Source organism: Citrobacter sp. Ce104, from assembly GCF_030334595.1.
Classification (GTDB): Bacteria; Pseudomonadota; Gammaproteobacteria; order Enterobacterales; family Enterobacteriaceae; genus Citrobacter; species Citrobacter europaeus.
This window is the reverse complement of the sequence record NZ_JAOWDP010000068.1, coordinates 805,923-863,593: the sequence shown is the minus strand read 5'-3', so window position 1 is coordinate 863,593 and position 57,671 is coordinate 805,923. Positions and strand designations below refer to the sequence as shown.

Sequence of the window (57,671 nt, the reverse complement as noted above, 5' to 3'; positions counted from 1 at the left end):
CCTCGCTATTTTACCCTGCGCCGCCTGGACTTCGGCGGCTGCCGTCTCTCGCTGGCAACCCCGGTCGACGAAGCCTGGGATGGCCCGGCAGCACTGAACGGTAAGCGTATCGCGACTTCTTACCCGCACCTGCTCAAACGTTATCTCGATCAAAAAGGGGTATCGTTTAAATCCTGTCTGTTAAACGGCTCTGTAGAAGTCGCCCCCCGCGCGGGTCTGGCTGATGCGATTTGCGATCTGGTTTCAACTGGCGCAACGCTTGAAGCTAACGGTCTGCGTGAAGTGGAAGTGATTTACCGCTCTAAAGCCTGCCTGATTCAGCGCGACGGCGAAATGGCCGACGCCAAGCAACAACTGATCGACAAACTGCTGACCCGTATTCAGGGGGTGATTCAGGCCCGTGAATCTAAGTACATCATGATGCACGCGCCGAGCGAGCGTCTGGACGAAGTCATCGCTCTGCTGCCTGGCGCTGAGCGCCCGACTATTCTGCCGCTGGCGGGTGACCAACAGCGCGTTGCCATGCACATGGTCAGCAGCGAAACCCTGTTCTGGGAAACGATGGAAAAACTGAAAGCGCTCGGTGCCAGCTCAATTCTGGTGCTGCCGATTGAGAAGATGATGGAGTAACAACCATGAGCTTCAATACCCTGATTGACTGGAATAGCTGTAGCCCTGAGCAGCAGCGCGAACTGCTGATGCGCCCGGCGATTTCCGCCTCTGAAAGCATCAGCCGCACGGTGGCCGAGATCCTTGAGAACGTCAAAAATAATGGCGACCGGGCGCTACGTGAATATAGCGCGAAGTTTGATAAAACCGAGGTCGGCGCACTGCGCGTCACCGAGGAAGAAATTCAGCAGGCCAGCAGTCGCCTGAGCGACGAACTGAAACAAGCCATGCAGGCGGCGGTGCGTAATATTGCTACTTTCCACACCGCGCAAATCCTGCCGCCGGTGGACATCGAAACCCAGCCGGGTGTCCGCTGCCAGCAGGTGACTCGTCCTATCGCTTCCGTGGGGCTGTATATTCCAGGGGGATCGGCGCCGCTGTTCTCTACCGTATTAATGCTGGCGACCCCGGCGCGCATCGCCGGGTGCCAAAAAGTGGTGCTCTGCTCACCGCCGCCGATTGCCGATGAAATCCTCTACGCCGCGCAGCTGTGTGGCGTAAAAGAGGTGTTTAATGTGGGCGGCGCGCAGGCTATTGCCGCGCTGGCGCTGGGGACTGAATCTATTCCAAAGGTCGATAAAATCTTCGGGCCAGGCAATGCGTATGTGACCGAAGCCAAACGCAAGGTTAGCCAGCGTCTTGACGGCGCGGCCATCGACATGCCTGCTGGCCCGTCTGAAGTGCTGGTTATCGCCGACAGCGGCGCAACGCCAGACTTTGTCGCTTCCGATCTGCTTTCTCAGGCCGAACACGGCCCCGACTCGCAGGTTATCCTCCTGACGCCAGACGCTATGCTGGCAGAGGGCGTTGCCGAAGCTGTAGAACGTCAGCTCGCCGAGCTGTCCCGCGCCGACACCGCGCGTCAGGCGCTCTCTGCCAGCCGCTTAATCGTAGCGAAAGATCTGGCACAGTGCGTTGAAATCTCCAACGCCTACGGGCCGGAGCACCTGATCATTCAGACCCGTAACGCGCGAGAGCTGGTTGACGATATCACCAGCGCCGGTTCGGTGTTCCTCGGCGACTGGTCACCGGAATCCGCAGGCGACTACGCTTCCGGCACCAACCACGTGCTGCCAACCTACGGTTATACCGCGACCTGCTCAAGCCTTGGGCTGGCGGATTTCCAGAAACGGATGACCGTACAGGAATTAACACCTCAAGGTTTCTCTGCGCTGGCCGCCACCATTGAAACCCTGGCCGCGGCTGAGCTGCTGACCGCCCACAAAAATGCCGTCACCCTGCGCGTTAACGCCCTGAAGGAGCAAGCATGAGCACTGACAACTTTCTCAGCGTCACTGATTTAGCCCGTAAGAATGTTCGCGAGTTAACGCCCTATCTGTCTGCCCGTCGTCTTGGCGGCAACGGCGATGTCTGGCTCAACGCGAATGAGTACCCCACCGCCGTTGAGTTTCAGCTAAGCCAGCAGACGCTGAACCGCTACCCGGAGTGCCAGCCGAAAGCGGTGATTGAGAATTACGCGCAGTATGCTGGCGTCAAACCGGAACAGGTGCTGGTCAGCCGCGGCGCAGATGAAGGGATCGAACTGCTGGTGCGTGCATTTTGTGAACCCGGTAAAGATGCAATTTTGTACTGTCCGCCGACTTACGGCATGTACAGCGTCAGCGCAGAAACGATTGGCGTTGAATGCCGCACCGTCCCGACACTTGATAACTGGCAACTGGATTTGCAGGGCATCGCGGACAAGCTTGATGGCGTGAAGGTAGTCTACGTATGCAGCCCCAACAACCCAACCGGCCAGCTGATTAACCCACAAGACCTGCGCGCACTGCTCGAAATGACGCAGGGTAAAGCCATTGTGGTCGCTGATGAGGCCTATATTGAGTTCTGTCCGCAGGCCACGCTGGCAGGCTGGCTTTCTGAATATCCGCATCTGGCGATATTACGCACGCTGTCCAAAGCGTTTGCTCTCGCCGGTTTACGCTGCGGCTTTACGCTGGCGAATGAAGAGGTTATCAATCTGCTGTTAAAGGTGATTGCTCCCTACCCGCTCTCTACGCCGGTGGCGGATATCGCCGCCCAGGCGCTGACGCCGCAAGGGATTTCCGCCATGCGCCAACGCGTAGAGCAGATCCTGCAAGAGCGTCAGTATCTGGTGGAGAACCTAAAAGAAATTCGCTGTGTAGAACAGGTTTTCAACTCTGAAACCAACTATGTTCTGGCGCGCTTCACCGCATCAAGCAGCGTATTTAAATCTTTGTGGGATCAGGGCATTATCTTACGAGATCAGAATAAACAACCTTCGTTAAGCGGCTGCCTGCGAATTACTGTCGGAACCCGTGAAGAGAGCCAGCGCGTCATTGACGCCTTACGTGCGGAGCAAGTATGAGCCAGAAGTATCTTTTTATTGACCGTGATGGAACCCTGATTTCCGAACCGCCAAGTGACTATCAGGTCGATCGCTTTGACAAACTCGCCTTCGAGCCGGAAGTCGTTCCCGTTTTGCTGAAACTGCAAAAGGCGGGCTTTAAGCTGGTAATGATTACTAACCAGGATGGACTCGGTACGCAGAGCTTCCCGCAGGTTGATTTTGACGGTCCGCATAACCTGATGATGCAAATCTTCACCTCTCAGGGCGTTGCGTTTGATGAGGTACTGATCTGCCCGCACCTGCCAGCGGACGAGTGCGATTGCCGTAAGCCAAAAGTGAAGCTGGTTGAGCAGTATCTGGTTGAGCAGGCTATGGATGTGGCAAACAGCTACGTCATTGGCGACCGGGCGACCGATATTCAGCTCGCTGAAAATATGGGCATTAGCGGATTACGCTATCACCGCGATACCCTGAACTGGCCGATGATCGGCGAGCAACTGACCAAACGTGACCGCTACGCGCACGTTGAGCGTAATACCAAAGAAACGCAGATTGACGTCAAGGTCTGGCTTGACCGCGAAGGCAGTAGCAAAATTAATACCGGCGTTGGCTTCTTTGACCACATGCTGGATCAAATCGCCACCCACGGCGGTTTTCGCATGGAGATTGCCGTCAAGGGCGATCTGTATATAGACGATCACCACACCGTTGAAGATACCGGTCTGGCGCTGGGTGAAGCCTTAAAGCTGGCATTAGGCGATAAACGTGGCATCAACCGTTTTGGTTTTGTGCTGCCGATGGACGAGTGTCTGGCACGTTGCGCGCTGGATATCTCCGGGCGTCCGCACCTGGAATATCGCGCAGAATTTACCTACCAGCGCGTGGGCGATCTGAGCACGGAGATGATTGAACACTTCTTCCGTTCGCTCTCCTATACCATGGGCGTCACCTTACACCTGAAAACCAAAGGGAAAAATGACCACCACCGTGTGGAGAGCCTGTTTAAAGCCTTTGGTCGTACGCTGCGTCAGGCGATTCGTGTAGAAGGCGACACGCTGCCCTCCTCAAAAGGAGTGCTGTAATGAACGTGGTGATCCTTGATACCGGTTGCGCCAACCTGCACTCGGTAAAATCCGCCGTCGCACGCCATGGATACGACCCAGTTGTTAGCCGTGACCCGGACGTAGTGCTGCGTGCCGATAAACTGTTTCTGCCAGGCGTCGGTACCGCCCAGGCGGCTATGGACCAGTTGCACGAGCGCGATCTGATTGAACTGATTAAAGCCTGTACGCAACCGGTACTGGGGATTTGCTTAGGCATGCAACTGCTTGGCCGTCGTAGCGAAGAGAGTAACGGTGTTTCCCTGCTGGGCATTATTGAGCAGGACGTTCCGAAGATGACCGATTTCGGTCTGCCTCTGCCGCATATGGGCTGGAATCGCATCTATCCGCAGGCGGGAAATCGTCTGTTCCAGGGCATTGAAGATGGCGCGTATTTCTACTTTGTACACAGCTACGCTATGCCGGTAAACCCGTGGACCATCGCCCAGTGCAATTACGGCGAACCGTTTACCGCGGCAGTACAAAAGGACAATTTCTTTGGCGTGCAGTTTCACCCGGAACGTTCGGGCGCGGCTGGGGCGCAGTTGCTGAAAAACTTTCTGGAGATGTAATGATTATTCCGGCATTAGATTTAATCGACGGCACGGTGGTGCGTCTTCATCAGGGCGATTACGCTAAGCAACGTGATTACGGCAACGATCCTCTTCCCCGTTTGCAGGATTATGCAGCCCAGGGCGCAGAGGTACTGCACCTGGTAGATTTAACCGGCGCGAAAGATCCGGCGCAGCGCCAGATCCCACTGATTAAAACGCTGGTCGCTGGCGTCAATGTTCCGGTTCAGGTTGGCGGTGGCGTGCGTACGGAAGCGGACGTTGCGGCGCTTCTTGACGCAGGTGTGGCGCGCGTGGTGGTGGGCTCGACGGCGGTAAAATCCCCCGAGGAAGTCAAGAGTTGGTTTACCCGTTTTGGCGCCGACGCGCTGGTGCTGGCGCTGGACGTTCGTATTGACGAGCGCGGCAATAAACAGGTAGCGGTTAGCGGCTGGCAGGAAGATTCCGGGGTTTCACTGGAAGAACTGGTTGAGACCTATTTACCCGTCGGCCTGAAGCACGTGCTGTGCACCGATATCTCTCGCGATGGTACGCTGGCAGGCTCGAACGTCGCGCTTTATGAAGAAGTGTGCGCCAAATACCCGCAGGTCGCGTTTCAGTCATCTGGCGGCATTGGCGGAATTGAGGATGTAGCAGCCCTGCGCGGGACCGGAGTTCGCGGCGTGATTGTCGGACGAGCCCTGCTGGAAGGAAAGTTCACCGTTGAGGAGGCCATTCAATGCTGGCAAAACGCATAATTCCTTGTCTGGACGTCCGTGATGGTCAGGTGGTAAAAGGCGTCCAGTTCCGTAATCACGAGATTATTGGCGACATTGTCCCGCTGGCAAAACGCTATGCCGATGAAGGCGCAGATGAACTGGTGTTCTACGATATCACCGCGTCCAGCGATGGCCGCGTAGTGGATAAAAGCTGGGTATCACGCGTAGCGGAAGTGATCGATATCCCATTCTGTGTTGCCGGTGGCATTAAATCCATCGACGATGCGGCACGTATCCTCTCCTTCGGGGCGGACAAAATCTCCATCAACTCCCCGGCGCTGGCCGAACCGGAGCTTATCACTCGTCTGGCGGACCGCTTCGGCGTGCAGTGCATCGTGGTGGGCATTGATACCTGGTATGACGCCGAAACCGGCAAATATCATGTGAATCAGTATACCGGGGATGAAAGCCGTACCCGCGTCACGCAGTGGGAAACGCTGGACTGGGTACAGGAAGTCCAAAAACGCGGCGCAGGCGAAATCGTACTGAACATGATGAACCAGGACGGCGTACGTAACGGTTATGACCTGGAGCAATTGAAAAAAGTGCGCGACGTTTGCCATGTACCGCTAATTGCCTCTGGCGGCGCGGGCACTATGGAACATTTCCTGGAAGCTTTCCGGGACGCCGACGTGGACGGCGCGCTTGCCGCCTCCGTCTTTCACAAGCAAATTATCAATATTGGCGAATTAAAAGCGTACCTGGCAACACAGGGCGTGGAGATCAGGATATGTTAACGAAACAACAATGCCGCGAGCTGGACTGGGAAAAAACCGACGGACTGATGCCAGTCATCGTGCAGCATGCGGTTTCCGGTGAAGTCTTGATGCTGGGTTATATGAACCCGGAGGCGCTGGATACAACGCTCGAAAGCGGCAAAGTGACCTTTTTCTCGCGGACCAAGCAACGCCTGTGGACCAAAGGTGAAACCTCTGGCAACTTTCTTAATGTGGTGAGCATTGCACCTGACTGCGACAACGACACCCTGCTGGTGCTGGTTAACCCGATTGGCCCGACCTGCCATAAAGGCACCTCAAGCTGCTTTGGCGACGCCAGCCACCAGTGGCTGTTCCTGTATCAACTCGAGCAACTGCTTGCCGAACGTAAAACCGCAGATCCCGCAAGTTCCTACACCGCGAAGCTGTATGCCAGCGGCACTAAACGCATTGCCCAGAAAGTGGGCGAGGAAGGCGTAGAAACCGCACTGGCCGCAACCGTGAACGATCGTTTCGAGTTAACGAATGAAGCCTCTGACCTGATGTATCACCTGCTGGTGCTGCTGCAGGATCAGGAACTCGACCTGACGACGGTGATTGAGAATTTACGCAAAAGACATCAATAATAGACAGATACCGGCACTATGCCGGTATCTTTATTTTATTGATAGTTTAATCATTTCCGAATAAATCTCTGGTATAAACTTTATCGGCTACATCCAGCAGTTCTTCGGCCATCCGGTTAGAGATGATAACATCGGACTCGCTTTTAAATTTAGTCAGATCACGTTCAACCCGCGAATTAAAAAAACTATCCTCTGGCAATACAGGTTCATAGATTATGACAGGGATACCCTTCGCTTTGATACGCTTCATAATACCCTGTATAGACGATGCTCTAAAATTATCTGAGCCACTTTTCATGATCAGTCGATAAATACCGACGACCTTTGGCTTTCGTGAAATAATTGCATCAGCAATAAAGTCTTTTCGCGTCCGGTTAGCATCAACGATTGCTGAAATAATATTATTGGGTACAGACTGATAGTTGGCGAGTAATTGCTTCGTGTCTTTTGGCAGACAGTATCCACCGTAACCGAAAGAGGGATTGTTGTAATGGTTACCAATACGCGGGTCCAGACAGACACCTTCTATGATCTGTCGCGCATTGAGCCCTAAACTTTCTGCATAGCTATCAAGTTCGTTAAAATAGGCTACGCGCATAGCCAGGTAGGTATTTGCAAAGAGCTTGATAGCTTCAGCTTCGGTTGAGTCCGTAAATAGGGTCGGAATATCTTTCTTTAATGCCCCTTCTTGTAACAGGCCAGCAAACGTTTCTGCGCGAGAAGATCGTTCACCAATGACAATGCGTGAAGGGTGCAAATTGTCATATAGCGCTTTACCCTCTCGCAGGAATTCTGGGGAAAAGATGATATTATCTGAGCTATACTTTTGACGCATCGATTGAGTAAAACCGACGGGAACCGTCGATTTTATCACCATTACAGCATCTGGATTTATTTTAATAACATCCTGTATAACTGACTCGACGCTGCTAGTATCGAAATAATTAGTTTTGGGATCGTAATCTGTTGGGGTAGCAATAATGACAAAGTCTGCGCTCTGATAAGCTTCGTACTTATCCAGTGTAGCTTTGAATGTTATATCTTTTGATTGCAGATACTGTTCTATTTCATGATCAACTATCGGAGATATCCGATTATTTAGCATCTCGACACGGGAAGGAACTATGTCCAGAGCAATGACCTGATGATGTTGGGCGATAAGAAGACCATTTGACAGGCCAACATATCCGGTACCAGAAATGGTGATTTTCATTTCATGCTCTCAGTATTATCTTAATATTTAATCATGATGTCGTACATCCTGATAAGAGAATAATGTTTTAACGTTTTGTTGAATATTGTGTCAACGAAGGTTAAAACAATTCAGATTTTCTTTAATCAGAATACGCTAGAAATATTAAGCAAAGATTAAGCAATCAACTTAAATCAATAAAATTTTGGATAAAAAAAAGCCCGGTCAAAAGACCGGGCCAGTGCACGTCAGAAGACTCATTCCATCCATTCGGTATGGAATACACCTTCTTTATCAGTACGTTTGTAAGTATGCGCACCAAAGTAATCACGCTGGGCCTGAATCAGGTTTGCAGGTAACACTTCAGCACGATAGCTATCGTAATAAGCGACAGCCGCTGAGAATGTCGGTACCGGGATACCATTCTGCACAGCATACGCTACAACATCACGGAGTGCCTGTTGGTATTCATCGGCAATGTTCTTGAAGTACGGGTCGAGCAGCAGGTTCGCGATACCTGCGTTTTTAGCATAGGCATCGGTGATTTTCTGCAGGAACTGCGCACGGATGATGCAGCCCGCACGGAAGATTTTAGCAATCTCACCGTAGTTCAGATCCCAGTTATGCTCGTCAGATGCGGCACGCAGCTGTGAGAAGCCCTGAGCATAAGAAACAATCTTACCGAGGTATAATGCACGGCGCACTTTCTCAATAAATTCGGCCTTATCACCTGCAAGCTGGGGTTTCGGACCAGACAAAACTTTAGAGGCAGCAACGCGCTGATCTTTTAGCGAAGAGATGTAACGTGCAAATACAGATTCAGTAATCAGAGACAGTGGTTCACCGAGATCCAGAGAGCTCTGGCTGGTCCATTTACCCGTACCTTTGTTCGCAGCTTCATCCAGGATGAAATCCACCAAATATTTACCATCTTCATCTTTTTTGGTGAAGATATCTTTGGTGATATCGATCAGGTAGCTACTCAGCTCGCCGTTATTCCACTCGGTAAAGGTGCTAGCCAGTTCTTCGTTACTGAGATTCAAACCACCTTTTAACAATGAATAGGCTTCAGCAATCAGCTGCATATCACCATATTCAATACCGTTGTGTACCATCTTCACATAGTGGCCAGCACCGTCGGCACCGATATATGTCACACACGGTTCACCGTCTTCTGCAATGGCAGCGATTTTGGTCAGGATTGGAGCAACCAGCTCGTAAGCTTCTTTCTGACCACCAGGCATGATAGATGGGCCCTTCAGCGCACCTTCTTCACCACCGGAGACGCCGGTACCGATAAAGTTAAAACCTTCAGCGGAGAGCTCACGGTTGCGACGAATGGTGTCCTGGAAGAACGTATTGCCGCCATCAATAATGATGTCACCTTTATCCAGATATGGTTTCAGGGAGTCGATTGCAGCATCAGTACCAGCGCCCGCTTTCACCATTAGCAGGATGCGACGAGGTGTTTCGAGGGATTCAACAAACTCTTTTACCGTATAGTAAGGAACCAGTTTTTTCCCCGGATTCTCGGCGATAACCTCTTCCGTTTTTTCACGGGAGCGGTTGAATACGGACACTGTGTAACCACGGCTTTCGATGTTGAGCGCCAGGTTGCGCCCCATCACAGCCATACCAACGACGCCGATTTGTTGCTTAGACATTATGTGTCTCCTAATACGCAGGGAAATTTTGCATCATGAATATATCATAGTTATGTAAAACATAATTAGATAAAATTTAAAAAAACCGAATATTAATAGCAATTAATAGTAGCAAGAATATTTCGCAGCCTCAAAATAAATATCAATCCAGAAAGAATTCATTATATAAATAGTGTCTGAAATCGATCGCTCCAACGAGGAACACTTGGTGTTGGACTCATTGAAGAAAATGGAAAAAATAAAGAACCAGAAGGCAATCTGTAATTAATAGTTACATCATTTTTCACATATGAGTGATAGTGATAATTCATTTCTCCAAACGCTGTTGAAACAATATCTTTCCGGGCCAATAAATACTCATAAAACTTTACAGGATCCACGCATTTTGTTATTTGATTGAGCATGAAAGGTATAATTGCAACATCGAATGTTGCAATCGTACTCATTACCTTACTATGTTCAATTGCCAGTTCAAGCTTGATATTTTTTGGAAGATTAGTAGGAACACTTGTCTTTATTGGTCCAATAATTCTTATCAAAGAATCAGGGTTTAGTTTAGATAATTCAATAACCCATGTCCAATCAAACCATTGAGCAATTGTACCGATATAGCCAAATACAAATTTATCATCCGTGGTAGAATCACTAGAGCATTCTATTGTATCCGAACAAGCATTCAATATAAGTTTTGTTTTTTCAGGTAATGAAAACTTCTCTAATAACGCATGGCTTGAGCATAAAATTTTATCAACAGAACATATTATTTTATTTTCGTTCTTTATCATGTTTCGTTTTGATAATCCTACATAAAATTGAGGAAAATCATCCATTGCATCAAACCATTTTTCTTTCCATTTAAAAAAATCCATTAACTTTAACGCGAGAAAACTCGGCTTGCCAACAACTAATAAAGTATCAGAATCAATGAAATCACCTACATTCTGAACAATTTTATTAATAGCCCCAGAGTTAAGCAATTTGAATACTATAGACAAAGGTTCACATGGCAAAATAAAGTCAGGCTTTAATATATTAAGACCTTTAGGTAGCCCCATGCCCACAGGTTCCGGAGCATGTCGCCCCGGATGGAAATCTCCGATATTAGGAAATCGAGTTGGGTATGGGTCTATCCAAAGAACGGATTCCACATCATTTCTTAAAGCAGCATCCACAAAAAAATGTGGACGCTGAGTAATACTTGACCATGGAACCGGAGATAGATAGACCATTTTCATGACGTTAAACTTTGAAGTATTCTTTAATGATATTTAATATCCGAGCACTGGCTTTTCCATCACCATACGGTGATGCGCCTTTAGCCATTTTGAAATATTCATTACTATCTGAAAGAAGAATAGAAGCCTCGCGTATAATATCAACTGTCTCGGTACCAACTAATTTGACAACACCCTCAGTCACTGCCTCTGGTCTTTCAGTATCACGACGTAAGACTAAAACTGGTTTTCCTAACGCAGGAGCCTCTTCCTGCACTCCGCCTGAATCAGTTAAGATCAGATATGATTTCTTGATAGCACTTACAAAAGGACCATAATCAAGAGGCTCCACCAAAGCGATACGATTATGCCCCTTTAATACAGAATTAGTCACATTGCGAACGTTAGGATTAGGGTGAACAGGGAACAACACGTAAATATCAGGATATTTATTTACCAATTCAAGTAATGCGGCGCAAATATTCTCTATAGGTTTACCAAAATTTTCGCGTCGATGCGATGTAACAAGAACCAAGCGATGATCCGGTGGAATATCAATCCCAAAATTAAAGTCTTTCTTGGCTGTATCCAATAAAGCATCAATAACAGTATTTCCAGTAACAAATACTTTCTCTTCACCAATGTTTTCTTTTAGCAAATTATCCCGGGACACACTGGTAGGAGAGAAATGTAAAGCAGCTAGATGACCAGCTAAAATACGATTTGCTTCTTCAGGGAAAGGTGAATACAAGTCATTTGTCCTTAATCCTGCTTCTAAGTGAGCAAATGGTATTTTTTTATAGAAACATGCTAAAGCCGTAACGAAGACCGTTGTAGTATCACCTTGGGCAATAACCATATCAGGTTTTCTTTCCTCAAGAATCCTATCAACTCCAATCATTAACCTTGCTGTTAATTCCTGTAATGTCTGACCTGGAGTCATTGCATTAAGATCATCATCAGCAGCAATCCCAAACAATTCAAGAGCTTGATCTAAAAGGTCACGATGTTGAGCCGTGGCCAAAACAGTCACAGAAAATAACTCTGATTTTTTCAATTCCTGAATTAAAGGTGCCATTTTTATAGCTTCAGGCCTAGTGCCCACAACACAGATAATCTTTTTCATATTTTAGTTTCCCTTATAATCTACATAAAATTCTGGATAAGAAGACCATTTTTCTTTGAAATAATTAGCGTTACGATTAAATAACTTTTCATAATAATCACTACCAGAATCAGCTTTAGTTGTTTGATGCGGTTGGTGTCTTATACCAGTTAGGTCACGATAACAAACATCAAAGCCAAGAGCTTTAATTTGGAAACATAAATCTGTATCTTCAAAACAAGTGGGATCATAAAAGGTATCAAATCCCTTGGTTGCTTCAAATATAGTACGCGACATAAACACTCCACACGTACCAAGATAACCAATATCACTTCTGTAGCCTTTATGTATGGCTTCAGCGTTCATCCCTCTATTAGGACAATAATCTGAAATCATACCCCCTAAATCAGTACGATTTACATCAAACCAACCAGCACCCCATCCAATAATGCCAATATTTGCATTTTTTTCTAGGAGGTTTAAAGCTTCAGTAAAACTGGAGAATGAAGTAAACCACTGGTCAGAATCAAAAAATGCCAAATATTGTCCAGTAGCATACTCAGCACCTAAGTTACGGCCTGATGAGCAGCCATTAACATCGTTTTTTATGATCTTTACGTCTGGAAATTGAGAGGCAACTAACTCAGCACCACCATCAACACTCATATTATCAACAACAATAATTTCCTTGAGGAAATAATTACAATGATGGATCAATGATTGTAAGTTACGGATAATAATATTTGCATTATTATGTATTAAGATAACAGCACTAGTTTTCTTGTGGAATCTCTCATAAGTATTACTGGTCAAAATATTATCTAGACGACTAAACCATGAATTTTCCGAAATAAAGATATCATTTTTGCAGTTTATTTCAGCGGTAATTTCAACCGTTTTACATAATGTAGCAAATTCAACAGGATCATTTGCAATGAAAACCCCGGGGTAATCCACAATCTCTGGCATTTGGGTAGCGATTACTGGTTTACCCAAGAAAAGATACTCAAATATTTTGATAGGAGATACTGCGTCTGAAATTTTTCCTGGAACAAAAGGTAACAAGGTAATATCAGAATGAGCTAGATATGCTGGTAATTCAGTTATATCCTTGGCACCTAAAAAGAAGACATTATCAGAAATATTTCTATCAGTTGGCTTATCACCTATCAGAACAAAGGCAATTTTTGGATTTGCTTTTGCAGCTGCAGTCACATAATCCCATCCAAACCACTCACCGTATAATGAACCAAAATAAAGAGCCGTACGATTATATCCAGAAGGCATATCAAATGGCTTGGAGTATTTCCTGTACTTATCGAAAATATACTCATTTGCAGCATTTGGTAGATAGATGGCATCATCTCTGCCTAAATCTTCTAATCGTTTTACTAGCAATTTCGCAGTTCCAACTACTACGGTTGATTCTCTAACAAAACGTTGGTAGTTTTCAAAATTAAACCAGTCACCACCAAGACTAGTTTCCCAATCATCAATAAGCTCAAACACAGTTTTTAAACCACGATTATTGAAAAACTCCAGATAAGGCAGCGCAGCTGGATGGGGATGTTCAATGACTAATGTAGCATTTGCGGAAACCATCTTAGAAACAAGATTGGGAGTAGTATTACCTATATATATATGTTGCAAACCATGAACAGAAACATTTGATTCTACGTGTTTATTTTTTTCAAAATCATATTTTTTATAAATGTATAAATAAACTACTTTCTTACCTGTTTTCAGAGCACACCTAGCAAGCTGAGCAGCACGTTGGCCACCTCCGATATCATCATAAGGAACGCCAGAGATGATGATTAGCTCACCGTCCATAAAATTACTGTCAATCAGATTATTATCAGAGGATGGAATATTAGGAAATTGCTGTATTAAATTATAGCCGTTCAACCTTCGATCGACTTTAGCAACTGCAGCCTTAACAAATACTTTAAACCCTTTATCTTTTATCAACTTAATAGATTTCTTCGTATAGAAAGAAATACTCTGCAAATTCATTTTTACCTCTGTTAACTAAAAATTAGCATTTGAAATTATCTATCTTTTGAGATATACCAATAATTTATTTTTCACGATGAGTTAGTCGATATAAAAACCCCTTGGAATTTTCCATGTGTTCATCATTCTTCCGATCCATTTCTGATATCTTACGCTCAAGGAGTAGTATTTTTTCCTCTAAACCTAAAACAAGAGTTTTAGTACTAGATATCTGAGCATTTACTTTATCAACAACTCCAATTAACTCATCATTATAAGTGACTAATTTATTAACCCGCTTTTCAAAATCGCTATATAGTTTATCAGCATCAATAGAAAATTTCTTTTGGCTTAGCTCTATAACGCTTTGGATTTCAGCTAAATTAATATTATTTTTTTGTGATTGTTCAAAATTTCTCTTCTGCTCTAAAAGACAAAAATGTTGCCGAACACTTTCATTATTAATATTAAATATGACTTGAGATATCAAAGCATAAATTGCATCAGAAAAATATAAATTCTCATATCTTGGGAAATAAACATCTCCTGCCGCAATAAGACTGTAGATTTTTCTTAAAAATGAATCGGTACTTGAAAAAGGCTTGTTTAAAACACAGGCTACAGAAGATGAGAAACGCAACCAAATATTATCGACATTATAACTATCCTTGATAATGTCATAACAAGAGTCTAAATCTCTATCAGAAATAGATGACAACTCGCATTTTAGCTGTTCAGAAGTAATAGTATCGAAATTTCTACCTGAGAAATTACACCATGCCGCTTTTTCAAAACTTTTTGGATTCAAAACAGTTTTAACACCATCATACCCAACTAAAATAACACGTCGTTTCGCTGCAATACCTTCAAGAACAACTCTCCCCATTCCTGCCACACCTGAATATGAAGTAATAGCTGTTCTGACATCTGATTGGTATCCGGCAAACTCAACATAATTCGATAGATGAAGCGCAGATATTTCTTGCTCTAATGTTCCTTTGGCGTGTCCATCACCAATTATGACAATGCCAGGTAATCCGATAGCTTTTGCGTACTTTATAAACTCAAGAACGCCGACAATCTTTTGTTCATCCAAACGACTGATGCAAACCCAGCGTTCATCCTTAATTGAAAGTTCATCAGTCTGCATTAATTCGATACCATTCGGTAATATCTGCACGTTGCTTTCTGATGAAAAGGCCAAACTTAATTCTTTCATCTCAGCAGAAACTACATATGCAATGTTAACATTTGGAAGAATGATATCTGTTAATAAAAATCTAAAAATTGGACTCAAATAATTAGCAAACGAAACAGGACCATGCAAGGTCAATACTAATGCCTTATTCTCTAACTCAGCTACAATAGCAGAAATTATTATAGAATAGAAAGGTTGAGCATGCAGCAGTTCAATATTGTTATATCTAATATACTGGCGTAAGCTATCAATAGTATTTAGAAACTCTTCCGACCCTATATTATGGTTCAAATCTAAGTTTGAGATAATGCCAGTAACTTCTGAAGGAATTAAACTTGTATCGAACTCTTTACCAACAGCTAAATATACTGAATGACCTTGTTTAATAAGTGTACGTATTTCTCCAGCAATATTAGTTTCAAGTCCACCAATAAGAAAGACTTCAGTAACAACTAGTATATTCATACTTATCCTTTCTGTTTTAATACCTCAACTTGAGTTTCTAGTGAAGCAATGCCGCTAGCTTTAAGAGTACGCTGATTAACTTTTATGACCATAACGTCAGTTTTACGGTCCAAGTATGCCATGTCGGATTGTTCCACGACCTCCGCTATTGCAAGAGTGACAAAATATGAGCCAGGACATAGGTCTAATTTTATATTAAATGAGCAATTCCAAACTTCACCACATTCGACACTAATTAAATTACTGTCGTGATAGCGAGTGCTAGTTCCATAAACGCTTACCCCCTCAACCGTCCTTAGTAAAAGTCCAGCTTGAATCTCGTTGATGTTTGATAAAGATTTAATTTGCATAGTGACAGTGATGCTTTCACCTGTATTAAAAAGCTCGCACTGTTTCCCATTTGAATCAAATATTCCCCATTTAACAATTTGTGCACTCAATCCCCGGGCAATATTCTGCCTTTCATCCGAATTATCACCATAAACTATGTCAGGGGTTTCTGTTTTAAATGTTTCGGCTTTTTGATCTTCTAAAGAACTTTGAGATTCACTTTCTTTTTGCGAGTTGACAAAACGAATATAAGCTTGTTCATCTGAATATAGTAAGGCATGGTATTGATCGATCACATCTTTTGCCGATCCTATTGCATGCATTTCTCCTTTATGCAACAGGACAGCTCTTTGGCAAAACTTTTCAATTGTAGCAGTTGAGTGCGTAACTAATAAAATACTACAACCTTTTTTCCTTAATTTTTCAATATAGTCATAACATTTACGCTGAAATTTCTCATCACCTACAGCTAGCGCTTCATCTACTATAAAAATTTGAGGTTCAATACAGGCCTGTACAGCAAAGGCTAACCTAACAGCCATACCACTAGAATAAGTTTTTACCGGTTGATCTAAATGTTGACCAATATCAGCAAAGGCTATTATCTCATCTATTCGGTTATCCATTTGCTCACGAGAAAAACCTAAAATAGATCCATTTAGATAAATATTTTCACGACCGGTAAAATCTGGATTAAAGCCCGATCCCAACTCCAATAATGCAGCAACAACCCCACTGGTAGTGACGCGACCCTGAGTAGCCTCTAATGTTCCGGCGATTATCTGTAGTAGTGTACTTTTACCACTACCATTTCGTCCCAGAATACCGACTGTTTCTCCCTTGCATAACTGGAAATTTATATTTTTTAGAGCCCAAAATTCTTTGTAATATTTCTTTGAAGATGAAAATAGTTGAAGTAATCTTTCACGAGGATTATCATACATCTCATAAACTTTTGAGACATTTTCAATTGAAATAGAAATTTCAGAGGACATCAGAAAACCCTCCTCTTGTTTTTTGGAACCACGCGAATCCAAAACATGTAATAATCATTGAAACAATTGTCCAAACACCCCATTTTTGCCATTGAATACTATTGCCGAATATTATCACTGCCCGAACCTGTTCTATAATGAATGTCAGCGGATTAAATTCCATGATAATCTTAAAATTATCAGGCAAAGCTTGTATAGGATAAAATATTGGTGACATGAACATAAGTACAGTTGTTACTAATATTATTATTTGTCCAATATCTCGTAAGTATACACCTAGCGCTGACAGGAATAATGAAAGACCGATTATCAAAAACATAAGAGGAATCAACGTTAGCGGAAATAAAAATATTGTAACGTGAGGTATACCAAAAAATATTAAATAGAAAATAACCCAAACAACAAAGCTAATTAGCATATGAAAAAAAGCAGTACCTAATACAACAAAAGGTAATATCTCCAATGGGAATATTACTTTTTTTACATAATTCACATTTGAAAGAATAAGCCCAGGAGATTTATTCAGACACTCTGAAAACAAATTATAAACTAGCAATCCTGAGAATAATATCAACGCAAATTCAGTTTTACTTCCTGTACTATCTGCAGACCAACGCGCCTTAAACACAACACTAAATACAAAAGTGTATACAGAAAGCATAATTATTGGATTTATAAATGACCACATAAAACCGATAACTGAGCCTTGATATCGACTAGCAATATCTCGCTTAATTAATTCATAGATCAGTTCTCTATTGTTTTTAACTGTCTTCAGAAACACTATAGGATTCTTAGATTTCTTTGTTGCTAAACTCATTTTCCCCTCGATGGACACATTCAATATAATCTTCTTTCTTACAATAAATATTTCGTAAATAATTTAGACACGCTTCAAAAATAAAGCAACAGCAAACAAGAGAGACTCAATATTACTTTGCCTGTATAATCGAAGTTTTATAGTTTGTTTTATTCTGCTCAGAAAATTTTCTGTTCTAAGAAAAATAAATCGCTGCACTGTGATTTTATTTTCAGGGCTAAGTATTTCATGCATATCATTAAGTAAAATAAGGTTAGCATCAACACTTTTCTTAAATTCGCCATTAAATAAAATTCTAACCCGTTTAAATTTAGCTGATAGTGTTCTATTTTCGCCAACTAAATTATTGTAATGCTGCCTGTATTTTAATGTGGGGATGGGATCATATATAAATTTCCCATCACATGCTGTAATTAATATATATATCCACCAATCATGTGATGGGATAATTTTATCTTCAGGTGTTCTATCAATGAGTTTTTTAGCCGGCAAATTGAACAACATAGTGTTTCCACCAGCTACACACTGAATTAAAGAATTTTTAAAAGATAAAGGTTTCGTTATTTTTGAAGATGGACCTATATAGTTTTCATTTTCATCAACTAATAATGTGGCAGAGCAATATACGGCCGGTATTTTTTCTATAATACAAGAGAGAGCTGCAATACTTTTTTCTATTTTATTATTTAACCATATGTCATCTTGATCACAAAAAGCATAATATCGGTATTTTTTCGGGATCAGTTTTATCCCATTAATAAAATTCCAAGCAAATCCCTTACGCGGCCCTTCAATTAATTTACATCTCTCAGCACCAATTTCACTTATGCAATCTTCTATTATTTTTCTAGTACTATCCGTTGAGCCATCGTCAGAAATATATATAACCCAATTATTATGAGTTTGAGCACGGATAGAATCAATTTGTGATTTTAAATATTTTTCACCATTATATGTGCAAACTAAAATTGCAACACTATTGTTCATCATATAACTCCGACAATTTCAGAGAAACGCCTAATAAATCTTTCTCTGAGATTATCTTATGTTCCATTTTTGGCCAGGCAACATTGATATCAGTGTCATTCCAAATAATAATTCTTTCGGAGTTTGGGTTGTAAAAATCAGTAACTTTATAACAAACTTTTGCTAGATCTGACATTGTTAAGAAACCATGGGCAAACCCTTTTGGGATCCATATGCTCTTTTTATTAATGTCGTTTAAAATTACGCCAATCCACTTTTTAAATGTTGGCGAGTTTCTTCTGATATCTACAACCACATCGAAAATCTCACCTTCCAAACAACTCAAAAGCTTACCTTGCGAATACGGTGTTGCTTGATAATGTAATCCCCTTAATACCCCTTTCTGTGACAATGAAATGTTATCTTGAACAAAGATTATATCCTCACCAATTGCATTATCAAATTTTTGTTTATTGTAGCTTTCATAAAAATACCCACGCTCATCCCCAAAAATGCTAGGTTCAATAATTACTACATCATTCAATTCCGTTTTTGTAATTTTCATTATTTGCCTTCTTTACAAGCTTTTTCAATTTCAGAAAGTGTTCTTTTAACACCAAACTGCCAATCTGGAAGAAGTAAGTCAAACTGTTCTTGGAATTTTCTGTTATTTAATCTAGAGTTTAATGGTCTTCTCGCTGACATTTTATATTCACTTGAAGTTATGTTATTTATTTTATTTAGCTGATAATTTGCATTATCAATATGATTCATAATAAACAGAGCATAATCAAACCATGTTGTACATCCACTCGAAACCAAATGATATATCCCATAGTGATTATTATCTAGTAACACTTTCCGAATAGCATGTGCAGTGCAATCTGCAATTAATTCAGCAGGAGTTGGAGAACCAAATTGATCATCAACAACTGATATTTCTTTTTTACTTTTAGCGACATTTAATATAGTTTTAATAAAATTCGCGCCACGCGAGCTATGAACCCAACTTGTTCGAAATATAAGATTTTTTGGGTTAAAATTAGTGATGACTTCTTCACTGGCCAGTTTGGCCAAACCATAGTAATTTATTGGCGCGGCAATATCTTCTTCTTTTTGCCATGAATTCCCATCACCCGAAAAAACATAATCAGATGAAAAGTGTATTAATAATGCGTCTAACTTTTTCGACTCGATTGCCATTACTTCAACGGCCCGAACATTTATCAACCAGCTTGAATCTTGTTCTTGTTCGGCTTTATCGACAGCTGTATATGCGGCAGCATTAACAATAACATCTGGGCGAAATCGTTGTATCGTATCAGCTATGCCTTTTAAATTGCTCAAATCACCGCACGGGAAACAGTCACTTCGGCCTAATGCTAATACTTCACCTAATAAGGCAAGTGAACGCTGCAGTTCCCATCCAACTTGACCATTTTTCCCAAATAGTAAAATTCTCATTTCTATCCCATCAATACAACCAGATGAAAAACTTTTAAAATCAAGATAGAGCTTCACACAATCAAGACTATTGAAAAGTCAACCAATTAATTCCAATACTTTTCATATGTTGAATGAACTATGGCATTTGATAACGCTACCGCCCCTGGCTCAACAGCTACCAGTGCACTAAATATAATCAAATGGGACGTTAGCTTCCGCAAATACTCGCAGTGAACCTAAAAATCAATCGCCAATTGTCTTACCAAATGCAGTCAGAAACAAGAAGAAATCCGACACAAGCAAGATTAAACCTAGTAGGTTAAAGCTATATTATGAGCTTATTTTAAGTAAAAAGCGGCACTAACGCCCAATCTTATCAAATGTCGATATGAGGTAGTCAGTTACCGCGACTTGTCTTCCAATGTTCGTTGCTGCAGCCTGTTTCTATTCCCCGAGCAACTTCTCAATGCTCTTACGGAACTTAGGCCCTTCCTTCAGGTTGCGCAGTCCGTACTTAACGAATGCCTGCATGTAACCCATTTTCTTACCGCAGTCGTAGCTATCGCCTGTCATCAGCATGGCATCAACAGACTGTTTTTTAGCCAGCTCTGCGATGGCATCCGTCAACTGAATACGTCCCCATGCGCCAGGTTGGGTATGCTCTAATTCGGCCCAAATATCAGCAGACAGCACATAACGCCCTACTGCCATCAGATCGGAATCCAGCGTCTGCGGTTGATCCGGCTTTTCAATAAATTCAACGATCCGGCTGACTTTGCCTTCGTTGTCCAAAGGCTCTTTGGTCTGAATAACCGAGTATTCGGACAGATCGCCTTCCATACGTTTTGCCAGCACTTGACTACGCCCGGTTTCATTAAAACGAGCCACCATGGCAGCCAGGTTGTAGCGCAGAGGATCTGCACTCGCGGTATCCAGAACGACGTCCGGTAATACGACGACAAACGGGTTATCCCCAACAATTGGGCGAGCGCAAAGAATGGAATGACCCAAGCCCAGCAACTGAGCCTGACGAACGTTCATAATGGTCACGCCAGGGGGACAAATAGACTGCACCTCGGCTAAAAGCTGGCGCTTAACACGCTGCTCAAGCAACGATTCGAGTTCGTAAGAGGTGTCGAAGTGGTTCTCAACCGCGTTCTTAGACGCATGAGTCACCAGAACGATTTCTTTGATACCTGCAGCTACAATTTCGTCGACAATGTATTGAATCATCGGCTTGTCTACGATCGGCAGCATCTCTTTAGGGATTGCCTTCGTGGCAGGCAACATGTGCATCCCCAGACCCGCTACCGGAATAACTGCTTTCAAATTAATCATTAAGTCATTCACCTATTCAATTGTTGCTGAATTATAGCTTTTTAGCTTGTTTTAGCCAGTATGAATTACATTACTCCGATGCAGCGTATGTTACGCCGCTTAACTGCGGAATGCAGTAATCTTAATCCCAGGGAGGTGCAACTTTAGCCAGGAATGGTCGCAAAGTTACCCCCCCTTCCCTGGCAGTCGAAAATTCACCGCTTCAACATTCACCACCTGATGGTTTATGCGGTCAATGTCAACTGAACTTTGTCCCGTTTCGTTTACCGCATGGACATTTGCCAGTGAGAGCAATGTGTCCTGTTTAGCCATAAACTTGCCGCGTACATCCTTACGGAGATCGAAGTGCATCTTAAGCGCGGGCCCTGTTACAGATTGCTGCATCACCCTGATGTTACGCAAGAAAAGATGCTGTGGTTGGTTGTGAAACTCAAGCGTAGCGCGCTTCATCTCCACGTTGGTAATGGCCACGAATGATGTTGCATTACCCGATGAGATCTGAATACCGCGTAATTTGTATTCAAGTTTGGTGTTATCGAGATGGATATTATTCAACTTAAAGTTTTGTGGAATGGATAAATATCGCCCTTTGATAACGCCATAACCAATGAGCATACCCGCGCTATTTTCCATATTGATATTATCAATGACGAAATTATCACATCCATAAATAGCGACCGTTGCATTATCGATGCCCGCTTTCTTACTGAAATCCGGGGTGATATTTCGCGCGGTAATATTACGAATGATAAAATGCTTGCCGTTCTCCACATGGACTAACTGTCGACAGTCGGTACCAGTGATGTTCGCCACGACAAAGTTTTTTATCGCCAGCTCATCGGGATAGGTATTGTCATAGGTACTGCCCGCCAGCCCGATGCCTATGCCCCAGTTCACATTGCCGTTGGTACAGTTGATACGTTCGATGACGTGGTCAGAAATGAGGATGTTGCTGTCGTTAATCGCCACATTCCACTCAATAGCATCGCCCTGAAGATCGCTAAAACGGCAGTGGGTAATCTTCACACCATCCATACGGTTATGAAAACCCTGTCGCAGGATCCCGTAGTTAGCGCGCGTGACGGTAATATCATCGATAGTCAGATTGCGCATCAGCCTTGAGGTTTTTCCGCCGATATAGATTTGCGTCACCGGGCCGAAACCACTCATGGCAATCCCTTTTATCACGCAGTCCGATCCCCGTACATCCAGGGTAACATTCCTCAGATTCCCGCCCTGCTCGCCCAGCACCTTACATCCATCCTGCAGAACAAAGCGGCCACGGCCATTACCGCTTATTCGACCTTGCACAGATAGTGTTTTGCCAGGGGGAATAACGATAGCGGTATTAAGATCCTTACATTCCAGTCCTTTTGGCACGACTACAGTTTGTCCTTCTTTGAACGCCTGCCGGAAAGAAGCGACCCAATCATTTGGGTTGTAATCCTGAATATTGACGCGGCCAGATGATTCAAGCGCCCGGACAACGGGAAAATGCAGCACGGCAAGCGCAGAGCCTGCCGTCAGAAAAGTACGGCGTGAGAGTTTGTTCTCTGACATACAACCTCGATTTACATCGTTTGTAGCAGACTGGCTAACTGTTTATTGATCGCTAATTGATTAAATTCTTTTTCAATTTTTTCGCGCGCGCACTGCACAATCGGTTGCACCTGCTCACTCTCGAGCAGGCTAAATGCCGCTAATCTCTCTGCCAGAGCCTGCGCGTCATTTTCCGGTGCCAGCCAGCCAGATTTACCCGACTCGACAAGCTCCGGGATCCCACTGTGGACGGTAGAAATGACCGGGATCCCCACTGCCATCGCCTCCATCAGCGCCACTGGGATACCCTCCATATCGCCATCCCTTCCGGTGATCGACGGCAGCAAAAATACATCTGCCTGCTCAAGCATCTCCTTTACCTGATGACTAGGTTTAAAGCCGGGCATCTCAATCACATCATCAAGCTGAAATTGCTCGATAAGCGTACGCAAACGACGCTCCCAGGGACCAATGCCAAGAATGCGGTAGCGAAATAAGACGCCCTGCTCTTTCAACTGCCGACAGGCTTCGATGGCGACATGCAGTCCTTTTTTCTCGGTTAACCGGGCGACAGAGATAATCTCCAGCGGTGCGGCTGGGGCTTTCAGTTGACGAGGCGTAAAACGTGTCATGTCGATACCCATACGGGAAACCGCGATTTTTTGCGGCGGGCACCCCATGTTTTTTAAACGTCCAGCCCAGAGATTACTGATGGGTAACATCAAATTTCCACGTTGAAACAGCTGCTGATATTCAGGGGTATAGTGAGCAAGCACATCCCGATGCGAAACATCAACGCCATGAAATACCGTGGCGATTTTTCCGCGGATCACCCCAAGCTCACGCAGTTTGGCGGCCGTTACGCCTGCGGGTCCAAAATGAGCGATAAAGACATCCGCCTCAAACGCCCGTCGATTCCCACCACAAATGGCCGCTAAAATCAGATTGCGCGCCTCATCGCCATAGCGTGCCACATTAAGCGCTTTCCAGGTGGCTGCGCGGGTAATCCCGTGCAGCGTCGCCGCCGCTCTATACTTCAGCTTCGCCAGTTTGCTCTGTGGTTCATTCAGTAACCAGCGCGTTTTTTCACCCAGACGGTAGGTATTAAATGAAGCATGGGTATTTTCAAGATCGCCCTTCTGCAACGCGACAATCTCCACGTCGTAGCCCATATCGATAAATGCGGTAATCTGATTGAGGATAAAGGTCTCAGAGGAGAGCGGAAATTTAAGCAGGAAAAAGCCAATCTTCATTTTTCCCCCTCAATACGCGATAAAACCGACTGCACCATGCTCACCCCGCGTTCGCGCTCACGCGTAACCGCGTCGCCGAGACGTATGCGCAACTCAGGTAGCTGTCCGAGAGCATCGGCGACCTTCCCTTCCAGACTACCATCGAGCAGATGGCGAATATCGACGGCCATCTCTGGTAACCCCAACTGTCGCATAATCCCTGCCGATTTATGCTCGTAGTTAATGGCGATGGCTGGCGTCATAAAATTCATTGAGATGATGGCAGAGTGCAAGCGAGTCCCCACCGTCAGATCGCAGGCAGCCAAAATTTTCCCCATTTCCAGATCGTTGAGTTCATCCATCACCACGTGATACCGGGCCGGGTCGTTAACATACTGGCGCAGGTTTAACGCCACCATGCGATCATCTTTGTTGTAACTATCAATACCGGTGCAGGTTGACAGTGCAATCACCTGGTAACCTTCATCGAGGATGCGATTCACCACCCCGGCAAAGGCTTGCTCATAGGCCTGCTGCGTTGTCCCCAGGCGTTTATCAAAAGGAGCCAACTCACGCAACGTTATGGCAACCGTCTTCTGTTTAGCCGCCATTTTTAACCAATGCTGGACGGCATAACCGGGTTCATAATCCTCATGATGGTTATCTACCAGCCAGGCGGTATCCACCCCGGTTTCGACTTTATCCGTGTTTATTGCACTGCGCTTCATCAGTTCCAGACTGACGGACTCACGCAAAATCAGCGCATTACAGTGTCCAAATACGTAGTTCGCCAGTTGGTTAAACTGCTCATCCTGGAATGGCCCCACGCTGTGGCCAATCATGTACAGCGGTTTTTTTGCCATAAACGAACACAGGGCATGTTCAAACTGCGGTACGCCATACAGATCGACAAAAAACGATCCGCCGACCTGGATAATGGCGTCGTAGCGCGACAGCAGACGAACAAAATCGGTAAATCCTTGGGCGATAGCGATATTGCGCAGATTACCGGAATCAGTGACGCGCGAGAGCAGTACCTGGTGCTGATAGCGACGACGCAGCACTTTCTTCACGCGCCCTATGACGCCCGCTGCGCTATTGTGCTGCTTCATCTGCGAATACAGCGGATCGCCCATTACCGGGCGGTTCAGCAACCATGAGGAGCTCACCGGGTAACGGCTCATCACATCCACTTCAGTCTCGGGACGCAAGGCGGTAATGGCATCCAGCAAACCGCGCAGAATCGCGCTATCCCCACGGTTCCCACAGGTATGGTTGCCTAAAATTAGTAATTTCATTCTGACCTCTTCTAATCATTGCCGGAGGGCGGATGTCACCTGTTCCGGCATGCAACAAGCACAATTCATCCTGCACGAAGCAAGGTTTTCATTTTTTCACTGCGACAAAGCTGACGTTTTATTTCCACCACCAGCGGATGGCGCGACAGCACAATCATCACCGCAAATACCAGCGCACCTGCCGCAATCTGCATCCCCAGCAACGCGCCTAATGGCAGGTGGCTGCGCAGCGTTAAGCCCAGCGCATAGCTCACCACAAGGGTGGGTAAAGAGAGATACAACGGCAACCAAAGACTGAGCATGTACTGGCGGTAGCTGGGGCCAAGAACAGGCTTAATCATCACGAAATAGCTGAGGATCGTGTTAATCACCTGAACCAGCAAAAAGCCCAGCGTCACGCCAATCGCCCCGGCAAGATGACCACCGATAAAAATGGCTGGAATAAACAGAAAGGTTTTGAACACATTAAACTTGAAACTGATATCAACCCGCGCTTTCGCCATCAAAAGCGATCCTATTGGATTCCCCACCGAGCGCAGCAGACCCACGATGCACAGCAGTTGCAAGACGGGAATAATGCCGTTCCACTTCTCGCCAAACACCAAAGGCACTACGTTGTTCGACACCACCATTAATCCCAGCAGCGCCGGAAAGTTGATAATCCCGACCACCGATAGCAGTTTGTAAAAATTCACCCTTAGTTTTTCACTGTCGTCCTGGATTTTGGCGAAAGCCGGAAACAGGACGCGGGTAATAATCGGGTTCAGTTTGATCGGGGGGACAACCGCCACGTTCCAGGCCAGATTGAATCCCCCCGCCACACCAGCTCCCAACGTTCTGGCTAAAACCAGCGTGGAAAGATTGGTATTGATGTAATTGATGATGCTATCTGCCGTCAGCCATGCGCCAAAACGCAGATTCGACGAAACGGATGCCAGCGAAAAATGCAGCCCCGGGCGGTAAATCCGACGGCCAAAATAGCCGAACAGCAGCGTACGTAGCGTACTGTTTACCAGATACCCAAGAATGGCGGTCAGCGCGAGCGGCCAGAAATGGGCGCTGACCACGGTAAAGGTAAAACCAGCCAGCACCGAACTGGTTTCGATCATGCCGATTTTGTTAAAGGCCAGCTCTTTTTGCATCAACGCACGAAACTGCTGCCCGTGCGGTATCACCACAAACGCCAGCGATAAGGTTTTGATAAGCGGCGCAAGTTCGGGGTTATTGAGCACACGGGCAATCGTCTCGCTCAACAGAAACATCGCCACGCATACCGCGATACCCAGCCCAACGTTGAGCCAGTACAGCGTGGTCAGTTCAAGATAGCCAATTTCTTTACGCTGAATAATTGAGTTGGCGATACCAAAGTCAGACAACGTATCGGCCAGCGCAATGATCACCAGCGACACGGTTAACAACCCGAACTGGTGGTTATCAATAATCCGCGCCAGGACGGTCATCTGAATAAGTCCGAGTCCAATAATGATCACTGTGGCAATCGCCGACCACTTAGCGCCGTTAAGCGTTTTTTCTCGTAAGCTCATGTTAGTACGCCGCTTTGTTAACAAAGCCTTTGAATACTGTCAGAAAAACAATTTTGATATCGAACCACACGCTCCACTCGCGAATGTATTCGAGGTCAAACTCCACACGTTTTTCCATTTTTTCCAGCGTATCGGTTTCACCACGCCAGCCGTTGATTTGCGCCCAGCCGGTAATCCCCGGTTTCACCTTATGGCGTAACATGTACCCCTCAATCAACTGGCGGTACTGCTCGTTATGCGCCACCGCATGCGGACGTGGCCCGACGATAGACATTCCCCCGGTCAGCACGTTAATAAACTGCGGCAGTTCATCGAGCGACGTCCGGCGCAGGAAATTTCCCACAGGAGTTACGCGCGGATCGTTTTGCGTCGCCTGCGTCACCACAGCGTCGTTTTCCATCACTTTCATTGAGCGAAACTTCCAGACTTTGATTGGTTTTCCGTCCATGCCATAGCGAGTCTGGCGGAAAATCACCGGTCCTTTGGAGGTCAGTTTTACCAGCAGCGCTATGCCACACAGCACCGGGGAAATAAGCAGCAGGATCAGTGAAGCCAGCACGATATCTTCCGCACGCTTTAACAGGCGATTAATCCCCGAGAGCGGCGTGTCATACAGCGGCACCACCGGAACGCCGTTCATCTCTTCAATCCGTGAATGCAGGATATTGAAGGTAAAGACATCGGGAATGAGGAGTACCGAACAGGTGGTGTCGGCCAGATCGCGCACCAGTTTTTTTACGCTGGCGCCATCGCTCATCGACATGGCGATATAAACGTTATGAATACGCGAGGATTTGGCGTCATCCACCAGTTGCTGCAGATTACCGGCCCAGTCGCGAGAGTTTTTTCCAGGGATGGGGTCGTGATAGACACCCGCTACTTCAAATCCCAGCCATGGTTCATGGCGAAAACTGTCCAGCAACAGTTGTCCGGCAGGCATGTCGCCAGCCACCGCCACCCGGCGAGTGTTGTAACCGCGATTACGCAGCCACCCCGCGCCGTAGCGAATAAACGAACGACTCAACACCAGGCCAACGCTAGATAACAGATACCACGCCAACCAGACGGCGAGACGGTTATCGAAATCGTTATTAAAGGCGATCAGACCTGCGCAAAAAATCAGACTCAACGTCCAGTTTTGCAACAACAGCACCAGCTCAGTTGAAATTTTGACGCCACGCCAGGAGCGATAAAAATCTGTTATGCCCCCGAGCATCTGAAAAACAACCAGCGTGATCAGCGCCACCAGCAGGTGCATATACAGGAAAGGCAAACCGCTTAATTCGCAGACTACCCACAATCCGCCAAACATGATGGTGATATCTGAAAAGCGTTGCACCATCGAAATTAACGACGCATTGGTTTTGGCGCGTTCGCGCTTTTTTAGATGTGTCATCGTGGTTCCTGTTAGTCACCCTTTGCCCGTAATCGGGCAAAGGAAGCACCGGCATTACTGATTCAGTAACGCCAGAAGAGTGCGCGTTCGCGCTTCCATCAACGGAATATCTCCGCGCGATTCCACGTTCAGACGCACCACCGGTTCAGTATTGGAAGAGCGTAAATTGAAGCGCCAGTCGACAAACGACATGCTGATACCGTCCGTTCTGTCCACCGTCAACGCCTCACGGGAAAAATGCTGCTCCACGCGCGCAATCGCTGCCGCCGGCTCTGCCAGCGTACTGTTTATTTCTCCACTCGCCGGATAGGCCACCATCCGGTCGCGGACCAGTTCGCCCAGCGACTGTCCTTTCAGACACAGCAACTCCGCCACCAGCAGCCACGGGATCATGCCGCTGTCGCAGTAAGCAAAGTCGCGGAAATAGTGATGCGCACTCATTTCACCGCCATAAATGGCATCTTCATGACGCATGCGCTCTTTGATAAACGCGTGCCCGGTTTTTGACATCACCGGTTTACCGCCTGCCGCCGTCACCACATCCACGGTATTCCAGGACAGGCGCGGGTCGTGGATAATTTTCGCCCCCGGATTCTTCTCCAGAAACGCTTCCGCCAGCAGGCCGACAATGTAGTAACCCTCAATAAACTGACCTTTTTCATCGAACAGGAAGCAACGATCAAAATCCCCATCGAAGGCAATCCCCATATCTGCGCCGTGTTTAATCACCGCATTGCGCGTGTCAGCCCGACATTCCGGCAGCAGAGGATTGGGAATACCGTTGGGGAAGTTGCCATCCGGCGTATTGTGGATTTTGATAAATTCGACCGGTGCGCCCAGCGCCTTAAAACGGGCTTCAATGGCGTCAATCACCGGACCTGCCGTGCCGTTGCCGGAATTGAGCACCAGCTTCATCGGTTTCAGGTTGCCGGGATTGATGTACCCTAACAGGTGGTCGATGTAGGCATCGCGGGTAGTAATACGCTGGTAGCGGCCACGTTTTGCCTCATCGACCGGCGGGAAGTCGTTGACTTCCGCCAGGCGCTGCACGTCGCGCAGACCGGTATCACCGCTGATGGGGCGCGCCCCTTCCCGCACCAGCTTCATGCCGTTGTAATTCATTGGATTATGGCTGGCGGTCACTTCAATACCGCCGTCAATGCCCAGATGAAAGGTGGCGAAGTAAATCTCTTCGGTGCCCGACATACCAATATCCAGCACATCCACCCCCGCATCCTGCAGCCCTTTTGCCAGCGCCAGCTTTAGCGTCTCGCTGGTCAGGCGCACGTCGCCACCCAGAACAATCGTTTTTGGCTTCAGGAACTCGCCGTAAGCGCGGCCAATACGCCACGCAATCTCTTCATTTAGTTCTTCGCCCAGCCTGCCGCGAATGTCATAGGCTTTGAAACAGGTTAATTTCGTCATGATTTACCCTTCTTCAGGCAACAGTTAGCCCTCTCCTGACTGGAGATATTTTTCAAAAATGACTAACCGTTCGTTTGTAGGCCGGATAAGGCGTACACGCCGCCATCCGGCAACGAGGATGTTGTGTTAAGCGCGCCCGTATCTGTCCGCAAACCGCACGACATCATCCTCATCGAGATAAGATCCGGAGCGCACCTCAATCAGATCGAGTGGGATTTTCCCAGGGTTCTCCAGACAATGGGTCGCGCCCAGCGGAATATAGACAGACTCGTTTTCAGCGAGCAGCTTGATATCATCATTAATCGTCACCTTCGCGGTACCAGCCACCACAACCCAGTGTTCAGCCCGGTGATGATGCATCTGCATGGACAATCCCTCACCGGGTTTGACGGTAATTCGCTTCACCTGATAACGGTCTCCGGCATCAATAGAATCGTACTTGCCCCATGGGCGATAAACTTCACGGTGAATATGGTGCTCATGACGTCCGTCAGCTTTAATTTGCTCTACCACTTTTTTAACGTCCTGCACCGCGTTGCGATCGGCTATCAGCACTGCGTCTTTGGTCTGCACCACCACCAGATCTTTCACCCCGACGGTCGTCACCAGGCCAGATTCGGCATACACATAGCTGTTCTCCGTTTTATGGCTAATGACGTCGCCGTGATGCACATTACCTTCGGCGGTATGGGCGCTGATTTCCCACAATGATGACCAGGAGCCAACATCGCTCCAGCCTGCGTTCATTGGCATCACCACCGCATCGGCCGTACGTTCCATAACCGCATAGTCCACAGACTCTTCCGGGCAGGCGAGAAACGCCTGTTCATCAACGCGGATAAAATCGAGATCGGGGTCAACCGTACTCATGGCGTTTTCGCAGGCCTCAAGAATATCGGGACGATATTTTTTCAGTTCTTCCAGATAACGCCCGGCGCGGAATAAAAACATGCCGCTGTTCCAGTAGTAGTCGCCGCTCGCCACGTAAGCCTGCGCGGTTTCCAGATTAGGCTTTTCAACAAACTGCGCCACTTCAAAAGCCACGGCGTCGGTATTCGTCGGTGAAACCTCGCCACGACGGATATAGCCGTAGCCGGTCTCCGGCTGGTCTGGCACGATACCAAACGTCACCAGCTTACCCGCACTGGCATAGGGCATCGCATTACGAACCGCCTCGCGAAATGCCTGTTCGTCAGCAATCATGTGATCGGCTGCCAGTACCAGCAGCAGCGGATCTTCACCCGGACTTTGACGTTTTGCCGCCAGCGCGGCCAGCGCTATCGCCGGAGCCGTGTTACGCCCGGCAGGTTCGAGAATAATGTTCTCAGTCAGCTTGTGCAGTTGCCGTAGCTGTTCCGCTACAATGAAACGGTGTTGTTCATTACAGATAACCACCGGGCTTTCGCACTCCACGCCGTTCAGACGGCAGATCGTTGTCTGCAGCATGGTGAGATCGCCTTTCAGACACAGGAACTGCTTTGGATACAGCACGCGGGACAATGGCCATAAACGGCTACCCGAGCCACCGGCCATCACTACCGGAAAGAGTTTGCTTTGACTCATCATGTACCCCGAATATCAGCAATAAATTGACTCAGCACGTTTTCTTTATCCAGCGTGCGTTCGGCATAATCACGTGCCACCGTGTTCACTTTTGGCATCATCAGCGCCCGTTGAATACCGCAGGCCAACGCGTTAACCGACTCCGGCTCCACACACACCGCAATGCCAGGATAAGTGTCACAAAGCTGACCCAACTCGGTTTCAGGCTCGGCGGTAATGACCGCGTTACCGCCAACGGCGAGGATATTGGTCAGTTTGGAGGGCAGTACGGCATCCGCCGCACCGCGCTTTTGTACCACCAGATGACAATCCGCCATCTTGAGCAATGCCGGCAGCGCGTCATAAGATTGCAGTGGAAAGAACATCACATTGTTCAGGCCGCGTTCGCTGACCATACTCTCCAGCCGCGCTTTACCACCGCCCTGCCCGACAATCACAAACAGCCAGGGCTGTTCGCTCAACAGGACAGCCGCGTCAACCACGCTCTCCAGCCCCTGCTTTTCACCGATATTGCCCGAGTAAAGAACGATCTTTTGGGAGACAGGCAAGCCCAGTTGCTGACGCAACGCCAGGGCATCGGTATCGTTCACGTCGCGAAAACGTGCCACTTCCGACCAGTTTGGAAAGAAAATAACTTTGTGCGGCGCAACGCCTTTTTCCATGGCTTTGTGCATCATGGTCCGGGAGATGGTCGAAATATGGTCCATATTCAACAGTCCACTGCGCTCAAAGGCGCTGGCCAGTTTTGCCACCATACCGCGCTTGCCTGTGCCCGCCATGCCAAGTCCCAACATGGCATCGACTTCGTAATCCTGAACGTGCAACAACGTGCGCGCGCCACAAAGTTTTGCCAGCAGACGCATGCCCGGCGTACAAAACAGCGTCGGCACCACGCCGATAATGCGGTCCGGCTTCCAGCGACGTTGCGCCAGCAGCGGGAAAAAACTGCTCAGGGCAAAACTGCCCAAATGCAGCAGCCGTTTGAGCGTAGAGGGTTGCTCAGGCACATACAGCGGACAACGCCAGACAATGGCGTCACCCTCTTCACGACGGTAACGCCAGGATGAATAGCGACCGTTGACCTTCCACTGCGGATAATAAGGCGGCGCGGTGATCACCCGAACGTCATGCCCCTGTTGCGCCATCCACTGCACCATTTCACCGGTGTATTTGCCGATACCGGTCAACTCCGGTGAATAGTTGATGCCATACACGAGGATCTTCATAGACCGGGTACTCCGGTCTGGGCCGTTTCACAGAAGTAAGCCCGGCTGTTGTCGTGCACGTGGTCACTGGCCAGAATCTGTGTATCTGCCAGCCAGCGATACGCATCATGTTGAACGTCAGGCAGGTGCAGGTCGTTTTCCGACACCCGCAGACGAAATCCCAGCACGATGTAATGCGTTGAGAAATCCTCCCCGGAAAAGTTGTCGTCATAGAAATGCTGCCAGACACCGTAAAACTCCGCAGCGGACAGCGGTAAACGTAACCCCAGCTCAGCTTCAGTAAGCCGCTCAAAGGCCACGCGCAGCGATTCATCTTTTTGCACCCGACCGCCGGGCACGAACCAGTACCCCTGCGCCGGACGATTGAGACGCTTACCGAGCAGAAATTCGCCGTCGGCGTTTTCCACGATTAAATCGATGGAAATCAGCGGGGTTGAACGGACAACGGTGGCAAAATCCTCATGACGTAAAAACATACTTACCCCCGGTAGTGCTGCTGGTTTTCAAGGAACCACTGATATGTACTGGCAAGCCCCGCTTCCAGGGATATCTCGTGATACCAACCCAACAGATGCAACCGCGTAACGTCGAGCAATTTGCGCGGCGTGCCGTCCGGTTTGCTGGCGTCGAACACCACTCGCCCCTTGTAACCCACGACCTGCGCGATGGTCTGGGCCAGTTCACGGATGGTGCAATCAACGCCAGTACCCACGTTGATATGCGACAGCATTGGTTGGGTATATTCCTGCCAGACTTCCTGAGCCAGCTCCATCACATGAATACTGGCCGCCGCCATGTCGTCGACATGCAGAAATTCGCGCATCGGCGTACCGCTACCCCATACCACCACATCCGACGTATTTTGCTCGCGAGCTTCATGAAAGCGGCACAGCAGCGCCGGGATCACATGCGAATTACTCGGATGGAAGTTGTCATGCGGTCCGTACAGATTGGTCGGCATTACTGAGCGATAATCCCGGCCATACTGCCGGTTATATGATTCGCACAGCTTGATACCGGCAATTTTGGCAATCGCATACGGCTCATTGGTCGGCTCAAGTTGCCCCTGCAACAATTCACTCTCAGCGATTGGCTGGGTGGCTTGCTTTGGATAAATACAGGATGACCCGAGGAACAACAGTTTATTCACGTTATGCAAATGCGCAGCATGAATAATGTTGCTCTCAATCATCATGTTTTCATAAATAAAATCAGCAGGATAAGTATTATTCGCCACAATCCCGCCCACTTTTGCCGCCGCCAGATAAACCTGGTCAATGCGTTCAGTGGCAAAGAACGCCTGCACTGCGCTGGCGTCCAGCAGGTTAAGTTGCTCGCGGGTACGCAGCACCAGCTCTATATTATTTCGCTGAGACAGTTGTCTGACGATGGCGGCCCCCACCATCCCGCGATGGCCCGCCACAAAAATACGTTGTGTCTTCATCCTCAGTACTCCAGCGCGATAGCGACCTCGTAACCGTGCGACTTCAGCAGGGAATGCTTCTTCGCCGCATCAAGATCGTTGGCAACCATTTCCGAGATCATCTGGCGCAGCGTAATTTCCGGCTTCCAGCCCAGTTTTTTATGTGCTTTAGCCGGATCGCCCAGCAGCGTTTCCACTTCAGCCGGACGGAAATAACGCGGGTCGACGGCAATCATGACATCTCCAGGTTTTACCCCTGGCGCATCGTGTCCGGTTACGGAAACCACAATGCCTTTTTCATTCACGCCCTCGCCTTCAAAGCGCAATTTAATCCCCAACTGAGCGGCCGCCATTTCCACAAACTGGCGCACGGAATACTGCACGCCGGTGGCAATCACGAAATCTTCCGGTTTATCCTGCTGCAGCATCATCCACTGCATCCTGACGTAATCTTTGGCATGGCCCCAGTCGCGCAGTGAATCCATGTTGCCCAGATACAGGCAAGACTCGAGCCCCTGAGCGATGTTGGCGATCGCTCGGGTAATTTTGCGAGTAACAAAGGTTTCGCCGCGGCGCGGAGATTCGTGGTTAAACAGAATGCCGTTACAGGCATACATACCGTAAGATTCACGGTAGTTGACGGTTATCCAATACGCATACAGCTTAGCAACGGCATACGGCGAGCGCGGGTAGAACGGCGTAGTCTCTTTCTGCGGAATTTCCTGTACCAGGCCGTACAGTTCAGAGGTGGAAGCCTGATAAAAACGCGTTTTCTTTTCCAGACCGAGGAAGCGGATGGCTTCCAGCAAACGTAAGGTGCCGATTGCATCGACATCGGCGGTATATTCCGGTGAATCAAACGACACTGCGACATGACTCATGGCGCCCAGGTTATAGACCTCATCCGGCTGGACCTCTTGTAGAATACGGGTCAGGTTGGAGGAGTCCGTCAAATCGCCATAGTGCAGATGAAATTTGGGATTACCCGAATGCGGATCCTGGTAAATGTGGTCCACACGTTCGGTGTTAAATGATGAAGCGCGGCGCTTAATGCCGTGTACTTCATACCCTTTTTCCAGCAGAAATTCTGCCAGGTAAGAACCATCCTGCCCGGTTACGCCAGTAATGAGAGCGACTTTTGACATGTTATTACCTCTTAAATGATCCCCTCAGGGAGTAACTTTTTCGACGCGTTTGCGCGTGACTACTGCGGGATTTCCCCGACAAACGACATTTGCTGGCAGCGATTTAAAAACGCTGCTTCGTGCTCCGACGACGGTGCCATCGCCAATGGTCACGCCAGGCGCGACAAAGACATCTGTCGCCAGCCAGCATTTATCCCCAACCACAATCGGTGTGGCGTTAATATCAAAATATTGACTGGCATAATCATGGCTCCCGGTGCATAAATAACTTTTTTGCGAAATAACCGCGTGAGCACCAATCGTAATATCACCCAACGTATATAAAACCGCGTCATCACCCACCCAGGCATAATCTCCCAGGGTCAATTTCCACGGATAAGTAATTTTTACTGAAGGTCGAATAACTACGTTTTTTCCTATTTTCGCGCCAAACATGCGTAATAAAAATGCGCGCCAGCGGTACATGACCTGCGGTGACCAGCGAAACAATGTTGCTTGCACTGCCCACCATAATTGGACTTTAATGGCGCCACCACCACGAAAGCCAGCAGGCACTTTAAATCCGCTTAAATCCTGCATAATTTGCCCTTACGTTTTTCCATATAAAGCTTTTGTTTTACCGGTTGTGCGCAGACGTAAATATTCTGACAATCCGGTCCAAAAACCTGGCATATGTAATATCTGGCGCTGTACCTTTTTGGCATCCCGGCACAATTCCAGATTATTCGTCGTTGACACGCCACCCATGGAAAACTCTGACACCAGCCCGCTCAGTTTTTTAAATGCATAACCGGATTTGTATAATCGGGCAGCTAATGCGTAATCGGAAGATATTTTGTATTGCAAATCATAGCGCCAGACATTCAGTCCCGAGAGCGGAAAGAAGATGGCCTGATGGCTGGCGGGCAGGCTGTGATAAATATACCAACCCGGCTTGGCTCGCCGCTTAATTTTGTTGCCATTACCGAAATCCAGCAACGCATCGCCAATAACCATGGTTTTATCGCTCTGGCTTTTGAGCTGGCGGATAAAATCAGCTGCATCCGCATGCAGAATATCCCCGGAGTTGAGGAACAGCGCAAACCGCCCGCGCGCCATAGCGATACCTTTGTTCATCGCATCATAGATGCCCTTATCCGGCTCGCTGACAAACCGTAACCGGTGCTCTGCGCTAAGTCCTTCAAGAAAGGATGACGTACCATCAGAAGAGCCGCCATCAACAACAATCCACTCAAAACTGATATCATTCGCCTGCGCCAGATGTGCCAGTGATGCGTGAGTTTTGACGATCCCTTCCAGATTGCGAAAGGCGACGGTGATAATACTGAGCAGCATGTGATTTACCTCGCGATATTCAGCGCCTTGCGCAAAATAAACGGACACACAATTAAAAACGCGTATTCCGGACTAAATACTGAACCTGTAAAAAACAGCGACAGTGGCGTAAAAAGATAAAGCTGCACCCGATAATTCTGATTATCACCAAACGCATTGATCATCATTTTCATGACTTTTCCCATGTACCATAGGGCTAATATCACCGCGAACCATGAAAAATAAATAATCAGCAGATACAAGCCATTGTCTATCGTTTTGCCAACATCTGCACCGTTAAAAATTCCGAATGACGCAACATATTCATAAAGTGAGCCAAATCTCACTACCCCATCAACGTTAAGTAACGAATAACCGACCATCACTAATGGTCCTACGATCCGATAATACGATGACGAACCTTCAGTTCCTAAATCTCCAAGGCGTGTTGCGATGTATGGGAAAGCAAATATCACTCCAACTACAAATACGCTTAATGAGATTATCGCCAGCGGTAGCTTCTTTTTTATCGCATCCTTATTCAGATACTGGAACGCCCACTCCAGAAGATAAAATAAAATAAACGTCATTACCCCTGAAAACGATCCCGACAATATTATCCCTGCCAGAATCATAGCATCGGACTTAGGCGTTTTGATACCAAACTGTTTGATGCTGAGCCAAATTGAGATTAACGCCAGAGCGAAAAATGCCGGTTCGAAATAGAGCGCAGTAGTACGTTTCCCACCAAATTTAATAAAGTTCAGAACATAGCTGTTACTGTAAATAAGATATTTCGAAATAACTTCCATTAAACTGCTGCCGCCACTGAGAATTATCTGCACCATTTCAACTGCAGCTAACCCCACCACCAGTCCCACCACCAGCCAGAAAAACCGCAAGATCTTAGTGTAGTTATGCGGTGAAATGGTTTTGAAGCGAATACTCCACACCATGCCAATGATCACCACGGTATAAATAAACAGCATTGCGGACGTCACGTACTTGCTGGCATCCAGTGACTGACCGAACAGATAATTAAACGCCGTCAGCCCGCCCCCCATGCCCAACGCAATCATTAATTTTTTGATATTAATGCGCTCGACAAACAGCAACAGCAGAACGGGTAAGAAGGTGACGATAGTTATCGGGAAGCTCTCGCCAAGCTGGGCGAGTTTGACGTTGACCAGCAAATAAAGCAGCGGTAGCACCAGATAGCTACAGATTCTGATAGAACGAGACATATTCCTCCAGCATCTGTTGCCCACTGTATGCCACCCGGCTGCGCTGGCTGAACGCAGCAAGCGACGTGTCAAACACCGCCTGCGCAATGTCTGATTTTTTCAGTTGCACCAGTTGCAATACGTCCGCTTCGCTGAACGTTTTACCGCCCGATTTTGCCAGTACTTCTTGCGCGGCATCACTGTGCGTGGCAATAACCGGTACGCCAATGGAAAGCGCTTCGCACAGAATCAACGGGTAGTTATCAACTCGAGAGCTGAACACCAGGCCATCCATCCCGTTTAGCGCACTCATCAACGTGCGCTTATCGCTTTCAAACCCGTGATTGATGACGTTATCTCCCGCAAATGGCGAAAATTTGCCAAAAGTATGCAGCTCAATTTTGTCTCCGAGCGCTACCATCGCTCGCACCAGTTGCTGGCTGGTTTTCCCGTCATAGCGCAGATCATGAGCCACCACGGCGATTTTCGGTCTACCGCTCCCCTCATGCTTAGCGGGAAGCTCGGCAAGAATGGATTCAGTTGCTACATCGATGCCGTTGTTAATAATACGGCAGCGTCCCACGCCATACAGGCTGTTGAATGCGTCGGCCACATGCTGACTGGGCGAGATAAACTGGCAGCCCAGCGCCAGCATGGCACGAAACATCTGCCGCTTACCGGGTAACTGCTGATGGGCTTTATCGATTTTTACCGGCGGATAGTTACTGAGCGTTGGGCATTTCTGGCAGCCCGTTTTCCAGTTTTCGCAACCATCGGTAAAGGCACAGCGCCCGGTCACGCTCCAGTGATCGTGCAGCGTCCAGACGAAGGTAACATCCGGTTTACACGCCTTCACTTTTTGGCAAAAGGTGACCACCTCTTCCAGGTTCAACCAGTAGCTGTGCAACACATGAAAATGCAGGACCAGCGGGCCGCTGGTGCGGGTAACTTCACGGTATAACTTGTCGAGATTGCCAAACAGATCGCGGTTCGCGAAACGAAACAGCGCAATGTTCACCGCCGACGTCAGGCGTGGCGTATGTTTGAAAACCTGCGGGTAATTCGCATGGCTGACGCTTTTCTTTCCGCCTTTGCCATAGCCATAGACAAAACGCGAGGACAGCCCTTTCTCCAGCGCCCTCAGATGTAAATCTAACGCCACGCCAGCCGCCCCACCTTCTGCGAGCCGCACATTAAACTGTAATATCTTCATTTTATTACCTTCACCCGAGCCTTCTCACCCACGACCAGCGCATTGTCCGGGACGCTATCCACCACGACGCTCCCGGCGCCAATCGTCACGTTATTGCCAATAACAACGTTGCCGAGCAGAGTGACATTCGCTCCCAACTCAACGCCGTTACCAATAACCGGACAGGACGGATCGTTGGTACCCAGATTGCCGATGGTGACGCCGTGGCGCAGAGTAAAATCATCCCCTGCCACCACGTGTTTATTGATAACCACCCCATAGCCATGATGGATGGTGAAACGACGACCAATAGATGCAGCAGCCTGGATTTCATAGCCGAACAGGCATTCGGTGATAAGGCGATACATCACCAGCACCGGGGCGGCCCACAGGTTATTCAAGACATTTTTTTTACGCCAGACGGAGCAAAAATGGGCAATCCGATAGGCCACCACCATGCAGCAGGGACGAAAACTCCAGCTATTAGCGCGTAAATCTTCCAGCATACTTAACGACCTCGCATTCCGTCGGCCAGACGCTTGCTGTTGCGAACAGAAAGCAGCGTCAGCAACGTGCGCCAGTTCATCCGTTTGTTGCGGATCTGATAGAGAGTAAACAGCTGATATTTCTTGCTGGCCCGGTCAAATTTGCCTTTGTGTTTGCGGTAAAACTGAAAGTAGCCGGAGAATTTTTTCGGCGATGAGGTGATACGCATTTCACCGTGATTGACATGCAGGATCTGCGTTGCCTCTTTTACCTTCCACGGTTTACCGTACGCCACTACCATACGCAGGAAGATGTCGTAATCCTGCGCCGCTTTCAGCGTGGTATCGAACAGGCATGCTTTAAACCGCCACGCCCAGGTAAACACCTGATTACCAATGATATTACGCTTATAAAATTTACGACGTGAATAACCGGATTTCGGATACAGCGGCAGGCTGGCCGGTTGCGAATACACTTCGCCTTCGCAGACATAGTCATTGGCGTACAGAAACGCCCGCGTGACCAGGTGATGGCGGTAGTTAAGAAAGATGCTCAGGCGGTTCGGCGTCCATTCATCATCATCATCAATTCCCGTAATATACTGCCCACTGGCCTGCATAATGGCCTGATTACGCACCGCGCAGGCCCCGGAGTTAGTGGAATTATGCGTATACGACACCCGCGGATCGTTGAGTTCCTCAACAAACTGCTGCAGTTGCTCATACGAGGAAGAGCAATCATCCACAATGATCATCTCCCAGTGAGGATAGTCCTGGCGCAATACCGATTTAATCGCCCGGATAGCCAGCTGTTGACGGTTCCAGGTTGGCATATAAATTGAAATTAGTGGGTTTTCTGTCGTCATTTTCGTTTCCCAAATAAAGTTGCCTGATGGCGCTACGCTTATCAGGCCTACATTCGATATGCGTTGCTGTTCGTTATCTATTTCGAATCCGACGTGTATTCGTATTCGTAGTAACCGTAATCCTGATACCCGCTGGCGCGGCGGAAGATAGAGTTGAGGATCACCCCTTTCACCTGAATGCCGTTTTGCTCGAAGCGACTCAGGCTGGTTTCCACCTCTTTCAACGTGTTGACCGCATAACGGGCCACCATCAGCGTGGTTCCGACGTGACGACCCACGATAGCCGCATCGGTCACAGCCAGTATTGGCGGCGTATCAATCAGCACCAGGTCATAGTGCGAGCTGGCCCAGGCAATCAGTTCGCCGAAGCGCTCGCTCATCAAAAGTTCGGAAGGATTGGGAGGGATTTGACCGCGAGGGATCAGATCGAAATGCGCAATGGATGTCGGTTTCGCGCCAGATGAGATATCCCCCTTGCCGATGAGGATCTCAGACAGACCGTTAACGTTATTGGTCCCCAGCAGCTCGTGGGTATAGCCTTTGCGCATATCGCAGTCGATCAACAGCACGCGTTTGTTGGTCTGGCTGATGACCGCCGCCAGGTTGGCGCAGACAAATGTTTTACCAATCGACGGGCTGACGCCGGTCAGCATCAATACGTTATTGCGCGCCTGCATCATGGCAAAGTGCAGGCTGGTACGCAGGCTGCGGACCGCTTCTATCGCGAGATCCGTCGGATTTCCCACCGCCAGTAACTGGCTTTGCTTGTAGCGTTTCACACCTTTGATGGTCTGAACGTTATCACGCGCTTTTTGCCATTCAGACAGCGGAATACTGGCATACACGCTGATACCATGTTCTTCCAGCACCTGCGGGCTTTCAATGCCGCGATTAAACAACGACCGCAGCAATACGCCCACCACTGAAAGCATCAAACCGAGAATGATACTGCCGAGAATGATGAGTGCCGTTTTCGGTTTCAACACGCCAGGCTGGGCAATCGCGGGATCGACGATGCGCACATCTCCGACCGTACTGGCCTCGGTGATCTTCAGTTCCTGCTGCTTGTTCAGTAACTGCATATAGACCTGCTGACCGGACTCCACGTCGCGCGTCAGACGGACAATTTCCTGCTGCGTTTTTGGCATTGCAGTTACGCGTCCGTTCAGCTTGCTTTTCTCATCTTCCAGCGCCTGGCGTTTTTCCAACAACGTGCGGTACGCCGGATGCGCTTTAGTAAACAGCTTGGAAATTTCTGCTTCTTTGAAGGTCAGCTCATTAAGCTGCGCGTCAATATTCACCATTGAATCCAGCACCGCTTTGGCTTCCAGCGGCAAATCCACGGAGTCTTTGTCCTGACGAAAAGCATTTAACTTGTTTTCGGCAACGTCCAGCCGGTTACGCACCTCGGGGAGTTGCTTTGCCAGAAACGCCAGACTTTTAGCGGCCTCTTCAGATTTACGCTCCACGTTTTGTTGCAGATAGTTGCGGGTAATACTGTCAAGGATCTGGCGGATTTGCTCACGATCTTCACCGGTAAAGGTCAGGCTCAATACGCCGGTATCTTTTCCGGTTTCCGTCACCATCAGATTATTTTGCAGGGTGTTTATCATGCCCAGCGTGGAGAATTTACGCACGGTAAATTGGCTCTCAGGGCTGGCATGAATAGCCTCCACCAGCATCGTCACGCCATCATGTTCCAGTATCTGTCCTACCTGCCCCTGGGCGCTAAATCCTCCGTCACTCACCAGTTGATAGCGTTTGTCATTCAGCACGCTGATTGTGAAGGTCTGTTCATTCATTGCCTTTGGCAGCGTGAAGGTGGTCACGTTAACTGTTTCGTTCTGACGGCCCATCAACCGATCCCAGCCCGCGCCAAAAATGGGGAACGTATCTTTGGTAACGGCAATATCCAGATTGAGATCGTCTACCGTTTTCCCCAATACCAGCCGTGACTGGATGAGCTGAATTTCCGCTTCAGAGGCCGGAGGTTTGTTCGACAACGCCGAGCCAATATCCTGCACCAGTGAATTTCCGGTATTTTGCTCAATTTGCACCAGCGCATCCGCACTGTAGATTGGTGTGGCAAACAGCGTGTAGATCGCGGCGCACAATGCAAATACCGCGGTGATGCCAAGTACCCACCAGCGGGCTTCCACCACCGTTGCGACCAGACGACCAATATCGATTTCATCATTGCCCGTTACCGGCGCAGCAGACTGTTTAACTTTTTCTGTCATTATTTTCCCTGCTCTGCGTTCAATGCCTGAGCCCATTGGCGGGCAGACCGTTCAAGTAATGCGTACACCGCGTCAAACGCGTCCCGGCTTTTACGATACGGATCGGGGATTTCACGCTCGCTGTCCCAGTGACCAAAGAGCATCACTTTGCCGCGCATCTCCGGCACCATTTCGCACAGAGCAGCAATATGGCGTTTTTCCATGGTCAGGATCAGGTCATATTCCCGGCACATTCGTCCCGAGATCTGCCGGGCACAATGATTCTCCAGAGACAGGTTGTGCGCCTGCGCCACGCTGATGGCGTTCGGATCCGCACCTTTGCCCACCAGCGCCCCGAGGCCGGCAGAAGATACCGTCAACGCCGGATGAAATTTTCTTAACAAGCGCTCTGCCGTCGGGGAGCGGCAAATGTTTCCCACACAGACAACTAATATTTTGTTAAACATGATGATTACCAGTTGTGAAGGTCGCTGGCCGTGTCCGTCATATAGCGAACACCGCTAATAGTCGGCAGCAACTGATTGATCAAACGGTTCCAGCGAGCAACCGGCGCAGTCGTGACATACACCACATCGTAGGGTTGAAGTCGGAATGAGGTCGCCATCACCAGCGATGTCGCATCGGACATATCAAGCTGATAGATATTGGCTATTTTGCCGTTGTTCCCGCCGTCGCCTTTCAATGGTCGAATAACAAAAATACCGCTGGCGTTGGAGGTGGTCAGATCGATACCTTCCGCGTTGCCCAGCGCTTCGGTAAGCGTCATGCCGCTGAAGTCCATTTTGAGGGTGCTCTGTTTTTTCACTTCGCCCATCACAAAGACTTTCAAATCGTCATTACGCGGAACAAACAGAATGTCGCCAGGATAGAGCAGACGGTTCTGGCTCAGGTCGCCATTTTGCATCAGCGCTTGCAGTGAAATGCGTTGCTCTTGCCCTTTATGAGTCAGTACAACGTTGCGCCAGTCTGCCGCCTCGGTAAGACCGCCAGCGGCGTTGATGGCATCGAGAACGGTAAGCGGCACGTTGGTAATGGCCTGCTGGCCGGATTTGTTTACCTGCCCGGAGACATAAGCCTTCTGCGAGCGGAAAGCGGCGATATTAACGTCCACCTGCGGGTCAGCAATGTACTTCGCTAAGCGCCCGGTAATATCACTACGAATTTCAGCCAACGTCTTTCCTACTACGCTGACTTTGCCGATGTAGGGGTAAAACATGGAGCCATCAGGCTGCACCCAGTTGCCGGTATCGCTTGAGCTACGATACTGCCCGGCGGGGGTGGTAAGTTCAGGGTGGTCCCAGACGGTCACATTCAGGACATCTCCCGGACCGACCCGATACTGATACCCGGCAATCTCCTGGTCGAGAGACATATTAGGCTGTGCAACATTTGGTCGGGGACGTAATTGTTCGACCAGCCGCGGGGTGAGTGGATAAACATTCACCATGCGATCGATATCAAAATCAGCGTCCTGCTGTTTAATCACATCTTTGCCCATCGTAGACATATTGCTGCCCGGAAGCACGGTACAACCGTTTATCAAGATTACCGATACCAATACTGGCATCAATTTAAGTTTGGATTTCATCATTGATTATTTATCACTTTGGCAGAGTAATTATCACATGCAATCTAAATAGCGACTTCGCCTGTACGCATTTACCTTGCCGTTAATTGAAATGGAATTTAACTGGCATCAATCCTAAAAAAAATGAATTCATCTGCGGTCTCTTGACAGAATAATTTAGGCTTGTTTCAGGCGACCAGACACGCTACCGCCCCTGGCTTCAATAGCTACCAATGCACTGATTAATTTAAATTTTTATCTTCTCCTTTATTTTCATCACATTTACAGCGGCAACGCATCAGAAATAGCGCCTCTGATTGATGAGGAAATATTTGCCTTTTGATTATTACCGCAGGAATTGTTGCAGCTAAGAGAATGTCAGGCAAGATAACAAGCCGCCAACAACTCGCTTTTAAGATTAATATTAAGCGTTGAATTTGTATATTTTTAGGATTTTATTGATGTTGACAATATTGATATAGAAATATCCACCTGCGATATTTCCTAAATATATTTGGATTAATAAAACTATTTCCTGTAGTTACATTAAGGCTCATATCCTGCATTTGACCGGATATCGCTGACAGAGAAATCCCTCCTCGCCATTGCATTTTTCGCCAGTTTTACCCATGATCGAATTGTGACAATTGTCATACAACTATGGGTATAGCATTTACTATGGAATGGATTGCCGATCCGTCAATCTGGGCCGGACTGGTCACGTTAATCGTGATCGAACTTGTTCTTGGCATTGATAATCTTGTTTTTATTGCCATCCTCGCGGAGAAACTGCCTCCAGCCCAGCGGGATAAGGCGCGTATTACCGGGCTACTGCTAGCGATGGTCATGCGCCTGCTGCTGCTGGCATCAATTTCCTGGCTGGTGACGCTGACCACGCCGCTGTTCAGCATTCGCGACCTGAGCTTCAGCGCCCGCGATCTGATCATGCTATTCGGTGGTTTCTTCCTGCTGTTTAAAGCCACTATGGAGCTAAATGAACGGCTGGAAGGAAAAGACAGCGATAACCCCACCCAACGTAAAGGTGCAAAGTTCTGGGGTGTCGTCGCGCAAATCGTGGTGCTGGACGCCATCTTCTCTCTGGATTCCGTCATTACAGCCGTTGGGATGGTCGATCACCTGGCGGTGATGATGGCTGCGGTAATCATCGCCATCAGCCTGATGGTGCTGGCCAGCAAGTCGCTGACGCGCTTTGTTAACAGCCATCCAACGATTGTCATTCTTTGTCTGAGCTTCCTGCTGATGATTGGTTTCAGCCTGGTTGCCGAAGGATTTGGTTTCCATATCCCGAAAGGTTACCTGTACGCCGCCATCGGCTTCTCGGTGATGATTGAAGCATTGAATCAGTTGGCTATCTTTAACCGTCGTCGCTTCTTGTCTGCCAACCATACCTTACGCCAGCGCACCGCTGAGGCGGTGATGCGGCTGCTGAGCGGGCAAAAAGAAGACGCCGAACTGGATGCCGAAACTGCGGCGATGCTGGCGGATCATCATGAAGGACAGATTTTTGCCCCTCAGGAACGGCGGATGATTGAACGCGTGCTGAACCTTAATCAGCGTACCGTCAGCAGCATCATGACCTCGCGCCACGATATTGAACACATCGACCTCAATGCGCCCGAAGCAGAAATCCGCGCTTTGCTGGAAAAAAACCAGCATACGCGTCTGGTGGTCACCGGCGAAGATGAGCAGGAAGAGTTGCTCGGCGTGGTGCATGTCATCGACCTGTTGCAGCAGTCCCTGCGCGGTGAGCCGCTCGATTTACGCGTCTTGATTCGTCAGCCGCTGGTGTTCCCGGAGACCCTGCCGCTGCTTCCGGCGCTTGAGCAGTTCCGTAATGCCCGAACGCACTTCGCTTTTGTGGCCGATGAATTTGGATCCGTCGAAGGGATTGTCACACTCAGCGACGTCATGGAAACCATCGCAGGTAACCTGCCGAACGAGGTAGAAGAGATTGATGCCCGCCATGATATCCAGAAAAATGCTGACGGTACCTGGACCGCTAACGGACATATGCCGCTGGAAGACCTGGTGCAGTATGTGCCTATCCCGTTGGACGATAAGCGTGAATATCACACCATTGCCGGGCTGTTAATGGAGTACTTGCAGCGCATCCCGAAAACCGGGGAGGAAGTACAGGTTGGCGATTTCCGATTGAAAACCCTGCAGGTGGAAAATCATCGCGTGCAAAAAGTCCAGCTGATACCGCTGCACAATGAAGAAGAGATGGATTACGAAGTGTAGTTCAAGAGCCGGAGGCGGCATCAGCCGCCATCCGGCAATATGAATCAGAGTTTATCCAGCAACTTTTTAACATCCTTGCCGTTGCGAGAGTCTTTGTTGCGATCGGCCCAGTCATTCAGACGACGTTTCGCTTCATCCTGCAGATGCTTACGCAAAAGCTGGTCGACCTGCAGATTGTAGTTCAGCGCCTGCCACTGACCGTAGACTCTGAGAGGAACCGGAGTGGCCTTCAGGAAGTTAATCAGCTTACTTTCGCCATCCCAGCCGCCGAGGACGCGAATATTAAACAGCGTGTCGCAATTCTGCTTCACCAGATCCAGCGTTCCCTTACCGGTCAGCGCCAGCATCGACGACTCACCGGCCATGTTATCCAGCGTCACCTCGCCATTATCCAGCGTCATATCGGTTACAAAACGATCGAGGCGAGTCACGTTATCCAGATTTTGCTGGGCTTTAACATCCCCACCGCTACGCTCGACGGCCTGTTGTATCATCTGCTGGAAGTTCATCCCTTCCATTCGCGTATCGTTCATTTCGACATGGGCCTGCCCTTGCCAGCTATGACGAAACGCCTGAGCATCGATATCTGAGCCAGAGAAATCACCCGCCAGCGACAGTTTACCGGTGAGGGCGATTGGATAGTCGAAGGCTTTCAGGATAGTACCAATTTCTACGCCATCCAGCCGCGGATGGAAGACCGCTCGCGGCTGCCCTTTTCTGGCATCCAGCGTACCGGGAAGCGACACCAGCCCGCCGTCACTTTTCCCCTGCAACTGGGCAACGTTCAATAAGCCGAACTGGTTGTCAATTTTTGCCGAGACATTGTCAAACGCCATTTTCCGCCACAGCACTTTGTCAGCCTGCAAAGCGATGTCTGCCGAAAAGCCCTTAAGTCCCTGATACGAAACGGCATCAACCTGCGAAGCAATGACGGGGCGCGCCAGCGTTGGCTGACTCTGACCTTGCTGAGCCTCACCGTTAGTGGTCGTCGCAGCCTCACGTTGTACGAGCAGATTATCCAGATTGAGCTGGCCAAACTTGAGGTCGACGATCCATTCTGGTTTATCCAACAATGACACGTGAACTTGCCCGGCGAGAGAGCTGTCGTTAGCGGTCAAATGAATCTGGCTAAACGCGAGCTGTTTTTTCTCTTCCAGCCACTGTGCCTGAAGCTGTCCCTGACCCTTGATCCCCTGCGCCGGCAGATCGGCTCCCTGCAGTTGCCAGCTTAGCTGTTGAATATTCGCGGATAAGTTGTGCGGATAGTCGGAAGCATCGACGGTGCCGTTGAAAGATAAAGCAAGGTCACGCTGATCGCGGTTCACGCGCCCGGAGAAATCAAACGTGCCGCGGTGCTGGTTATCCTGTTCCATGTCCAGACGAATATCGCGAACCGTGACCTGCTCATCGTCTTCATGCTGGAAGACCAGGACACTATCGGCAACGCGCAGACGCGCAATGTCAAACGACCACCCTCTGTCTTCAGCCAGGTCGGGCAACGTATTGTCTTTTGGAGCAACGGGCGCATCTTCGCCGCGCACCGCTTCAGTTTGCGGGGTCAGTTGAATCACCGCGCCTTTGAGCATCACCTGCTTCACGCTGAGCTGGTGACTCAATAGTGGCCACAACGCGACGTCAAGACGCATATTATCGGCACGAATCAGGGGTTCGCTGGCGCCTTCAGCGGTTAACACCATGCGCCCCGAGAGGATACTCAGTTGAGGCCAAACGTGCCAACGCAGAGGACCATCCAACTGCAGTTGATATCCGCTACGCGCCGCAACCTGCTTGACCATATACGCGCGGAAATCATTCGGATTCACCAACAGTACTAACGCAGAAAAACCGGCCACCAGCACGACCAGTAAGATCATCAGCGTCGTCAGAAATCGTCTCATGCTATCCCCAATGGACTGAAAACACTCAGTCTTTATCGATTCGGCTGGCAACGGCGCCCTGCTGATCGCGATACTTTGCATCCTGACGACGGTTGTAAGGTCGCGCCGCCGGACCAGAAAGCGGTTCGAAGCTTAATGCGCCAATCGGCATGCCTGGACGCAAGGCCAGAGGTAGTTTCCCGGAGTTGTAAAATTCCAGTACGATGCAGCCAGACCAGCCCGGATCGATACGGTGTGCGGTGACGTGTACCATCAGTCCCAGACGCGCCAATGAAGAACGTCCATCTAACCAACCGACGAGATCGGAAGGCAGCGTCACGGATTCGAACGTCACTGCCAGCGCCAGTTCGCCCGGGTGCAGGAAAAACGCCTCGCCGTCTTTAAGGACGATTTCATCACTCATCACGCGATCCAGCGCGGCGCTGACTTCATCTTTCGGCCCGCTCAAATCGATATACGCCGCCGTATGACCGCGGAACGTACGGAATTTGTTGCCAAGGCGCACATCTACCGTGGCGCCGTTGATTCGCTCGACAGGAGGGCGTGGATTGATCGACAGGCGACCTTCATCCAACCAGGCTTCAATATCTCGGTCACATAAACGCATGGCACTTTCTCCTTTCGTGCTTCAACCCCTTAATGCCAGGTGCGTTAAGGGTGAACCAGGTTATCACTGAACGGTACACAATTCGCTGAACTTATTCAAAGAACTGACTGATTTTAGCCTTCAGAATATCGATGGCGATGCGGTTTTTACCCCCGCGCGGCACAATGATGTCGGCGTATTGTTTTGAAGGCTCAATAAATTGCAGGAACATCGGGCGGACGGTTTTCTGGTATTGCGCCATCACAGAATCCATTGAACGACCACGTTCGTTCACATCCCGCTTGATACGGCGCATCAGGCAAATATCCAGCGGCGTATCGACAAAAATAGAGAAGTTCATCTCATCGCGCAAACGCGCATCCGTCAGCAGCAAAATGCCTTCCAGGATGATGACTTTTTTGGGTTCGATGTGAATAGTGTCTTGCGTGCGAGTATGCTCAACGTAGCTGTACACAGGCAGCTCAATGGCACTGCCGCGTTTCAGAGTTTGCAAATGTTGGAACAGCAGGCTGTGATCCATCGCGTTCGGATGGTCGTAGTTGGTTTTTACACGTTCTTCCATCGACAGATGGCTTTGATCTTTGTAATAGCTGTCTTCGGGAATAACGCCAATATGTTCGTCACCGACTTGTTCACGCAATTCGCGATAAAGAGTACTGGCAATAAGACTCTTGCCGGAAGCCGATGCGCCGGCAATGCCGATAATGACGCACTGATGGGACTGATCAGTCATAAATTTAGCGACCTGATTAACCTGGATGTAAGGAAGGGCGGCGCCGAAACGCCAAACGCGGCAATTATAGGGATTTCAGCAGCGCGATGCCAGCCCAGCCTGCACCAATGCTGTCCCTGTCGCAAATTTAAACGGTCATATTTAAAGCATGCGCTACATTTATTCATCAGCCTTAGTAATTAATAGCTTGAGAGTGTTAATTTATGAGCAGCTGGCGTATAAATTGTAAATTATTTGTACTAGCATAATCCCAGATTAAATGTGATGCGTCCGGCATCTCTACTGGGCGACACCGGCTATTTGGGTAGAGTGGTAATGAGTAAACAATCCCAACATGTTTTAGTTACCTTACCTCATCCTCTACTGCGCCTGGCCAGTTTAGGTCTGGTGGCTTTCATCTTTACGCTGTTCTCGCTGGAACTGTCTCGATTCGGTGCACAACTGGCGCCGCTGTGGTTTCCGACCTCGATCATGATGGTGGCTTTTTATCGTCATGCAGGAAAAATGTGGCCAGGAATCGCGCTGGCGTGCTCATTTGGTAACATCGGGGCTTCTTTACTCTTTTTCCCCGGCGAGTCGCTTAGCTTTACCTACACAGCCATCAACATTATTGAGGCTGTCGTTGGGGCAATGTTATTGCGCAAACTACTGCCCTGGTACAATCCCTTAAAAAATCTTAACGACTGGGCACGCCTGGCGTTCGGCAGCGCCGTTGTCCCTCCGTTATTGGGTGGTTTACTGCTGTGGTTACTTTTACCACGGGAAACGTCGTTAAATACTTTTCTTATTTGGGTGCTCTCAGAATCCATCGGCGCACTGGCGCTGGTGCCGTTAGGTTTACTGTTTAAGCCACATTATTTGCTGCGCCACCGCAATCCGCGATTACTGTTCGAGACGTTAATTACGCTCCTGGTAACCCTAACGTTCAGTTGGCTGTCCATGATGTATCTTCCATGGCCTTTTACCTGCGTAATCGTCCTGTTGATGTGGAGCGCTGTGCGTCTGCCGCGCATGGAGGCGTTTTTAATTTTCCTCAGCACCGTGATGATGGTTTCGCTGATGCTTGCCGCCGACCCTTCGCTGCTCTATACCCCCAAGCCCAATATGATGACGGATATCCCCTGGCTGCCGTTTTTGATGATTTTGCTACCAGCCAATATGATGACCATGGTGATGTATGCGTTTCGGGCCGAACGCAAGCACATCTCAGAAAGCGAATCGCGCTTTCGCAACGCCATGGAGTATTCGGCAATTGGCATGGCGCTGGTCGGTACCGAGGGGCAATGGCTACAGGCCAATAAAGCCTTGTGCCAGTTTCTGGGCTATAGTCAGGATGAGCTGCGTTCGCTCACCTTCCAGCAATTAACCTGGCCGGAAGATCTGAATAATGACCTCGAACAGTTGGAGATGCTGACTCGCGGTGAAATCAACAGCTATTCCATGGAAAAACGCTATTACACCCGCGAGGGCGAGGTTGTCTGGGCCTTGCTGGCGGTGTCACTGGTACGTCATAGCGACGATACCCCACTCTACTTTATTGCGCAGGTTGAAGACATTAACGATCTGAAGCATACCGAGTGGATCAACAAACGGCTGATGGAGCGCATCACGCTCGCTAATGAAGCCGGGGGGATCGGCATTTGGGAATGGGAACTGCAGCCTGATGTGATCAGTTGGGATAAGCGTATGTTTGACCTCTACGAAGTCCCTGCGCATATCAAACCCAGTTGGCAAGTCTGGTATGAGTGCGTTGTACCTGAAGATCGCGAACACGCCGAAAATGTGATTCGCGATTCGCTGGCCGCTCGGGCTCCCTTTAAGCTTGAGTTTCGTATTGCGGTAAAAGATGGCATCCGGCACATCCGCTCTCTGGCTAACCGGGTGCTGAATAAAGACGGCGAAGTTGAACGCTTACTTGGCATCAATATGGATATGACCGAAGTAAAGCAGCTCAACGAAGCGTTGTTCCAGGAAAAAGAACGTCTGCACATTACGCTGGATTCCATCGGCGAAGCGGTTATTTGTATTGATGTCGACATGAATGTGACTTTTATGAACCCGGTCGCCGAGAAAATGAGCGGCTGGCAGCAGGAAAGCGCGATCGGCATTCCGCTCCTGACGGTGTTGCGAATTACTTTCGGCGATAACGGCCCGCTGATGGAAAATATCTACAGTGCAGACATGTCGCGTACGGCCATCGAGCAGGAAGTGGTGTTGCATTGTCGCAACGGCAACAGTTATGACATTCAGTACAGCATCACCCCCCTCAGCACTCTCGATGGCGGTAGCATTGGCTCGGTGCTGGTCATTCAGGATGTCACCGAGTCACGTAAAATGCTGCGCCAGCTTAGCTACAGTGCCTCGCATGACGACCTGACGCAGCTGGCAAATCGGGTCAGCTTTGAAAACCATCTCAAGCAGTTGCTGCATACGGTACACGACGCACACCAGCGTCATGTGCTGGTTTTTATCGATCTGGATCGCTTTAAAGCGGTGAATGATAGCGCAGGCCATGCCGCGGGCGATGCCCTGCTGCGTGAACTCTCTTCGCTGATGCTAAGCATGCTGCGATCCAGCGATATGCTGGCGCGCCTTGGCGGCGATGAGTTTGGCCTGCTGCTGCCAGATTGTAATATCGAAAGCGCCCGCTTTATCTCAGGTCGTATCATCAGCGCGGTTAACGATTACCACTTTATGTGGGAAGGCCGTTTGCACCGTATTGGCGCCAGCGCGGGGATTACGTTGATTGATGAGAAAAACCATATCGCGACCGACGTTATGTCTCAGGCGGATATCGCCTGCTACGCGGCGAAAAACAGCGGACGTGGACGAGTGTGCGTCTATGAACCCCAGCAAAGCCAGGCCCATGCCTCGCGTAGCCAACTGTCACTGGACGAACAAAGACACACCATCACACACAACCCCATGCTGATGATAGCCAGAGGCGTGGCTTCACCGCGTATCCCAGAGACGTTTAGCTTCTGGCTGATATCATTACGCTTAGGGACCGCAGAAGGCGAAGTGATTGAAGAGCACACTTTCCGTAATGGGCTGGTCGATCCCGCGTTGAATCAAGCGCTCGACCGGCGGGTATTCAGCGAATTCTTCCAGAATGCTGCTTCGGCTGTCGCCAGCAAGGGCCTCAGTATTGCCCTGCCCCTTTCAGCCGCCGGGCTGCTCAATTCAGAACTTATTGATGAGCTACTGGATCAATTGCAACACAGTCCGTTACCGCCACGGTTGCTGCATCTGACCGTTCCGGCTAGCGCCATCAAAACCAATTCAACGCAGGCGATATCCGCCCTGCATCGGCTACGTCAGTTCGGCTGTCGAATTGTGTTAAGCCAGGTCGGTCGTGATTTAGAGCTTTTTGACAACCTGAAGTATCACATTGTCGATTACCTGTTGCTCGACAGCGAACTAAGCGCCAGCGCTCACGGCGACCTGATTGATGAAATGTGGGTGTCCATTATCCAGGGCCATGCCCAGCGCCTGGACATTAAAACCATCGCTGGCCCGGTGCAACTGCCGCTGATCATGGATGCACTTTCAGGCATCGGTATCGACATGATTTATGGCGATATTATTGCCGATGCCCAACCGCTGGATCTGCTACTGAATACCAGTAATTTCGCCATCAACTGACGGATTCCAGCCATCTGTATACCAGATATGCAAAAGCGCATAGGAGCGCCAGGGCTTCCAGCGCTCGGCATAGCGCCGGATTTGCGCTGGCGTCATGCCGGGAAAACGCTGTTTAATCAGGTAATCATCCGGCAGAAAAACATCTTTCGCCTGCCAACCACGTAGCGCGAAATAGTTGGCGGTCCAGCGTCCTATCCCGGGAAAGTTTTGTAGCTGCTTAACGCCTTGCTCAATATCGTCCGGGGCTGTTGTCGCAAGCGTGCCCTCAAGCGTTGCGCGAGCAAGGTGAATCAACGCCTCAGCGCGTTTGAGCGGCATGCCTAACGCTTTCAGGTCCAGTGGATCTGCGTTAGCAAGCGCTTCAGGCACAGGAAAACAAACGTACCCCGGCGCATCTTCCAGCGTATCCCCATAAGCGTGCGCTACTTTCGCCGTCAGTTTTGCTGCCATCGCCACGCTGACTAACTGGCCTAAAATTGCCCGTACCCCTTGCTCAAACGCATCGACACATCCCGGCAGACGTAGTCCCGGACGCGCCGCACCGAGGTTGCCCAGCGCGCTGACAATTTGCTGCGGGCAACAGGTAAGATCGAACAAGCGTGTTATTTTTGCCAGGCACTCGGAGGCTACCGGTTGCAATCCTGAGCTTAACGTCACGTGTAGCACGTTGGCGGGCAAATCTGGTACGACGCGCACCAGACCATGATGCTTCCCTATGGACAGGCTTCTGGCATAACTCAGTTCTTCTACAGTTTCGATACCTTCAACCGCACGGGCGGCAAGAAATCCCAGCATCCAGGGCCAGTCATAAGGCGGTTGCCAGCTCAGCGTGAACATTCGGTTTTCCTTTTTAAGCAAACCTACAGCATAAACGGTATTCAACTGATGCGCCTTGCTTTCATATTCCAGTTGTCGGAGCGTCAACATTTCGTTAAAGTCACGCCCCTTCTTCACTGGCATGGGGATTTTTACGGTGTTTATTGGTTTTGACTACGGTACGGCAAACTGTTCAGTGGCCGTTATGCGTGACGGGCAGCCTCACCTGCTCAAAATGGAAAATAACAGCACGCTTCTGCCCTCAATGCTTTGCGCACCAACGCGCGAAGCGGTCAGCGAGTGGCTGTATCGCCACCACGACGTCCCGACCACGGACGATGAAACGCAGGCGCTGCTTCGCCGTGCAATGCGCTATAACCGCGAAGAAGACATTGACGTTAACGCCAACAGCGTGCAGTTCGGTCTGGCGTCGCTGGGTCAGTATATTGAAGACCCGGAAGAGGTGTACTTCGTTAAATCGCCAAAATCATTTTTGGGGGCCAGCGGTCTGAAGCCGCAGCAGGTTGCGCTGTTTGAAGATCTGGTCTGCGCGATGATGCTGCACATACGCAACCAGGCGCAAAACCAGTTGCCGGAAGCCATCACTCAGGCTGTTATTGGTCGTCCCATCAACTTCCAGGGGTTAGGTGGCGATGACGCCAACGCCCAGGCGCAAGGTATTCTTGAACGTGCGGCCAAACGCGCCGGTTTTCAGGATGTCGTCTTCCAGTACGAGCCGGTAGCGGCGGGACTGGATTACGAAGCCACGTTGCAGGATGAGAAACGCGTGCTGGTGGTGGATATTGGCGGGGGTACGACCGACTGTTCACTGCTGCTGATGGGGCCGCAATGGCATCAGCGCGCCGATCGCGAAAACAGCCTGCTGGGACACAGTGGCTGCCGCGTAGGCGGGAACGATCTGGATATCGCGCTGGCGTTTAAACACCTGATGCCACTGCTTGGTATGGGCGGCGAAACTGAAAAAGGTATCGCTTTGCCTATTCTGCCCTGGTGGAACGCGGTCGCAATCAACGATGTTCCTGCGCAAAGTGATTTCTACAGCAGCGCCAACGGTCGATTGCTCAACGATCTTGTCCGCGACGCGAGAGAAGCCGATAAAGTCGCTCTGCTGCTTAAAGTCTGGCGCGAGCGTCTGAGCTATCGCCTGGTACGCAGTGCAGAAGAGAGCAAAATCACGCTTTCCGATCAGGCCATTGTTACGGCGGCGATACCGTTTATCAGCAACACGCTGGCAACCGATATCAGTCAGTACGGACTGGAAGCTGCGCTCAACCAGCCACTGGCGCGCATTCTTGAGCAGGTTCAGTTGGCGCTGGAAAACGCGCAGGAAAAACCGGACGTGATTTACCTGACCGGCGGCAGCGCGCGTTCGCCGCTGATTAAAAAAGCACTTGCCCAGCAGCTTCCCGGGATCCCGATTGCAGGTGGCGATGATTTCGGTTCCGTTACCGCCGGACTGGCCCGCTGGGCTGATGTTGTTTTCCGCTAAGCCGCTCGCAAGCTGAAAGGTGTGCGTATTGACATCACCGTTGCTGTGGCTTATTTTCAGGAGTGAGGGTTAGGGAGGGTTTCCCCTCCCCCTGGTGTCTTAGTAAGCCGGTAAGCTAATGACTAAGAGTATCACCAGTATGATGACCTGCTTCATCATAACCCTTTCCTTATTTTGGCCCCTTCCTCGGGAGGGGCTTTCCCGTTCCAGCGTCCCGCTGAAATCTCTGGCTTTCCTCCTTTTTGCCTTAAACGCACTCTAGCGCACTATTTCTTCTTCGCCGTTTTCAGCGCTTAATGTTGCGTAACGCCTCGCAAAGCCGCGTCAGCATTCAGACGAATCCCGACAGTGTTTCATAATTCCTCCATTTTTCTCCCTTGTTCGCTGGCTAAACTAGTATCATTCCGCGAATCGTTTCAGGATGAGAAACTTATAACAATGAAAGGCAGTAAAAAATCCCGCTGGGTGATAGCAATCGCGATCGTCGTGGCCACCGTCGCCGCCATCTGGTTCTGGCATAGCCGCAGCGGCTCCCAGGAAACCGCACCGGGCGCGACCAAACCCGCGCAGAATGCGCCAGGTTCAGGGCGGCGTGGAATGCGCTCCGGACCGTTAGCTCCCGTCCAGGCTGCCACCGCCGCCGTTGAAGCCGTTCCGCGTTATCTGACAGGGCTGGGTACCATTACTGCCGCAAATACCGCTACGGTACGTAGTCGGGTAGATGGTCAGCTCATCGCCTTGCACTTCGAGGAAGGACAGCAGGTGAAAGCCGGCGACCTGCTGGCAGAGATAGATCCCAGCCAGTTCAAAGTCGCTCTGGCGCAGGCGCAGGGACAACTGGCAAAAGATAAAGCCACGCTGGCGAATGCCCGTCGCGATCTTGCCCGTTATCAACAGCTGGTAAAAACCAATCTGGTCTCCCGCCAGGATCTGGATACCCAGCAGGCACTGGTAAATGAAACGTTAGGGACAATCAAAGCTGATGAAGCCAGCGTCGCCAGCGCTCAGTTGCAGCTCGACTGGAGCCGGATAACCGCCCCTGTTGATGGTCGTGTCGGTCTGAAACTGGTCGATATCGGCAACCAAATTTCCAGCGGCGATACCACCGGTATCGTCGTTATTACGCAAACGCATCCTATCGACCTGATATTCACTTTGCCTGAAAATGACATTGCTACCGTAATCCAGGCGCAAAAATCGGGAACGCCGTTAAAGGTCGAAGCCTGGGACCGAACCAATTCGCAAAAGCTGAGCGAAGGCGTCCTGCTCAGTCTCGACAATCAGATTGATGCCACCACCGGAACCATTAAAGTTAAAGCCCGCTTTAACAATCAGGATGATGCTTTATTCCCTAACCAGTTCGTTAACGCTCGCATGCTGGTCGACACACAACAAAATGCTGTTGTGATCCCAACAGCTGCCCTGCAAATGGGCAATGAGGGCCATTTTGTCTGGGTACTGAACAGCGATAACAAAGTGAGCAAACATCTGGTTAAACCCGGTATTCAGGATAGCCAAAAAGTGGTGATCTCCGCTGGATTGTCCGCAGGCGATCGGGTCGTAACCGACGGTATTGACCGCCTGACGGAAGGCGCAAAAGTCGAAGTCGTTGAGGCGCACGATGCCTCAGCGACGGGCGAAAAAACTGCGCCACGCGGATACAGCAAAAAAGGAGCCAACTCCTGATGCAGGTGTTACCTCCGGACAACACAGGCGGGCCATCGCGCCTGTTTATTCTGCGCCCCGTTGCCACCACGCTGCTGATGGTGGCGATTATGCTTGCCGGTGTTATCGGTTATCGCTTCCTGCCGATCGCCGCCTTACCCGAAGTCGATTACCCCACGATCCAGGTTGTTACGCTCTATCCCGGCGCCAGCCCGGACGTCATGACCTCGGCAGTCACCGCGCCGCTTGAGCGTCAGTTCGGACAGATGTCAGGCTTAAAACAGATGTCCTCGCAAAGTTCCGGCGGCGCATCGGTAGTAACACTGCAGTTCCAGCTCACGCTGCCGCTGGACGTTGCT

General features: G+C 48.8%; 50 protein-coding genes (2 of these 50 cut by a window edge). 13 read left to right on the top strand and 37 right to left on the bottom strand.

The features are described from left to right. The 8 genes in view from hisG to hisIE are tightly spaced (at most 5 nt apart) and all read left to right on the top strand, a layout consistent with a single transcriptional unit that may run on beyond the window. Window positions 1-630 carry the 3' portion of an ATP phosphoribosyltransferase gene (gene hisG / locus OGW16_RS22450; RefSeq protein WP_003030161.1) on the top strand. Its footprint begins 270 nt before the window's first position, so only the last 630 of its 900 coding nucleotides appear in the window; its start codon lies beyond the left edge, outside the window; its stop codon occupies window positions 628-630. Window positions 631-635: 5 nt separating this feature from the next. Continuing rightward, entirely contained in the window at window positions 636-1,940 is a 1,305-nt protein-coding gene (gene hisD, locus OGW16_RS22445; protein ID WP_286518908.1) for a histidinol dehydrogenase, read from the top strand. Then, window positions 1,937-3,016: a histidinol-phosphate transaminase gene (hisC, locus tag OGW16_RS22440; protein ID WP_100194528.1), complete on the top strand. Its 1,080-nt coding sequence runs from the start codon at window positions 1,937-1,939 to the stop codon at window positions 3,014-3,016. The genes hisD and hisC overlap by 4 nt, the downstream gene beginning before the upstream one ends. Continuing rightward, window positions 3,013-4,080, top strand: coding sequence for a bifunctional histidinol-phosphatase/imidazoleglycerol-phosphate dehydratase HisB (gene hisB / locus OGW16_RS22435; RefSeq protein ID WP_043016850.1), 1,068 nt, complete (start codon window positions 3,013-3,015; stop codon window positions 4,078-4,080). Before hisC ends, hisB begins: the two co-directional genes overlap by 4 nt. Further along, the gene (gene hisH, locus OGW16_RS22430; RefSeq protein WP_043016851.1) at window positions 4,080-4,670 is read left to right on the top strand and encodes an imidazole glycerol phosphate synthase subunit HisH; all 591 of its coding nucleotides are present in this window, start codon (window positions 4,080-4,082) and stop codon (window positions 4,668-4,670) included. Before hisB ends, hisH begins: the two co-directional genes overlap by 1 nt. Further along, window positions 4,670-5,407: a 1-(5-phosphoribosyl)-5-[(5-phosphoribosylamino)methylideneamino]imidazole-4-carboxamide isomerase gene (gene hisA / locus OGW16_RS22425; RefSeq protein WP_043016852.1), complete on the top strand. Its 738-nt coding sequence runs from the start codon at window positions 4,670-4,672 to the stop codon at window positions 5,405-5,407. Before hisH ends, hisA begins: the two co-directional genes overlap by 1 nt. Beyond that, complete coding sequence (gene hisF / locus OGW16_RS22420; RefSeq protein WP_019077116.1) at window positions 5,389-6,165, top strand: imidazole glycerol phosphate synthase subunit HisF; 777 nt, start codon at window positions 5,389-5,391, stop codon at window positions 6,163-6,165. The genes hisA and hisF overlap by 19 nt, the downstream gene beginning before the upstream one ends. Further along, entirely contained in the window at window positions 6,159-6,770 is a 612-nt protein-coding gene (hisIE, locus tag OGW16_RS22415; RefSeq protein ID WP_075145972.1) for a bifunctional phosphoribosyl-AMP cyclohydrolase/phosphoribosyl-ATP diphosphatase HisIE, read from the top strand. Before hisF ends, hisIE begins: the two co-directional genes overlap by 7 nt. Before the next feature lie 46 nt (window positions 6,771-6,816). Here the strand turns inward: hisIE and ugd are convergent, their stop codons facing one another. The 32 genes from ugd to OGW16_RS22255 all read right to left on the bottom strand — a co-directional run bounded on the left by ugd (window position 6,817) and on the right by OGW16_RS22255 (window position 44,200). Beyond that, window positions 6,817-7,983, bottom strand: coding sequence for a UDP-glucose 6-dehydrogenase (gene ugd, locus OGW16_RS22410; RefSeq protein WP_286518905.1), 1,167 nt, complete (start codon window positions 7,981-7,983; stop codon window positions 6,817-6,819). Window positions 7,984-8,219: 236 nt separating this feature from the next. Next, on the bottom strand, window positions 8,220-9,626 hold the full coding sequence (gene gnd, locus OGW16_RS22405) for an NADP-dependent phosphogluconate dehydrogenase (RefSeq protein ID WP_080624966.1): 1,407 nt from the start codon (window positions 9,624-9,626) through the stop codon (window positions 8,220-8,222). 161 nt (window positions 9,627-9,787) lie between these two features. After that, window positions 9,788-10,861: a glycosyltransferase family protein gene (locus OGW16_RS22400; protein WP_232620992.1), complete on the bottom strand. Its 1,074-nt coding sequence runs from the start codon at window positions 10,859-10,861 to the stop codon at window positions 9,788-9,790. A gap of 4 nt (window positions 10,862-10,865) precedes the next feature. After that, window positions 10,866-11,966 (bottom strand): non-hydrolyzing UDP-N-acetylglucosamine 2-epimerase, encoded by a 1,101-nt coding sequence (gene wecB / locus OGW16_RS22395; RefSeq protein ID WP_075145968.1) that lies wholly within the window; start codon window positions 11,964-11,966, stop codon window positions 10,866-10,868. Window positions 11,967-11,969: 3 nt separating this feature from the next. Further along, on the bottom strand, window positions 11,970-13,961 hold the full coding sequence (locus tag OGW16_RS22390; protein ID WP_075145967.1) for a glycosyltransferase: 1,992 nt from the start codon (window positions 13,959-13,961) through the stop codon (window positions 11,970-11,972). Window positions 13,962-14,025: 64 nt separating this feature from the next. Then, window positions 14,026-15,603, bottom strand: a complete 1,578-nt coding sequence (locus tag OGW16_RS22385) for a glycosyltransferase (protein ID WP_075145966.1) — start codon at window positions 15,601-15,603, stop codon at window positions 14,026-14,028. Window positions 15,604-15,605: 2 nt separating this feature from the next. Next, window positions 15,606-16,928 carry an ABC transporter ATP-binding protein gene (locus OGW16_RS22380; protein ID WP_075145965.1) on the bottom strand — a complete coding sequence of 441 codons (1,323 nt, stop codon included), beginning with the start codon at window positions 16,926-16,928 and terminating at the stop codon, window positions 15,606-15,608. Continuing rightward, window positions 16,918-17,748 (bottom strand): ABC transporter permease, encoded by an 831-nt coding sequence (locus OGW16_RS22375; RefSeq protein ID WP_075146377.1) that lies wholly within the window; start codon window positions 17,746-17,748, stop codon window positions 16,918-16,920. Before OGW16_RS22375 ends, OGW16_RS22380 begins: the two co-directional genes overlap by 11 nt. A 63-nt stretch (window positions 17,749-17,811) precedes the next feature. Next, window positions 17,812-18,738, bottom strand: coding sequence for a glycosyltransferase family 2 protein (locus OGW16_RS22370; protein WP_286518900.1), 927 nt, complete (start codon window positions 18,736-18,738; stop codon window positions 17,812-17,814). Next, a complete protein-coding gene (gene rfbC, locus OGW16_RS22365; RefSeq protein WP_075145963.1) occupies window positions 18,725-19,279 on the bottom strand; it encodes a dTDP-4-dehydrorhamnose 3,5-epimerase in 555 nt (184 codons plus the stop codon). The genes OGW16_RS22370 and rfbC overlap by 14 nt, the downstream gene beginning before the upstream one ends. Next, a complete protein-coding gene (rfbD, locus tag OGW16_RS22360) occupies window positions 19,279-20,178 on the bottom strand; it encodes a dTDP-4-dehydrorhamnose reductase (protein WP_286518981.1) in 900 nt (299 codons plus the stop codon). Before rfbD ends, rfbC begins: the two co-directional genes overlap by 1 nt. A 426-nt stretch (window positions 20,179-20,604) precedes the next feature. Further along, on the bottom strand, window positions 20,605-21,498 hold the full coding sequence (gene galF, locus OGW16_RS22355) for a GalU regulator GalF (RefSeq protein ID WP_000609089.1): 894 nt from the start codon (window positions 21,496-21,498) through the stop codon (window positions 20,605-20,607). Between the two features lie 165 nt (window positions 21,499-21,663). Further along, window positions 21,664-23,058, bottom strand: coding sequence for a colanic acid biosynthesis protein WcaM (wcaM, locus tag OGW16_RS22350; RefSeq protein ID WP_286518897.1), 1,395 nt, complete (start codon window positions 23,056-23,058; stop codon window positions 21,664-21,666). A gap of 11 nt (window positions 23,059-23,069) precedes the next feature. Then, window positions 23,070-24,290 (bottom strand): colanic acid biosynthesis glycosyltransferase WcaL, encoded by a 1,221-nt coding sequence (wcaL, locus tag OGW16_RS22345; RefSeq protein WP_286518895.1) that lies wholly within the window; start codon window positions 24,288-24,290, stop codon window positions 23,070-23,072. Then, a complete protein-coding gene (gene wcaK, locus OGW16_RS22340) occupies window positions 24,287-25,567 on the bottom strand; it encodes a colanic acid biosynthesis pyruvyl transferase WcaK (RefSeq protein ID WP_286518893.1) in 1,281 nt (426 codons plus the stop codon). Before wcaK ends, wcaL begins: the two co-directional genes overlap by 4 nt. 65 nt (window positions 25,568-25,632) lie before the next feature. Further along, complete coding sequence (gene wzxC / locus OGW16_RS22335; RefSeq protein ID WP_286518890.1) at window positions 25,633-27,111, bottom strand: colanic acid undecaprenyl disphosphate flippase WzxC; 1,479 nt, start codon at window positions 27,109-27,111, stop codon at window positions 25,633-25,635. 1 nt (window position 27,112) lies between these two features. Then, window positions 27,113-28,507, bottom strand: a complete 1,395-nt coding sequence (gene wcaJ / locus OGW16_RS22330) for an undecaprenyl-phosphate glucose phosphotransferase (protein WP_043016870.1) — start codon at window positions 28,505-28,507, stop codon at window positions 27,113-27,115. Window positions 28,508-28,561: 54 nt separating this feature from the next. Next, a complete protein-coding gene (cpsG, locus tag OGW16_RS22325) occupies window positions 28,562-29,932 on the bottom strand; it encodes a colanic acid biosynthesis phosphomannomutase CpsG (protein ID WP_047410126.1) in 1,371 nt (456 codons plus the stop codon). Between the two features lie 126 nt (window positions 29,933-30,058). Then, window positions 30,059-31,495: a mannose-1-phosphate guanyltransferase gene (gene cpsB, locus OGW16_RS22320; protein ID WP_286518888.1), complete on the bottom strand. Its 1,437-nt coding sequence runs from the start codon at window positions 31,493-31,495 to the stop codon at window positions 30,059-30,061. Further along, window positions 31,495-32,721: a colanic acid biosynthesis fucosyltransferase WcaI gene (gene wcaI / locus OGW16_RS22315; RefSeq protein ID WP_213732816.1), complete on the bottom strand. Its 1,227-nt coding sequence runs from the start codon at window positions 32,719-32,721 to the stop codon at window positions 31,495-31,497. The genes cpsB and wcaI overlap by 1 nt, the downstream gene beginning before the upstream one ends. Continuing rightward, window positions 32,718-33,197, bottom strand: coding sequence for a GDP-mannose mannosyl hydrolase (locus tag OGW16_RS22310; RefSeq protein WP_080624955.1), 480 nt, complete (start codon window positions 33,195-33,197; stop codon window positions 32,718-32,720). The genes wcaI and OGW16_RS22310 overlap by 4 nt, the downstream gene beginning before the upstream one ends. Before the next feature lie 2 nt (window positions 33,198-33,199). Then, the gene (fcl, locus tag OGW16_RS22305) at window positions 33,200-34,165 is read right to left on the bottom strand and encodes a GDP-L-fucose synthase (RefSeq protein WP_286518886.1); all 966 of its coding nucleotides are present in this window, start codon (window positions 34,163-34,165) and stop codon (window positions 33,200-33,202) included. A 2-nt stretch (window positions 34,166-34,167) separates the two neighbouring features. Beyond that, complete coding sequence (gmd, locus tag OGW16_RS22300; RefSeq protein WP_286518884.1) at window positions 34,168-35,289, bottom strand: GDP-mannose 4,6-dehydratase; 1,122 nt, start codon at window positions 35,287-35,289, stop codon at window positions 34,168-34,170. Window positions 35,290-35,313: 24 nt separating this feature from the next. Then, a complete protein-coding gene (wcaF, locus tag OGW16_RS22295; protein ID WP_043016877.1) occupies window positions 35,314-35,868 on the bottom strand; it encodes a colanic acid biosynthesis acetyltransferase WcaF in 555 nt (184 codons plus the stop codon). Window positions 35,869-35,877: 9 nt separating this feature from the next. Next, window positions 35,878-36,624, bottom strand: a complete 747-nt coding sequence (gene wcaE, locus OGW16_RS22290; RefSeq protein WP_286518882.1) for a colanic acid biosynthesis glycosyltransferase WcaE — start codon at window positions 36,622-36,624, stop codon at window positions 35,878-35,880. Between the two features lie 5 nt (window positions 36,625-36,629). Next, window positions 36,630-37,847: a colanic acid polymerase WcaD gene (gene wcaD / locus OGW16_RS22285; RefSeq protein WP_047410106.1), complete on the bottom strand. Its 1,218-nt coding sequence runs from the start codon at window positions 37,845-37,847 to the stop codon at window positions 36,630-36,632. After that, a complete protein-coding gene (wcaC, locus tag OGW16_RS22280) occupies window positions 37,822-39,039 on the bottom strand; it encodes a colanic acid biosynthesis glycosyltransferase WcaC (protein ID WP_286518880.1) in 1,218 nt (405 codons plus the stop codon). The genes wcaD and wcaC overlap by 26 nt, the downstream gene beginning before the upstream one ends. Continuing rightward, window positions 39,036-39,524, bottom strand: a complete 489-nt coding sequence (wcaB, locus tag OGW16_RS22275; RefSeq protein ID WP_043016881.1) for a colanic acid biosynthesis acetyltransferase WcaB — start codon at window positions 39,522-39,524, stop codon at window positions 39,036-39,038. Before wcaB ends, wcaC begins: the two co-directional genes overlap by 4 nt. Window positions 39,525-39,526: 2 nt before the next feature. After that, window positions 39,527-40,369, bottom strand: a complete 843-nt coding sequence (gene wcaA, locus OGW16_RS22270; protein ID WP_043016882.1) for a colanic acid biosynthesis glycosyltransferase WcaA — start codon at window positions 40,367-40,369, stop codon at window positions 39,527-39,529. Window positions 40,370-40,446: 77 nt separating this feature from the next. Beyond that, the gene (gene wzc / locus OGW16_RS22265) at window positions 40,447-42,609 is read right to left on the bottom strand and encodes a tyrosine-protein kinase Wzc (protein WP_043016883.1); all 2,163 of its coding nucleotides are present in this window, start codon (window positions 42,607-42,609) and stop codon (window positions 40,447-40,449) included. Further along, the gene (gene wzb, locus OGW16_RS22260; protein WP_080624949.1) at window positions 42,609-43,055 is read right to left on the bottom strand and encodes a low molecular weight protein-tyrosine-phosphatase Wzb; all 447 of its coding nucleotides are present in this window, start codon (window positions 43,053-43,055) and stop codon (window positions 42,609-42,611) included. Before wzb ends, wzc begins: the two co-directional genes overlap by 1 nt. A gap of 5 nt (window positions 43,056-43,060) precedes the next feature. Further along, on the bottom strand, window positions 43,061-44,200 hold the full coding sequence (locus tag OGW16_RS22255) for a polysaccharide export protein (protein ID WP_043016885.1): 1,140 nt from the start codon (window positions 44,198-44,200) through the stop codon (window positions 43,061-43,063). A gap of 654 nt (window positions 44,201-44,854) precedes the next feature. On the opposite strand from OGW16_RS22255, the gene OGW16_RS22250 reads away from it, so the two are divergent. Beyond that, on the top strand, window positions 44,855-46,438 hold the full coding sequence (locus OGW16_RS22250) for a TerC family protein (RefSeq protein ID WP_043016886.1): 1,584 nt from the start codon (window positions 44,855-44,857) through the stop codon (window positions 46,436-46,438). Window positions 46,439-46,482: 44 nt separating this feature from the next. Here OGW16_RS22250 and asmA read toward each other — a convergent pair whose 3' ends face one another. From asmA to udk, 3 genes are all read right to left on the bottom strand, one after another. Next, window positions 46,483-48,336 (bottom strand): outer membrane assembly protein AsmA, encoded by a 1,854-nt coding sequence (asmA, locus tag OGW16_RS22245; protein WP_043016887.1) that lies wholly within the window; start codon window positions 48,334-48,336, stop codon window positions 46,483-46,485. A gap of 25 nt (window positions 48,337-48,361) precedes the next feature. Then, window positions 48,362-48,943, bottom strand: a complete 582-nt coding sequence (gene dcd, locus OGW16_RS22240; protein ID WP_003036774.1) for a dCTP deaminase — start codon at window positions 48,941-48,943, stop codon at window positions 48,362-48,364. Between the two features lie 91 nt (window positions 48,944-49,034). Beyond that, a complete protein-coding gene (gene udk, locus OGW16_RS22235) occupies window positions 49,035-49,676 on the bottom strand; it encodes a uridine kinase (protein ID WP_003036776.1) in 642 nt (213 codons plus the stop codon). A gap of 315 nt (window positions 49,677-49,991) precedes the next feature. Here udk and OGW16_RS22230 point away from each other — a divergent pair, with 315 nt between their 5' ends. Continuing rightward, window positions 49,992-53,321 (top strand): diguanylate cyclase, encoded by a 3,330-nt coding sequence (locus tag OGW16_RS22230; protein ID WP_043017943.1) that lies wholly within the window; start codon window positions 49,992-49,994, stop codon window positions 53,319-53,321. Here OGW16_RS22230 and alkA read toward each other — a convergent pair. Beyond that, the gene (alkA, locus tag OGW16_RS22225) at window positions 53,289-54,158 is read right to left on the bottom strand and encodes a DNA-3-methyladenine glycosylase 2 (RefSeq protein WP_286518979.1); all 870 of its coding nucleotides are present in this window, start codon (window positions 54,156-54,158) and stop codon (window positions 53,289-53,291) included. The genes OGW16_RS22230 and alkA overlap by 33 nt on opposite strands. Window positions 54,159-54,294: 136 nt before the next feature. Between alkA and yegD the strand changes: the two genes are divergently transcribed. Then, window positions 54,295-55,647 carry a molecular chaperone gene (gene yegD / locus OGW16_RS22220; RefSeq protein ID WP_286518877.1) on the top strand — a complete coding sequence of 451 codons (1,353 nt, stop codon included), beginning with the start codon at window positions 54,295-54,297 and terminating at the stop codon, window positions 55,645-55,647. 99 nt (window positions 55,648-55,746) lie between these two features. Here yegD and OGW16_RS22215 read toward each other — a convergent pair whose 3' ends face one another. Further along, window positions 55,747-55,806: a type I toxin-antitoxin system Ibs family toxin gene (locus OGW16_RS22215; RefSeq protein WP_109017525.1), complete on the bottom strand. Its 60-nt coding sequence runs from the start codon at window positions 55,804-55,806 to the stop codon at window positions 55,747-55,749. Window positions 55,807-56,085: 279 nt separating this feature from the next. Here OGW16_RS22215 and OGW16_RS22210 point away from each other — a divergent pair, with 279 nt between their 5' ends. Then, window positions 56,086-57,333, top strand: a complete 1,248-nt coding sequence (locus OGW16_RS22210; RefSeq protein ID WP_286518875.1) for an MdtA/MuxA family multidrug efflux RND transporter periplasmic adaptor subunit — start codon at window positions 56,086-56,088, stop codon at window positions 57,331-57,333. Next, window positions 57,333-57,671, top strand: partial view of an MdtB/MuxB family multidrug efflux RND transporter permease subunit gene (locus OGW16_RS22205; protein WP_286518873.1) — the start only. 2,784 nt of this gene lie beyond the right edge of the window; 339 of the gene's 3,123 nt are visible here — the first part of the coding sequence; it begins with the start codon at window positions 57,333-57,335; its stop codon lies off the right edge, out of view. Before OGW16_RS22210 ends, OGW16_RS22205 begins: the two co-directional genes overlap by 1 nt.

Excerpts from the sequence above, each read along its gene's own strand:
- OGW16_RS22230 (WP_043017943.1), top strand. The coding sequence starts at position 49,992 with ATGAGTAAACAATCCCAACATGTTTTAGTTACCTTACCTCATCCTCTA.
- hisD (WP_286518908.1), top strand. The coding sequence starts at position 636 with ATGAGCTTCAATACCCTGATTGACTGGAATAGCTGTAGCCCTGAGCAG.
- wcaD (WP_047410106.1), bottom strand. The coding sequence starts at position 37,847 with ATGTCTCGTTCTATCAGAATCTGTAGCTATCTGGTGCTACCGCTGCTT.
- rfbD (WP_286518981.1), bottom strand. The coding sequence starts at position 20,178 with ATGAGAATTTTACTATTTGGGAAAAATGGTCAAGTTGGATGGGAACTG.
- OGW16_RS22390 (WP_075145967.1), bottom strand. The coding sequence starts at position 13,961 with ATGAATTTGCAGAGTATTTCTTTCTATACGAAGAAATCTATTAAGTTG.
- dcd (WP_003036774.1), bottom strand. The coding sequence starts at position 48,943 with ATGCGTTTATGTGACCGAGATATTGAAGCCTGGTTGGATGAAGGTCGC.
- alkA (WP_286518979.1), bottom strand. The coding sequence starts at position 54,158 with ATGTTCACGCTGAGCTGGCAACCGCCTTATGACTGGCCCTGGATGCTG.
- OGW16_RS22310 (WP_080624955.1), bottom strand. The coding sequence starts at position 33,197 with ATGTTTTTACGTCATGAGGATTTTGCCACCGTTGTCCGTTCAACCCCG.
- rfbC (WP_075145963.1), bottom strand. The coding sequence starts at position 19,279 with ATGAAAATTACAAAAACGGAATTGAATGATGTAGTAATTATTGAACCT.
- hisC (WP_100194528.1), top strand. The coding sequence starts at position 1,937 with ATGAGCACTGACAACTTTCTCAGCGTCACTGATTTAGCCCGTAAGAAT.
- hisA (WP_043016852.1), top strand. The coding sequence starts at position 4,670 with ATGATTATTCCGGCATTAGATTTAATCGACGGCACGGTGGTGCGTCTT.
- wcaC (WP_286518880.1), bottom strand. The coding sequence starts at position 39,039 with ATGAAGATATTACAGTTTAATGTGCGGCTCGCAGAAGGTGGGGCGGCT.
- OGW16_RS22385 (WP_075145966.1), bottom strand. The coding sequence starts at position 15,603 with ATGAATATACTAGTTGTTACTGAAGTCTTTCTTATTGGTGGACTTGAA.
- wcaF (WP_043016877.1), bottom strand. The coding sequence starts at position 35,868 with ATGCAGGATTTAAGCGGATTTAAAGTGCCTGCTGGCTTTCGTGGTGGT.
- cpsG (WP_047410126.1), bottom strand. The coding sequence starts at position 29,932 with ATGACGAAATTAACCTGTTTCAAAGCCTATGACATTCGCGGCAGGCTG.
- udk (WP_003036776.1), bottom strand. The coding sequence starts at position 49,676 with ATGACTGATCAGTCCCATCAGTGCGTCATTATCGGCATTGCCGGCGCA.
- gmd (WP_286518884.1), bottom strand. The coding sequence starts at position 35,289 with ATGTCAAAAGTCGCTCTCATTACTGGCGTAACCGGGCAGGATGGTTCT.
- OGW16_RS22370 (WP_286518900.1), bottom strand. The coding sequence starts at position 18,738 with ATGATGAACAATAGTGTTGCAATTTTAGTTTGCACATATAATGGTGAA.
- wcaA (WP_043016882.1), bottom strand. The coding sequence starts at position 40,369 with ATGACGACAGAAAACCCACTAATTTCAATTTATATGCCAACCTGGAAC.
- wcaJ (WP_043016870.1), bottom strand. The coding sequence starts at position 28,507 with ATGACACATCTAAAAAAGCGCGAACGCGCCAAAACCAATGCGTCGTTA.
- OGW16_RS22255 (WP_043016885.1), bottom strand. The coding sequence starts at position 44,200 with ATGATGAAATCCAAACTTAAATTGATGCCAGTATTGGTATCGGTAATC.
- wcaK (WP_286518893.1), bottom strand. The coding sequence starts at position 25,567 with ATGAAATTACTAATTTTAGGCAACCATACCTGTGGGAACCGTGGGGAT.
- gnd (WP_080624966.1), bottom strand. The coding sequence starts at position 9,626 with ATGTCTAAGCAACAAATCGGCGTCGTTGGTATGGCTGTGATGGGGCGC.
- hisIE (WP_075145972.1), top strand. The coding sequence starts at position 6,159 with ATGTTAACGAAACAACAATGCCGCGAGCTGGACTGGGAAAAAACCGAC.
- wcaL (WP_286518895.1), bottom strand. The coding sequence starts at position 24,290 with ATGAAGATTGGCTTTTTCCTGCTTAAATTTCCGCTCTCCTCTGAGACC.
- OGW16_RS22250 (WP_043016886.1), top strand. The coding sequence starts at position 44,855 with ATGGAATGGATTGCCGATCCGTCAATCTGGGCCGGACTGGTCACGTTA.
- wcaM (WP_286518897.1), bottom strand. The coding sequence starts at position 23,058 with ATGTCAGAGAACAAACTCTCACGCCGTACTTTTCTGACGGCAGGCTCT.
- cpsB (WP_286518888.1), bottom strand. The coding sequence starts at position 31,495 with ATGAGTCAAAGCAAACTCTTTCCGGTAGTGATGGCCGGTGGCTCGGGT.
- OGW16_RS22380 (WP_075145965.1), bottom strand. The coding sequence starts at position 16,928 with ATGTCCTCTGAAATTTCTATTTCAATTGAAAATGTCTCAAAAGTTTAT.
- fcl (WP_286518886.1), bottom strand. The coding sequence starts at position 34,165 with ATGAAGACACAACGTATTTTTGTGGCGGGCCATCGCGGGATGGTGGGG.
- ugd (WP_286518905.1), bottom strand. The coding sequence starts at position 7,983 with ATGAAAATCACCATTTCTGGTACCGGATATGTTGGCCTGTCAAATGGT.
- OGW16_RS22375 (WP_075146377.1), bottom strand. The coding sequence starts at position 17,748 with ATGAGTTTAGCAACAAAGAAATCTAAGAATCCTATAGTGTTTCTGAAG.
- galF (WP_000609089.1), bottom strand. The coding sequence starts at position 21,498 with ATGATTAATTTGAAAGCAGTTATTCCGGTAGCGGGTCTGGGGATGCAC.
- asmA (WP_043016887.1), bottom strand. The coding sequence starts at position 48,336 with ATGAGACGATTTCTGACGACGCTGATGATCTTACTGGTCGTGCTGGTG.
- wcaE (WP_286518882.1), bottom strand. The coding sequence starts at position 36,624 with ATGCTGCTCAGTATTATCACCGTCGCCTTTCGCAATCTGGAAGGGATC.
- wcaB (WP_043016881.1), bottom strand. The coding sequence starts at position 39,524 with ATGCTGGAAGATTTACGCGCTAATAGCTGGAGTTTTCGTCCCTGCTGC.
- hisB (WP_043016850.1), top strand. The coding sequence starts at position 3,013 with ATGAGCCAGAAGTATCTTTTTATTGACCGTGATGGAACCCTGATTTCC.
- wzc (WP_043016883.1), bottom strand. The coding sequence starts at position 42,609 with ATGACAGAAAAAGTTAAACAGTCTGCTGCGCCGGTAACGGGCAATGAT.
- wzb (WP_080624949.1), bottom strand. The coding sequence starts at position 43,055 with ATGTTTAACAAAATATTAGTTGTCTGTGTGGGAAACATTTGCCGCTCC.
- hisH (WP_043016851.1), top strand. The coding sequence starts at position 4,080 with ATGAACGTGGTGATCCTTGATACCGGTTGCGCCAACCTGCACTCGGTA.
- OGW16_RS22400 (WP_232620992.1), bottom strand. The coding sequence starts at position 10,861 with ATGAAAATGGTCTATCTATCTCCGGTTCCATGGTCAAGTATTACTCAG.
- wecB (WP_075145968.1), bottom strand. The coding sequence starts at position 11,966 with ATGAAAAAGATTATCTGTGTTGTGGGCACTAGGCCTGAAGCTATAAAA.
- wzxC (WP_286518890.1), bottom strand. The coding sequence starts at position 27,111 with ATGAGCTTACGAGAAAAAACGCTTAACGGCGCTAAGTGGTCGGCGATT.
- OGW16_RS22210 (WP_286518875.1), top strand. The coding sequence starts at position 56,086 with ATGAAAGGCAGTAAAAAATCCCGCTGGGTGATAGCAATCGCGATCGTC.
- wcaI (WP_213732816.1), bottom strand. The coding sequence starts at position 32,721 with ATGAAGATCCTCGTGTATGGCATCAACTATTCACCGGAGTTGACCGGT.
- hisF (WP_019077116.1), top strand. The coding sequence starts at position 5,389 with ATGCTGGCAAAACGCATAATTCCTTGTCTGGACGTCCGTGATGGTCAG.